Origin of the sequence: Pseudoalteromonas sp. APC 3250, assembly GCF_030407915.1 — a bacterium.
Classification (GTDB): domain Bacteria; phylum Pseudomonadota; class Gammaproteobacteria; order Enterobacterales; family Alteromonadaceae; genus Pseudoalteromonas; species Pseudoalteromonas tetraodonis.
Genome location: NZ_JASDCM010000011.1, coordinates 1 through 57,671, shown reverse-complemented (window position 1 = coordinate 57,671; position 57,671 = coordinate 1). Strand labels below are relative to the sequence as shown.

Below are 57,671 nucleotides of genomic sequence, written 5' to 3'. Positions count from 1 at the left end.
CAGAAGTATTCCAGTCGCTATTGGGGGTTGTATGGTTAATGATAGGGGTGAAAAAGGTTACTAAGTCTTCACTTTGCTGAACATAGGTGGCTTTAAAGCCATTTAATTGCGTTTGCTCAATTAAAGTGTCGAATGAGCGATGATAATTACTGGTTATAATAAGTTGGTTGTTATCATTAAAGATGGCAATCGATTTAATCGAAGGGGAGTGTTTGTTGTGTGTATAGCGAATGATGCGATTAAGCAGTTTTTTATTTTTTTCCAGTAAAGGCTGTTCAAGTGCAATAGCCAGAGGTTCAGCAATCGTTGTGCCTTGTTGATATAAAATTTCATCAAGCTCAATGTAACGATTTATTGTAAAATAACCACCTAGTAATAGCCCGATGATCACTGTGGGGATCAGGGTGAGTGTTAAAACAGAATCGCGCAAGCCTAGTTTGGTCATAATCTGAGCATTATTATCATTTTTATTGAATGTGAGTATATACATACTCATAGTTATTCTCAAAGTATCTAGGTAGAGACGTGATTCATCAACCTTTTAAGGTAATGCCTAATGGCACAAATATTTAAAGCAAAGAAAAAACCACTTCAACAGCAATCACTTGAACTTGATATAACGGCAATGGATCACCACGGACGTGGTATTGCTAAGCATAATAATAAAGTGTGTTTTGTCAGTGGGGCATTACCTGGTGAGCGAGTAAAAGCCAAGTTAGTTGATGATAAAGCACGTTACAGCCAAGCTGACACGCTTAAAATACTCAAAGCCAGTGAATATCGCACTACACCCATTTGTGAACACTACAGCCAATGCGGTGGTTGTCAGTTACAGCATTTAGATGCCACACAACAAGTCGTTGAAAAGCAAGCAGCAGTAAATCAATTATTTGCCAAATTTGCAAAATTAACCGATTTAAACTGGCAAACTCCGCTGCTAAGCCAAGCAACGCATTACCGACGTAGTGCCCGCATTGCCGTAATGTTCGACAAAGCAGCAAAAAAAATGCGGGTAGGCTATAGAGCACGTGGCTCTAAAAGTATTGTTAGCATTAATCATTGCCCAGTATTAAGTGACGTATTTGCAGAGGTATTTAACGTATTTGATAACATAATTAATCATAATAAGGCGCTGCACAGTATAAGTCATTTGCAGTTATGCGCTGCAGATGAGCAACACTTTATTGTTATTCGTCATACAAAAGCCATTTCGCCCACAGATAAAGCGTTTGTTGAGCAAAGTGTCTCGGCATATCATTGGCAATTAGTGTGGCAAAGTGATAGCGATACCATTGATCATGCCCATTTAGCGATGCCATTTTATAAGCTTGATCAGTTAGATATAAAATTTGAATTTGGACTAAATAACTTTATTCAGGTCAATGCGAGTGTAAATCAGGCAATGTTAATTCAAGCGGTGAGCTGGTTAGCATTACAAGGTGATGAAAATGTACTGGATTTATTTTGTGGTATTGGTAACTTCTCTTTAGTGTTAGCAAAGCAGGCTAAAACAGTAACAGGAATTGAAGGCGTTACTTCGGCGGTTGCATTAGCGACGCAAAATGCGCACACTAACTCTATTACAAATACTCAATTTCATTGTTTTGATTTAACCACGAGTATTAAAAAAGCGCCGTGGTTTAATAAAGAGTTAGATATTTTAGTACTCGACCCCTCTCGCACTGGTGCTATGGCAGTTTTAGAGCAGCTTCCATTAACGCAGTTTAAAGCGATTTTATATGTCTCTTGCGACCCTGTTACTTTAGCCCGTGACAGCGCTATTATTTCGCAAGCCGGCTTTGAACTTAATAAAATAGGGCTAATGAATATGTTCCCTCATACGGGGCATATCGAAACTATGGCGTTATTTCAACGGAGGTAAAGCGCATTATGGTAGCGACACGTCAATCTCATCAACATGACAAAGCGGGTGATTTTTTTTCACGCGTAGAATCTCTTGATTTGTCTCAGGAAAAAATTAGCTTACTCAATAAAGCGCAGCAACTTTGCCAAACTTGTGATAACAGCGAACGCCAAAATACCGCCATAGAGATGGTGGAGATTTTGGTTGAGCTAAATTTAGATGCTGACTCGTTAGCCACCGCCTATTTAACCCCTTATTATTTAAATGATGTAGTGAGCATTGACGCTGTCGAAGAGCATTTAGGAAATCATGTTGCGGTGTTATTAACGGGTGTGTCGCAAATGGCCACCATAAGTACGTTAGCTCATCAAGGCAATGGTACCGTGCAGGTCGATAATATTCGCCGTATGTTGCTTGCTATGGTGGAAGATGTGCGTGCCGTGGTGATTAAATTAGCCGAACAGGTGTGCCATTTACGCAACGTAAAAGACGCCGCTGAAGAAGAACGAGTGATTGCAGCCAAAGAGACTGCGGATATATTTGCACCGCTTGCTAATCGCCTTGGTATTGGCCAATTAAAGTGGGAGCTAGAGGATTTAGCTTTTCGCTATTTACACCCAGATATTTATAAAAATATAGCTAAACAACTTGATGATAAGCGCCTTGCCCGTGAAGCGTATATGGCTGATATGGTTGAGCAAGTAAAACAGCGCCTACATGAAGCGGGTATTAAAGCCGAGGTATACGGCAGGCCAAAACATATCTACAGCATTTATAAAAAAATGGCGAAAAAGAACTACGAGTTTGATCAGCTGTTTGACATACGCGCGATGCGAATTGTGGTTGAGCGCCTGCAAGATTGCTACGGTGCCCTAGGCATAGTGCACACTAATTGGCGCCATTTAAATAAAGAATTTGACGATTACGTTGCGACCCCAAAACAAAATGGCTATCAATCTATTCATACCGTAGTATTTGGCCCCGAAGGTAAAACTGTTGAGATTCAGATCCGAACGCACGACATGCATCAAGATGCAGAGCTGGGCGTTGCCGCACATTGGATGTACAAAGAAGGTGCGTTACCAGGGCGTGGTTCAGGCTATGAGCAAAAAATTAGCTGGTTGCGTAAGTTACTGCAATGGCAAGAAGAAGTGGTTGATGGCAGCGATTTAGCGCAAGAGCTTAAAAACCAAGTGGTTGAAGACCGCGTCTATGTGTTTACTCCACGTGGAGATATTTTTGACTTACCGCTAGGGGCAACGCCTCTTGATTTTGCTTACTACATTCACTCCAATGTAGGGCATCGGTGTATTGGTGCAAAAATATTTGGCAAAATAGTGCCGTTTACTCATCAATTAAGTACCGGCGATCAGGTTGAAATACTGACCCAAAAGCAGCCAAATCCAAGTCGTGATTGGCTAAATCCGTCGTTAGGTTACATTAAGTCTTCTCGCGCTAGAGCCAAAATCCACCATTGGTTTAAACAGCTCGACCGCGATAAAAATTTAAGCGCGGGTAAAGAAATCCTTGATAACGAATTACAAAAGTTAGAGTTAACTTACAAAGATTTAGACCCAGCGATAAAGCGTTTTAACTTTAGAGAGCTTGATGACTTAATGGTCGCCATTGGTGCAGGCGATATTCGCCTTAACCAAATGCTCAACTTTATTACCGATAGAACGGAGCACGAGCCGGTTATTCGCTTTAAATCGCCCAGTAAAGTGACTGGCGATAAAAACGGTATTGTGGTTGATGGAGTAGGCAGTTTAATGAGCCATGTTGCTCGCTGTTGCCGCCCTGTACCTGGGGATGAAATTATTGGGTATATTACCCAAGGCCGTGGCATTGCCGTGCATCGTGAGGATTGTGACTCGTTTAGTAATTTAAAAAACAAGCACCCAGAGCGCGTTATTTCAGTAAGTTGGTCAGATGATATTAGCAGCTCCTACGCGTTAACTATTCGTATTGAAGCCAGCGATCGGTCTGGTTTAATTCGTGATATTAGTTCTGCTTTGGCGAATGAAAAAGTCAATGTGCTCAATATGAATGTCAACACGGTTGATAGCACTCAAACGGCTATTTTTGTGATGCAAATAGAAGTGCATGACTTACAAGGCACAAATAAAGTGCTTTCTAAGTTACACCAGATAGAAGGGGTGCACAGTGCAAAACGAGGGCAGTAATCAGGCTAATAATGAGGCTATAAGCCAACTGCTGGAAATAATGCAAACACTGAGAAACCCTGAGGGCGGATGCCCTTGGGATCTCAAGCAAACGTTTGCGTCAATCGTGCCGCATACTCTTGAAGAAGCCTATGAAGTGGCTGATTGTATTGAAACGAATAATTTAAGCGATTTAAAAAATGAGTTAGGCGACTTACTTTTTCAAATCGTGTTTTATGCGCAACTAGCACAAGAGCAGCAATTATTTAATTTTAACGATGTAGTGGCACAGTTAAATGAAAAGTTGGTGCGTCGTCATCCGCATGTATTTTCAGCGCAAGACACACCTAAAACCGATGCCGAATTAGCTGCGCAGTGGCAAGCAATAAAAGCACAAGAGCGTGCGGCTAAACCCCAAGGCCAAAGCTCAGTACTTTGGCAAGATATACCAAACAGTTTACCTAGCTTAACAAAAGCTAAAAAAATTCAGCAACGGGTCGCTGCGTTAGGGTTTGATTGGCCGACTTATCACGGTGCTATTGATAAAGTGAGTGAAGAGGTTGAAGAAGTGAAAGAAGCCTTAGCTCATGACCCATACTCAGATCATACAGCAGAAGAGCTAGGTGATTTGCTGTTTGCTACTGTTAATGTAGCGCGCCATGTTAAACGCGACCCCGAACAACTGCTTCGCAGTGCCAACGATAAGTTTTCTGCACGGTTTGAAAAGGTACAAAACTACTTAATTGCACAGGGTAAATGTATTGATTCTGCGTCTTTAGAGGAAATGGATGCAGCATGGGATGCGATAAAAAACTAAATAAATAGGGACATAAAAAATGTTTGTTTTTTGTGCACAGATTTACCAATTTTAGCTGGATTGCTTAGCTATGTTTTGGTACAATTTCGCCCCGTCTTGTTTATATTCCAAAATCACTTGTTTGGGTATTATATTCCTTTTAATTCCTGATATTCTAGGGTTCGCATGAGTACAAAATTTATCTTCGTTACTGGCGGAGTTGTTTCTTCGTTGGGTAAAGGTATTGCAGCAGCATCGTTGGCCGCTATTTTAGAGGCCCGTGGCTTAGATGTTACCATTTTAAAGCTGGATCCTTACATCAACGTTGACCCAGGCACAATGAGCCCAATTCAACACGGTGAAGTATACGTTACCGAAGACGGCGCAGAAACGGACCTTGATTTAGGTCACTACGAACGTTTTATTCGCACCAAAATGACCAGCCGTAATAACTTTACGCAAGGGCGCGTATATGAAGATGTACTACGTCGTGAAAGACGTGGCGAATATCTTGGCGCAACAATTCAGGTTATTCCTCATATCACTAATGATATTAAGCAACGTGTTTATGATGGCGCAGAAGGCCATGATATAGCAATCGTTGAAATTGGTGGTACGGTAGGTGATATTGAGTCACAACCATTTATCGAAGCTATTCGTCAAATGGGCACAGAGATTGGTCGTGAACGTGCGCTATTTATTCACTTAACGCTAGTGCCATTCTTAGGCCCTGCCGGTGAAGTGAAAACAAAACCAACTCAGCACTCAGTTAAAGAGTTACGCTCAGTCGGTATTCAACCAGATATTCTTATTTGTCGCTCAGATCGTAAGCTGCCAAATAACGAGCGTGCAAAAATTGCATTGTTCACAAACGTTGAAGAAAAAGCCGTTATTTCACTGCCTGATGTAGACAGTATTTATAAAATCCCTGCGTTATTAAAGTCGCAAGAGTTAGACAACTTTGTATGTCGTCGTTTCCATTTAGACGCGCCTGAGGCTGATTTAGCTGAGTGGGAACAAGTATTGTATCAAGAGTCTAACCCAACGGGTGAAGTGACAATTGGTATGGTTGGTAAATACATTGAATTACCGGATGCATACAAATCAGTAAACGAAGCATTAAAACATGCGGGACTAAAAAATCGTTTAACTATTAATATTCAATACGTTGATTCACAAGACTTAGAAACTAAAGGAACGGATATTCTTTCTCGCTTAGATGCTATTTTAGTGCCAGGTGGTTTTGGTGGTCGTGGTGTTGAAGGTAAGATTTTAGCGGCTAAATATGCTCGTGAAAACAAAGTGCCTTACTTAGGTATTTGTTTAGGTATGCAGGTTGCGCTAATTGAATACGCACGAAATGTTGCCGGTTTAGTTGATGCAAACTCAACGGAATTTAATGCAAACTCAGAGGCTCCAGTGGTTGGTTTAATCACTGAGTGGCTAGACGCTGAGGGTAACGTAGAAGTACGTGATGAAAAGTCTGATTTAGGTGGCACAATGCGTTTAGGCGCACAAAAATGCCATTTAACGCCTGGCTCTAAAGTACACGAAGTGTATGGCAGCGACGAAATTGTTGAACGTCACCGTCACCGTTACGAAGTTAATAACAACTTCGTTGCACAGCTTGAACAAGCAGGTTTAAGCTTTACTGGTTTATCTGAAGATAAAAAGCTAGTAGAGATTATTGAAAATAAAGATCACCCTTGGTTTATTGCAGCGCAATTCCACCCGGAATTCACTTCAACGCCACGCGATGGTCATCCGCTATTTGAAGGGTTTGTAGCTGCGGCTCATACCTACCAAAAAGCGTCTTCGTAATTTAAAAAAGGCTGTGCATATTGCGCGGCCTTTTTTGTTTCTAAGGCTGGCCTAGGTTAGCCGTACTCACCATTTTGGGAATATAGAGGAATCAAGATGTCAGAAATCGTAAAAGTAATCGGTCGTGAAATTATGGACTCGCGTGGTAACCCAACTGTAGAAGCTGAGGTATATTTAGCTGATGGTTCATGGGGCCGTGCTGCTGCACCATCAGGTGCATCTACAGGAACTCGCGAAGCATTAGAATTACGTGATGGTGATAAAACTCGTTATTTAGGTAAAGGCGTATTAAAAGCGGTAGGTTTCATTAATAATGAAATTGCAGCGGCTTTAAAAGGTCAAAATGCACTTGCTCAAAGTGATGTAGACCAAGTAATGCTTGATTTAGATGGTACTGAAAATAAAGAAAAACTAGGTGCTAATGCTATTTTAGCGGTTTCACTTGCTAACGCAAAAGCGGCTGCACAATCTAAAAAAGTAGAGCTATACGAGCACATTGCTGACTTAAATGGCACGCCAGGTGTTTACTCTATGCCACTACCAATGATGAACATCATCAACGGCGGTGAGCACGCTGATAACTCAGTAGATATTCAAGAATTTATGGTTCAGCCAGTTGGTGCTGCTAATTTCCGTGAAGCATTGCGTATGGGTGCTGAAGTATTTCACAGCCTTGCAAAAGTGCTTAAAGCAGATGGTCATTCAACAGCTGTTGGTGACGAAGGCGGTTTTGCACCAAACCTTGCATCAAACGAAGCAGCACTTGCAGCAATTAAAGTGGCTGTTGCAAATGCCGGTTATGAGCTTGGTAAAGATATTACCCTTGCACTTGATTGTGCTGCCTCTGAGTTTTATGACAAAGAAGCAAATATCTACGACCTTAAAGGTGAAGGTAAAAAGTTTACCTCTGAAGAGTTTAACTACTTCTTAAAAGACTTAACTGAGCAATACCCAATTGTATCAATTGAAGATGGCTTAGATGAGTCTGATTGGGATGGCTTTGCTCATCAAACTAAACTAATGGGCGATAAAGTCCAATTAGTGGGTGATGACTTATTCGTAACCAATACTAAGATTTTAAAACGTGGTATCGACAATGGTATTGCTAACTCAATCTTAATTAAATTTAACCAAATTGGTTCACTAACAGAAACGTTAGCGGCAATTAAAATGGCGAAAGATGCTGGTTTTACAGTCGTTATTTCTCATCGCTCTGGTGAAACTGAAGATGCAACCATTGCTGATTTAGCGGTTGGTACAGCTGCAGGCCAGATCAAAACAGGTTCATTAAGCCGTTCAGACCGTGTTGCTAAGTACAACCAATTGCTTCGTATTGAAGAGCAATTAGGCGCTAAAGCACCGTACAATGGTTTAAAAGAAGTTAAAGGCCAGTAATTCTTTAATTTGTTTAAAATTATAAAAATCCTCGCTTATGCGGGGATTTTTAATCATAAATGCAAATATAACAGGTGGGTGGTTTATTGTTTGTAAATTTATTGTTACTTTAGGAGCGTATTAAAAATAACAATAAAATGATTATGAAAAATAACTATGTTACTCACCTCATAAATGCCAAATATCATGGCACGCTTCCTCCAAAACAAGAAATAGTGTCTTTTGCGCTAACAGCTCCTGAATTTGTTCACTATTGGTTATGTCATGCGGTTTCATCATCAACTTCTTCTCAGGAGCTAGCCATTGTTTTATGCTTAGCTAAGTATCATAAAATTGAAGCTCTTAAGGTTTTATCTCACTTTTGGCCAATCCGAACTGCTGATCCGCAAGTAACAATTAACTTTGAAAAACATATATCGGGCCTTCCTAAGACTATACAGCAGGGTATTGAAACCGATTTAATAGGGTTGTGGAGTAGCTTAATTATGCCATTGAATATTCAATCCTCTGAACAATCATTACCTGTGACAACATTAGAAACGCAACTAACGAATGAATTAGCGCAGGAGATTATAAAGCTTGCTAATAATAATTTAAATTTAGCTGGGGTGTATGCTGAAAACTCTACAAGACAAAAAGTTATAGACATCAGAGACAATGAGCAGCTTATAACACAATTACCAGTCGATAATATTTTAATAGCTATATTACAGCGCATCATATGTTCAGACGACTATGCTGACTTAGCATATGCTGAGCCTATGATTATTTATCGTTATACTCAAGGTCAGCAATACAAATGGCACTATGATTTTATTACACCTTCAAATGAAAATGCTAAAAAAGAACTTAATTTTTTTGGTCAAAGACGGCGAACACGTATTATAAATTTAAATGACGGATTTGAAGGTGGAGAAACCGCCTTTAAAGACTGGAATGTAAGTGTTAAAGCCAAGCAAGGACAAGTAATTAAATTTAATAATATGATTGGTAATCAGGTAGATAAAAACTCAGTACATAGTGGAAAACCCGTATTATTAGGTGAAAAGTGGATTTGTACCCTTTGGATGCGAGAAAAACCTTTTTGGTTACGCGAATCTATTTGGTGCAAAAATTAATACCGACAAATAATTACAACTGAAACTGCTGTTTTAATATCTCTTTTGTAAAACTGGTTTTCAAATAAAAGCCACGGGGCAGGGTTTGTATAATTTGCCCGTTGGGGCCTATGGCATCGGTAACTACTTTGCTATTAGCTGCTTTTGGCCGTATTTGCATGGCGTCGCCTAAATGCCCTGATATTTCATCTACCCGACCAAGCGCTATAAGCTCCATTTGCTCTTCCCAGTCACGCTGTAATTGCGCATCTTGCGCGGGGGAGGGTTGCCACAAAAAGCCACTGCCTATGGTTCTATCAAACGGAGCAATATCGCGCTCACTTAAAATAGGTAGCCATAAAACATGATTCAACTTTTTACGTACGCTACTTGTGTGCCAGGTCATGCCAGTTACATTCATTAGTGGGGTAACCGACACAAAGGTAGTTTCTAGCGGTTTGCCTTTATATGAAATGGGCAAGGTTTTGAGCTCTATGCCTAAATCCTCAAAGTCGGGTAGCGGTTTTGACCCAGCACTTGCGCCTAATACATACTCAATCAGTTGACCTGTCCAGCCTTTTTCACGCAATAAATCATCTGGCGTTTTAAAGTGGTACTGCTGTGCAAGTTGTCCTAGTGTGAGTCCTGCAATAGCATCGACACGTTGCATTAATTGATTGATTGAATGAGGTTTTAAAGGTTGCATACTGTTTATTTTAGTTGAATAAATACCAACGCCATGATAGCAAATTAGTGTGTTAGTGGATATCTTTAGCGGTTGGTTGAATTTTGTTCGTGCCGTGTGTGGTGCAATTTTATGCACTGTTTTAAAACGCCAAGCTTAACTAAGTAACTGAACTGCATTGTTTTTTTTGTTTTTAGTGTTCAGTTTTAATTAAGGTCTATAAATGTTGTAAGGATAAATACAGATGTATAAACATGTTTATCCACAGATTCTGTGGAGAACATCACCTTTTAGATCTTGTATTGTGGATTTGTTTGCTAAATGAGCGTGTTTTACAAAAGTTATGCACAAGCTGTGAGTAACCAGCACAAACAGTGTGGTTTTTATGTATTTATCATGGCAGTGTTGTTTGTTATTAACATGCAATGGATTTCGCTATTAATTTGCCTTAACCGAGGACGTTAACGGGGCTTGTACGTAATAGTATTTGCCGTATTGCAGCTAATGTGGAACAATCATAAAAAATCGACTTACAAATGAGGCACTAAGGTGATTGATGCCGAAGGTTTTCGTGCCAATGTCGGAATTGTAATTTGCAATAATCAGGGGCAAGTGTTTTGGGCCAGACGCTATGGTCAACATTCTTGGCAATTTCCCCAAGGCGGTGTTGATGATGGTGAAACACCAGAACAAACTATGTACCGTGAATTACACGAAGAAGTAGGTTTGCGACCAGAAGATGTAGAAATAGTTGCAAGCTCAAAACATTGGTTACGCTATAAATTACCCAAACGATTAATCCGCCGCGACTCAAGTCCGGTGTGTATTGGGCAAAAACAAAAATGGTTTTTACTGAAGTTACGCTGTAAAGATGAAGATGTAAACTTACTAAAAACGCACCATCCTGAATTTGATGATTGGCGGTGGGTGAGTTATTGGTATCCGGTAAGGCAAGTAGTATCGTTTAAACGGGATGTTTATCGACGTGTTATGAAAGAGTTTGCTCCTTTTGCTATGCCCTTCAATAAGCGAGAGCAACAAAAAGACAATTGGCGAAGCAAAAGGTAGTTTTACATAAAAAGGAGCAGTGTATGCTGGCAACACTCAGATCGATAGCTGAGTCTGTTTCGCAACAAGCGAATTTAGACGATGCGTTAGTGTGCTTTGTGAAAATGGTAAAAGATGCCATGAATACCCAGTGCTGCTCCATTTATTTTGCCGATTACAGTCAAGATAACTTTGTACTAATGGCCAGCGAAGGGTTAAACCCCGATGCGGTGGGTAAATTTAGAATTGGCTTTACTGAAGGACTTGTTGGGCTAGTTGCTCAGCGCGAAGAGGCGATTAACATTGCGTTTGCTAAATCGCATCCTCGCTTTAAACTCTCCCCAGAAGTGAACGAAGAAGGCTACAACGCTTTTTTGTCTGTGCCTGTTGTTCATCAAAAAAAGGTATTAGGCGTTATTGTTGTGCAACAGAAAATGGCTCGAGTATTTTCTCAAGATGAAGAGTCGTTTTTAATTACGCTCTCAGCGCAGTTAGCTTCACAGCTTGCACATGCCGAAATAAAAGAAGTATTGCGCCAAGATGAGTCGTCTCATCAAACATCGGTTTTAAAAGGGGTGTCTAGTGCGCCAGGCATTAGTATTGGTAAAGCCTTTGTTGTTATTCCTAAACTTAATTTTAAGTCCATAGAGCTTACTAAAAATAGTGATGTGAATGAACAACGCCGTTTATTCACGCAAGCGGTTGCTGCAACGCGCAAAGAATTTAGCACTTTATCGATGACATTAAGCGATACCATACCGCAAGAGGCGTTGGCGGTGTTTGATGTGTATCAGCAATTATTGGATGCTAAAAGCTTAGGTCATAATGTAGAGGCACAATTACAAGAAGGTTGGTGTGCAAAAAGTGCATTAAAAATTGTGATTGAACGTTTAGTTGCACAGTTTAATGAAATGCAAGACCCTTATATTAAAGAGCGTGCGGTTGATGTTAAAGACATTGGCTTACGGGTGCTTCATCACTTAGTGAACACTGAGCATGCAATAAAAGACTACCCTGAAAACACAATCCTCATCGCTCACACATTAACTCCTGCGATGTTAGCCGAAGTGCCAAATGAGCGTTTAGCAGGTGTGGTAAGCATTAATGGTTCAGCTAATAGCCATGCCTCTATTTTAACGCGAGCAATGGGGGTGCCTGCAATTTGGGGTATTGAAGATTTACCGTTACTGCAGTTTGATAACAAAGAAATGATTTTAGATGCTTTTGCTGGGCGTTTATATATTTCGCCTTCGCAAATGCTTATTGATGAGTATACCGAGTTACAACATCAAGATAACTTACTCAACAATCGTTTTTTAGAAGAGCAATCACTGCCTGCAATTACCTTGGACGGGGAGCATATTAGTTTATTGCTCAACGCAGGGCTTGAACTTAATACGCAACAAAATAGTGCCCATATTTGTGATGGTGTTGGTCTTTACAGAACCGAAGCGTGGTTTATGCAAAAAGGGCAGTTTCCATCGCAACAAGAACAAGAAAAATGGTATCGCGAAGTACTCAGTAGCTATTATCCTAACCCCGTAGTTATGCGAACGTTAGATATTGGTGGCGACAAAGTTTTAGATTATTTTAATATTACCGAAGAAAACCCGTTTTTAGGATGGCGTGGTATTAGAATTAGCCTAGATCATCCTGAGCTTTTTTTAGATCAGCTCAAAGCCATGCTCAAAGCGAATATTGGCTTAGGTAATTTAAAAATAATGCTGCCTATGATCAGTGGCACTGATGAAGTTGAAGAGTCGCTGGCATTGTATAACCAAGCCTATTATGAGTTAAGCGAAACATTTCCTGAGCAATTAATAGAAAAGCCAGATATTGGCATTATGCTTGAGGTACCTTCAAGTGTATTTATGCTGCCAGAGTGGTCTAGAAAAGTCGATTTTTGCTCAGTGGGTAGTAACGATTTAACTCAGTATTTATTAGCGGTAGATAGAGCAAATGCCCGTGTGGCCGATTTATTCAATCCTTATCATCCAGCTGTGTTACGTGTATTAAATAATATTGCCAGCGAATGTGAGCACTATGAATTGCCCTTTAGTTTATGTGGTGAGCTTGGCGGCGATCCCGAGGGAGCAATATTACTCATTGCCATGGGCTATAGACGTTTAAGTATGAACTTATCGTCGTTAAATAAAGTGAAATGGGTGCTTAGGCGCTTAAATGTTAGTGACATGGAACAATTACTGAGCGAGTGTTTAGCACAGCCCAATGCTAAACAAGTGTTGCGTTTAACCCGTAATTTTATGATAGAGCATCAGCTAGGTAATTTATTTTATACACCTAAATGATAGAGCTGTTATTGTTTATATAATCAATTAAAATATACATATTCTTAAATGTATTAGAGATAACTATGTATGAACTAGGACTTCTAGTTGCAAGTTGTGCGTTATTAGGTTGCATTGTTGGTTTTTTAGCAGGACTTCTAGGCATAGGCGGTGGTTTAATCATTGTGCCGGTGCTAACGAGCTTGTTACTGGGTTTTAATGTGGCCGCTGCCGATCATGTATTGGTTATCGCTATTGCGACATCTTTAGCCTCTATTTTATTTACCTCGACTTCTTCAGCGTTAGCTCATCATAAAAATGATAATGTGCCTTGGAAAATTGCCCCTTGGGTAATGTCGGGTGTGGCCATTGGCGCCTTGATTAGCGGCTTTGCTGCCAGCTTTATACCTGAGAAAATGTTACGAACCGTGTTTGCGGTGAGTGTGGTTTTTATTGCTATGAGAATGGTGCTTTCTGCCCGTAATAAAGTGAGCGTAGGTCACCCGATGCCTGCAGGCCCCGTGCTAGGAAGTATTAGTGCGATAATGGGGGCACTATCTGGGTTGATTGGGATTGGCGGTGGCGCACTACTTGTGCCTATGTTGCACTATTTTTCGGTTGATATTAAAAAGGCAATTGGTTGCGCTGCTGCATGTGGTATTGTAATTGCCTTTTTTGGCTCTATTGGTTATGTCAGCGCCGGTTGGCAAGTAACTGACTTAGCGCATGGTTTTATGGGATTTGTTTATTTACCTGCATTGTTAGGGATTGTTGTTACCTCATGGTTTATAGCGCCAATAGGCGCCAAAGCAACGCATTACTTACCTGTGAATACAATTAAGAAAGTTTTCGCGATGTTACTTGTTATCATCGCTATTAAAATGGTTTTTAGCTAAAGGTTTATTTTTATGGCACTGGAGTTTCCTCAAATTGATCCAATAATTTTTTCTATTGGGCCACTTAGCGTTCGTTGGTATGGATTAATGTACTTAATTGGTTTTGCGTTTGCGATGTGGTTTGCTAATCGTCAAGCTAATAAGTCCGGTTCAGGTTGGACTAAAGACGAAGTCAGCGATTTACTCTTTTACGGCATGCTGGGCGTTATATTAGGTGGGCGTATTGGTTATGTTCTGTTTTATCAATTTAGCTATTTTATCGAAAACCCCTTATATTTGTTTAGAATAGACCAAGGTGGCATGTCGTTTCATGGTGGAACACTGGGGGTGATCACTGCAATTGCTATTTTTGCTTACAAGCGTAAAAAATCGTTATTACAAGTCGGTGATTTTGTAGCACCTTTAGTGCCTGTTGGTTTACTGGCTGGGCGTATAGGTAACTTTATTAACGGCGAATTATGGGGGCGTACCACTGATGTTCCGTGGGCAATGGTGTTTCCAACCGGAGGCCCGCTTGCACGCCACCCTTCACAACTTTACGAAGCTTTTTTTGAAGGGCTTGTATTGTTTGTCATATTATTGTGGTTTATTAAGCGTCCACGTCCTGCGGGAAGTGTGTCGGGTTTGTTTTTACTGGGTTACGGCGTATTTAGATTTTGTATTGAATATTTTCGCCAACCAGATGCGCAATTGGGGCTATTTGCTGATTTCATTTCTATGGGGCAAATTCTATCGTTACCAATGATAATTGGCGGGTTAGGCTTACTTATTTGGGCCTATAAACAACCACTATCAAAAACAGCGGCAAAAGCTTAAAAGAAGAAGTTAGATGAAACAATATTTAGAATTATGTCAGCGCATTGTTGACCAAGGACAATGGATTGAAAACAAGCGTACCGGTACACGTTGTTTAACGGTTATAAACGCTGATTTAGAATACGATGTGGCTAATAATCAGTTCCCAATGATCACTACGCGAAAAAGCTATTACAAAGCGGCTATTGCTGAATTATTAGGTTATTTAAGAGGCTATGACAGTGCTGAGCAGTTTCGCAATATAGGTTGTAAAACCTGGGATGCTAACGCCAATGAAAATAGTGCCTGGCTCAATAATCCTAATCGTAAAGGTGAGGATGATATGGGGCGCGTTTATGGCGTGCAAGGACGAGGCTGGCAACGCCCTGATGGTTCAACACTGGATCAACTTGCAAAGGTCATCAATAATTTAAAAAATGGCATTGATGATCGCGGCGAAATTATTACCTTTTACAACCCAGGTGAGTTTGAGCTTGGCTGCTTGCGCCCATGCATGCATACGCATACCTTTTCATTACTAGGCGATACCCTGTATTTAACTTCGTACCAACGAAGTTGTGATGTACCGTTAGGGCTAAACTTTAATCAAATTCAATGTTTTGTTTTATTGGCACTGGTTGCACAAATTACTGGCCACAAAGCAGGTAAGGCATATCATAAAATCACCAATGCCCACATTTACGAAAATCAGCTAGATTTAATGCGAGACGTGCAATTAAAGCGCGAGCCATTTGCTTCTCCTCAATTAAAAATTAACCCAGAGATTAAGTCGCTCGAAGATATAGAAACATGGGTAACACGTGATGATTTTGAGGTGGTTGGTTATCAATGCCACGAGGCTATTCAATACCCATTTTCAGTTTAAAAAATAAGGAGAGCATAATGAAAGCAGTGATCCCCGTAGCCGGCCTTGGAACACGTATGTTACCGGCAACTAAAGCAATTCCAAAAGAAATGCTGCCCGTTGTAGACCGTCCACTCATTCAATACGTTGTTAGCGAAGCGGTTGCCGCTGGTATTAAAGAGATAGTGCTAGTAACGCATTCGAGTAAAAACTCGATTGAAAACCATTTTGATACCAGCTTTGAACTAGAGGCAACATTAGAGAAACGTGTAAAGCGGCAATTACTTGCCGAAATACAGTCTATTTGCCCTAAAGATGTGACCATTATTCATGTACGTCAAGGTGAAGCAAAAGGCCTAGGCCATGCTATTAACTGTGCCGCCCCTATTATTGGCAATGAACCTTTTGTGGTTATTTTACCCGACGTTATTATTGATGATGTAGAAAGTGACCTAACAAAAGACAACTTAGCTGAAATGATTACTCGCTTTGAGCAAACTAAACACAGTCAAATTATGGTTGAGCCAGTCCCTAAAGATGACGTAGATAAATTTGGTGTTGTGGATTTAGGTGATGTTGAGTTAAACCAAGGTGAAAGCTCACCCATTCAAAGCATGGTAGAAAAACCACCCGTTGACGAGGCACCTTCAAACCTTGCTGTGGTTGGTCGTTACGTGTTGAGTAAAAATATTTGGCCATTACTGGCTAAAACCCCTCAAGGTGCTGGTGATGAAATTCAGCTAACAGATGCAATAGCCATGCTTATGCAAGATGAAAAAGTAGATGCCTACGCAATGAAAGGCCGAAGCCATGATTGTGGCAGTAAAATTGGTTATTTAAAAGCAACCATTGAATTTGCTCTTCGTCGTGATGAATTCGCCGGTGAGCTTAAAACGTTTATTAAAACGTTAATTTAAATAAACTTATCATTATTAGAAGCGCCTATATGGCGCTTTTTTTGATTGTAAAATAGCTTTTTTAGTATTTTAAATTATCACTATTTTTGCAGTTATACAGACATATTTAACATTGTGTTGTAATCTTTATGTTAACCCAAGTTGTTTTGTTGTTAACGTGCTTTGTTGATTCAATTGAAAATTGACTTGATTGAGCGGTCTAAACTATTGAAAGAGAAACAATCAATGTGTGAATACAGCAAAAAGTATCACCGATATCTGTTAGTCGTATTACTGTTGTTATTAAGTACTGGTTGTACGATATCGCCTGATAAAACATCATTAAATGAAGAAGTTAAAGACTCACCTGAATATGTAACCATCACAGCGCTCGAGCTTGCTCAACTAAAAGATGCCGCCTTGCAATGGCAGCAAGCGCGCTCTGGCATAGAGCGGCTATTAAAGTTAGAACGTGAGCTCACATATTTAGTTGATCACCTAGATATTATTAACAGTAAAGCAATAGCGCAATCTAATCAGGCTGTTAGCAATCGTTATGCTCGCTCAGTAATAAACACAAAGGCGCCGCCAAATCTTAGATATGGTAATAATTACGCAAGCACCTCAGATAAAGTTGAACGACCAAGGCAAAGGTATAGTAATCGCTACGCAAAATCCTCTAAAGGGGACGCTCCATACAATCAGCGACACAGTAGTCGCTATGCTAGCGTGCCTACAAAAATGATTACAGCCCCTTCAAAAAGCTACAGTAAGCGCGCTGTTAGTTTGCCTGCGAAAGCAACGAACTCAATCGTGAAGAAAAAAGTATTCCCTCAAACATCGAAGCTAACAAAAGTGGCAATGGTTGATACCAACAAAAAAGTATTTGCATTGCAGGTTGCGTCACTCGATTCACAAGAGAGTGTTGCCAAAGAATGGAAGCAAATTAACAAAAAAGCAGCGCCTTTGTTTAAGGACAAAATCACGACAAATATTGAAAAAGCAAAGGTTAATAACAAAACCTATTATCGACTAAAATTAGGTGAGTATTTTAACTTTAAAAGTGCAGAGGATGATTGCGAGGTATTTAAATTTTATAAAGTTGACTGTTTTGTGAGTAACTACACTGACGGACCAATCAGGTTATAAAACAATATTACTTGGCGCTTTTATTGCATAATAGCTGTAGATAGCTAGTCTTTTGTAATGGGTGCCTAAAGTGAAACTTTATTTAATAACATTATTAATACCATTTGCATTAGCTGGTTGCAGCAACCAGCTAATGCCTTCAGATTCACAAAGCGATAAGCTTGTACGTGAAAAAGATATAAAACCTTACCTAGAGCAATGGGATAACAACAAAGAGCAAATAGCGCGCTTAAGCACCATGGAAGAAGACTTATCGTTATTGATTCAAGCGCTTTCTGCACAAACAGATATTGATACCGTACCAGAGCCGATGAAAGAGAAAGTTAAACGTGTTGAGTATGGCTCTAAGCAATCGTTACAACACTCATCAGAAACCGCTTTAGCTGATAACACTACCAGTACAAACAAAGCAATGTACGGTGTGCAAATTGGACGTTATTTAATTTCTAACGGAGCCAAAAGGCAAGTGGAGCGACTAAAAGAGCAATACCCTCAATTAAACAGTATTTTGCAATACCGTATTAATGAGCAAAAAAAAGAATCAACTATCTTTTATAGTGTTGTAGCAGGCCCGCTAAAAAATCAACAACAGGCGGCGCAGTTGTGTTTGTTTTTTTATAAGATGGGTAATAAATGTACCTTAGCGGCATTTTCAGAGGATGTTTAAGGTTTTTTTCGCTTATTTTTGCATCCTGTTATTATAAATCAAAATAAAGTAAATATTTTTTAACTTTTTAGTGATTTTGGCCGATACTTAAATTAACCTGAACAAAAGGTTAATAACATATATCTAAGGGAAAACTATGAACAAAATATTTACTAAAGCAGCATTGGCTGCGTCAATGGCTGCTCTTTCTTTTGGTGTAATAGCGGAAACTGCGACATTTAACGCAGGTGTAACTGTTCAAAACGCATTTACTTTTCAAAGTACTGCAGATTTAGATTTTGGTACTATTCGTGCTACAGCAGATACAGCTGCAACAGATACGGCGACTCTTGTTCTTGCAGCTAATCCTGCAACATCATCGATAACAGCAGCTTCAGGTGCGGGCGCAGAAATTGCAGTACTTGCAGCAGGTACGCCAGCTTCTTTTTCAGTGTCTGGGGTTTCTCCTTTTGCAACGCTTACAATTGATGCGACAGGTGTATCGGGTGCTATTTCTCCAGTAACTGCTCCTGCAGGCACTGCAGGCTTTACACTTGGTACTCCTACTTACTACGTATTAACTGGCGCAAACCCAAATAGTGCAGCAACAACAACTATCCAAGTTGACTCTACAGGCGCTGCTACATTTAATATGGGTGCGACATTAACTACAGATGCAACAACGCCTTCAAGTGATTACATTGATGGCGATTACAGTGGTACATTCACATTAATATTAGATTATTAATAGTATTTGCCTGCCTTAATGGCAGGCGCTTTGTGCTAAAACTTATTTTACTACTAAGTGTTTTTTTTAGCGCTAAAGTACTTGCTCAGGTGACCGTTCTTGAACCTCTAAACTTTGGTACGATTGTTGTCGTAAAAAATACACCTAGTAGCTCAATCACTCTTTTACCAAGTGGAACCAGTTCGACAACCAACATACATTTAATGCACAGTGGAAATCCTGCAGAATTGCTTTTTGAGGGATACGGGGCACGAGTACAATTAAACATAAGTGATACAGGTGTATATCCATCCCTTAGCAGAGTGAATGGTGGAAACGCTTTTATACTTAACAATGTCATTTATGCTTCTTCAGTAACAACAAACGCATATGGTATGGGGGTTTTAAAGGTTGGCGGGCAGTTAAGCACCAGTGGCAACGGGCAACCATATATAGACGATAACTACAGCACCACAATTGAATTAACAATTTCGTATTAAGAGCAATCTCAAAATGAATTTATATAAACTTTTTTTAATACTTGCATGTGCCAGTCAACTATTTATAGGCTTTAATAGCCAAGCCAATTTACTTATCTCTCCAACTCGTATTTCTTTTGATGAGCGCCAACGCGTTGCAAAAGTGATTGTAATAAACAATGGCGATGAATATCAGACATACCGTTTAGAATGGCAGGAAAAAACAGCAAAGCCAGAAGGTGGATATATTACCTTAACTGATAGGCAGATACTTCCTTCATCATTAAGCAATATGGTACGTATGAGCCCATCACAGGTACGCCTAGCTCCAGGTGAGCGTCAAATAGTAAAGCTTGCACTTAGAAAACCAAAAGGTTTGGACGATAAAGAGTATCGTTCGCATTTATTATTTAAGGCCCTACCCAATGAAACTAAAAGCAATAAACAAGGAATGGGTATCACAATTAATATGATTTTGAGTTATTCCATACCAATTATATTACGCCAAGGGGCTAAAATACCTGAAGTAGATATTGAATCTGTTGAAGTAATAAAAAATCAAAAAAATAACGCATTACTTGTCTCGCTTGCGAGAGCAGGAAACTATAGTACTTTTGGTAAAGTTGAAGCTTTTTACCAAGCAAGTAATAGTAGTGAAGAAATGAAAGTGTCTATGATTAACGACTATAGTATTTACGCTGAAGTGCCATTGGCTAGATTGACGTTAAATCTATTTGAAAAAAATGCGATTAAAGGTTCTGGTAAGTTGCGTATTGTATATTCAGGTTTAAAAGAATATCAAGGTATCAAATTTGCCGAGAAAGTGGTTAATATTAATGCAAGCTCAGTAGGGTTATTAAACTGATTTTAAAAATGTATTTTACATGGTGTGTGAGCTTAATACTGTTTGTGTTAAGTTTTTCTGTACACGCGTCTGTAAATAAAACAGACGCTATATATAACACTTTATTTAATATTGAGAAAAAATGGCAGGCTTTGACTGACGAGCAAGCTCTGAATACAGGGCAATTAAAGCTCGAAAAAAATGAAGGGCAAGAGGTCACGCTTTTTAACAACGCTGACGATAAAAGCGCAGGTATCCCTGTGGGTGAACTATTGTTTTTTTCAGCATACCTACGCCAATATTATTTAGGGGAGTTGGTTGCAATAAAAAGTGAAAGTGGCGCTTGGATTGAACTTAACAGTTTATTTGAGCAACTTAACTTTGCAATTACCATTAATAGTGAAAACTTAACCGCACAAGGGTGGTACATTTCACCTGAAAATCGTTTTGAACTGAACTTAAATAATAAAGCGGTAGTGATAAAGAACGAGGTTTATTCATTTTCAGAGCAAGACTACTATCTTGATTCCGGTGATGTGTTTGTTGATTCAGCACTTTTAAATCAATGGTTTGAATTAAACATGCGGCTTAACTTTAATTCTTTAGAACTTGGCTTTTCACCTAAGCAAGTTTTACCAATAGAACAAAAACTACAACGAGAAGAGCGGAAAATATCATCGAATGCGAATAATTTAGAGCCCACATTACCTTGGAAAGCCAGCCCTTACCAAGCAGTATCTACACCAGTAGCTGATTTACAACTTAGTTATTCTGCAAATGAATCTAACCGTTCTTTAGATTACTCAATTTTAGGTTCGCAAGATCTCGCTTATTTAAAAAGTGAATACTACCTTGCAGGACAAAACGGCGATGTTATTAGGGATTCACGTTTGTCTTTTAGCCGTGAAGACGCAAGCGCAAGCTTATTAGGGCCGTTAAATGCAACTAGTATAGCGTTTGGTGATGTACTTTCTACGCAAATAGGAAGTAACTTTACTAGTAACTACGCACGTGGAGTTAAAATAAATAACAAACCGTTGTATAAAAAGGTAAATAGTAATCAAATAAACTTAACTGGTGCAATACAGGCTGGTTGGGATGTAGAGCTATATCGCAATAAAATTTTAATTGGTCAGCAGCTTAGTTTACCTGATGGGCGCTATCTTTTTGAAAATATAGACCTACAGTTTGGGACTAATACGTTTGAGCTTATATTTTACGGGCCACAGGGACAAGTAGAGCGCAGAGTTGAAGAGTATTTAATTGATGGTAATAGTTTAAATGAGGGAGAAGGCTTTTATGAGTTTTCATTAACCCAAGAGGGCGAGCAGGTCCTCACAACACCAAATTACTTCAACGATCAACAAGGCTGGTTATTATCAGGTCGCTATGAACAGGGGGTAACTGACTACTTTTCTGTTTATGCGGGGACATCGGCTCTAAAAAATGATAACGCAGAGAATCAAAATAATTATGCGTTTGGCTCTAATTTGAGTATTTTTAATCGTGTATTAATTAATTTAGATTATGAAAAAAGTAATGACAGTGAAAAAGAGCTTGAACTTGCAGCCAGAACTGAACTTGCCGGTCAATCTTTGCGCTTTAGTATGCGAAAAGCATCACTATTATTAAATGCTAGCTCGCACAGTAATTTATATAACGATATAGACGTTTATGAGTTATTTGTATCGGGTAATGTTATGCAAAATAATTATGGTCAGTTAAGTTATCAAAACACGGCGTCACATATAAGTAGTGATACTCAACAAAGCACCCTTAGGTTTGGAAATAGCTTAAATTACTATAATAGCGGCTATTCGTTTAATAATAATTTACAGTGGTCAGATAATGACACCTTTTTTGGTAGTAGCCGGTTGCAAAAACGTTTTGGACGTTTGAGTACGCGTTTCGGTATTAACTACGAAATTAAACCTGAAAGTGAAATTACGAGTTACGAAACGGAGTTTAGCCGAAACCTAAGCTCTAATTTACAAGCAGAATTAAAATTAACACACCAGCTAGAAGATAACATTAAGTTTGCTGAGTTAGGATTAAATTGGCAAGCTGAGCTGTTTAGCTTAAATAGTAATTTTAATTACGATAGTGAGAATAATTGGCGCATCGGTTTATTTGGTCGCTTTAGCCTAGGTTATGACGCTAAAAATAACAACTACTTTGCTAATAGCCGTAGTTTAGTGCAGTCGGGTTCGTTAATGGTGCATGTATACCTTGATACAAATAATAACGGAGTATTTGATAAAGGCGAGCAAAACTTAGAAGGGATAAAAGTTAAAGGGCTACAAAATTATCGAAGAGCCGTTACCGATGAAAACGGTATAGCCTTATTATCAGGGATGCCAGCTAATTTAACCACAGATATAGTTATTGAGCCTGACAGCATTAGCGATCCATTCTTAATTACCGCAAACGATGGTTTTTCTATTACGCCCCGTGCCGGTTTTGTTGAATATATGGAAATACCGCTTAATCACAGTAGTGAATTGGAGGGAACTGTTTACAAACGAGATGAGCAAGGCAGCAGTGAAGTGCAGCCTTTTGCTACCGTTAAATTACTCGATAAACAAGGTAACCAAGTGGCGCAAACTCAAGCTGCCTATGATGGCTATTATTTGTTTACCGATTTACGCCCTGGCGAATATAAAGCGGTTATAGATGATAAGTTTAAGCAACGTAAGTCCTTAAAAGATACGCAACAAGTAATGGTGAATTTACCAGCGCAAGGTGAAGTAGTAATGGGCGTTGACTTTGAACTGAAAGAAAAAACACAAACGCCAGCGTATATTGCCAATGCGGGTGGGTTTTCATCATTGCCGATTATGAAAGCGTATTATCAATTAATTAAGCGCCATCTAAATGAGCAATCAAAGCGTGATGCTTTTTATATTAAAGACGATAAACAAAAGCGGTATATTTTAGCCGTCGCTTATGCCGAGTCTGCCCAAGGAGAGCTTGAACAAGTATGCGCAGAATTAAAAGTGAAAGGCTTGAACTGCCAAGTCCAAGCGCAACTTATTAGCCACTAATAACAATAAGGTTTAACCATGCAACATGCTAATTTATATAAACGCTATTCAATACTCATCGCCTATATTGGTGCTCTTTTTATATCTGGATGCAGCAGTCCCAAAACAGCAGTGGAATCGCCTCAGCCTAAACAAGCCAGTGCAAGCCTTTCTGACGAGGAGTTAGCGCAGCTAAAAGCATCATCTCAGCAGTGGCAAGCAGCCAAAGCAGGTGTTGAGCGTCTACTAGTGATTGAACAAGACTTAAAGCTATTAATAAGCCAATTAAATGCGGTGGCAAATCAAGACACCGCATCAACAAATACGCCTGTAGTACCAACAGCTAAAGCTTCAGCTGAAACGGTATCACCAAAAGTAGCACAAAAAGCTCAAGTGGCAACGAATGCAGCAGCTGATGAAAAACAAGCCGTTAAAGCGCTGTTTGCCCTCCAAGTTGCAGCCGTTACCGACAAAGACCGACTTAGCCAAAGTTTAAATCAAATAAAAGCCAGCGCATCTTCGTTATTTGAGGGGGAGTTTGTGGCGAATGTAGAAACTATCAACGTGAGTGGCATGACCTACTACCGTTTAAAGCTTGGGGCTTATCAGGAACAAGCAAATGCGGCTGCTGATTGCGATAAACTTAAACAGCGCCAAATCAACTGCATTGTGAGTCATTACACCCAGCAGCCTTTAAAATAAATATGTGGCAAGGGTATTCGGCATAATAATTGCTTTGTTGTTATTATGTTTTTAGAGGATGGCAACTATGCGCCTTTTGTTACCCTTACTATTATTAAATTTAGCGGGCTGTAGTTTAACACCTCAGCCAAAGCCGAGTATAAGCACTGATGCGCCTAAAGCGGTTATGGCACCTTATACGGTGAACCAGTACGTAAGTAGCTTAAGTGCCCAGCTTAGCCATATTAAAGAGCCTTTTAAAAGCACTGCTTCAATTGCGGTCAGTAGCTTTTATTTAGCAGATGCCCTAGATTCTCACGTTGCTCAAGGACAGGGGGCAGGGCTTAGCCAGCAGATTCAGGAAAGCTTAATAACCCAATTCACCCAATTAGGTTATAACACGGTTGAATATCGGCTTGAAAACCAACTTAACTTATCAGCGAGTGCAGACTCAGTACTTAGCCGCAATACTGGCAACTTAAAGCAGCGTCAGATTATTGACTTTGTCATCACCGGTACTTTAACTCGCCAAGAGCATGCTTATATTGTTAATGCACGAATGGTAAATATGCAAACCAACCAAGTTGTATCTGCCGGCAGTACTGAAATTCCCATCAATGTGATGTGGAGCAATGAAAAAATACAGCAGCGCGGTGACTATATTTACCGCAGTGAATATTAATTAGGAGCACACATGAAACGCCTACTATTAACTTTATGTTTGCCACTAGGCTTTGGTTGTTCACAAATGACAAACCATAGTGACACACAAATTACCGACGATACGCCTATGTTTTTTGAGCAACGCCCTGTAGCCGCACCTACACAAAGCGACTCGCTGTATCAAAATAAAACAGCAGTGATGAATAAAAACAAACAAGTTAACACGCCAACACGTAAAAATATTAATCATTATGTGCGTGGCATCATGCAAGACATGGCTGAAAATTTACAGTACGTAAATACTAAAACGCCATTAGCGGTATCAAGCTTTGTTTTTTTAGACCGTGACTACAACAATGCTGACTTAGTGGGTAATCAAATAGCAGAGAGCTTTATGCATGAGCTGCATAATTTTGGTGTACCGGTAATCGATTTTAAAACCACCGATTATATGCGTGTAACACCTGGCGGCGATTTTGTTTTTAGTCGCGACTACTTAGAGCTTAACCAAGAACAAAATTTTAGTTACGTATTAGCCGGCACGCTAGTAAACCACCAAGGTGGCATACTAGTAAACGCACGTATTGTTGGTTTAGCGAGTAAAGCGGTTGTAGGCTCTGCACAGGGCTTTATTCCGCAATCAGTGATCGACGCGTTAAATAGCAGTAACAGTGCTGATGGCATCATGCTAAAACAAGCGAGTAAGTGAGGTTTATCATGGCTAACTTAGCTAAGCGCTCAGCTTTAATTAGCATAAGTGCATTATCATTATTACTTTCAGGCTGTAATTTAATGGGCGAGTCGACCGCGACCGAGCCCGCCAAATCTGAGCCAGAGCAAACAGTGGTAAGTGATCTTGATTTTAACCAGATCATGGCGCAAATGCAGCGCAATGACGAGCAAGAGCAATATGCTGATACAACGCAATTTAATCCAAACAAGCACCACAAAAGCTTAGTTAATTACGTTGAGCAAATGGCACTTGATTTAACCGACACCATGCAAGTAGCCCCTCAAGATGCAGCGATTGCGGTTACGTCGTTCGTTGATTTAGACGCAAGTTTAACTACAACAAGCCAGTTAGGTAATCAGTTATCAGAAACCTTTATACATCAGCTACAAAAGTTTGGTTATAGCGCCGTTGATTTTAAAACAGCCAATTTAATTACCGTAAATAAGCAAGGCGATTTTGCCTTTACACGTAACACTCGCAAACTTGCAGGTACCAGTATAGCCAGCCATGTATTGTCAGGCACCCTTATTTATAGAGAGGACGGGGTAGAAATAAACGCACGCGTTATTGATATTCAAAGCAAACGCTTAGCAGCCAGCAGCCGAACATTTATACCGCTTTACGTATTAAATAAAGAAGATATATATTTATCAAGCAATTAACTTAATTTGATGCTTGATATAAAAAACCAGATGCCGTTATAATTTCCAAACACTTAGTACTTAGCACCCAGCGTGGCCTCTTAGTTAAATGGATATAACGGCCCCCTCCTAAGGGGCAGTTGCAGGTTCGATTCCTGCAGGGGCTACCAATAAAATCAATGAGTTATTATTTCTCTCTATTCCTATCCTAACTCTATGTAGCAATGTCAGCTATGTGGCATTTGCGGATAAAAAGTGAATTTGAAAGCCTGTTGGGTGGCGCCTTCGGCTTAACCAACCTACATTTTGACATAGGTCGGATAAGTGGCGGAGCCACGCCATCCGACAAAAATAATGAATTTACCAGAAACAACCCAACTTACCACGTTAGCGATATAAATAACTGCTTTATACAGTAAGTTAAACCACTCTATACCGACTATAGGCTGAGTACCATGAACGGAAGGCGGGGCCAATTTACTATTGCCCATTTATGCGCAAGACCCTTTACTCATTTACATCCTGTTCAAGCACATTTGCCCTAGTAAAATTTATCAATTATTCTAATACTGTTCGTTGTGATTTCCGTGATGTAGTACTGAGTATTTTTAACGATCACATGAGGCCTGAGTAGTAACTGGAATTAAAGTCGTTAAGTGTATAATGTAATTGCGCTGGTAATAATGAGATATTAGGGATAGTACTTGTATGAATCAACGAATAATTAAAGCTATAAATACGTCAGTTGTAGAAAGAAACATACAGCAACTTACTTTATGGATAGCCCAAGATGATTGGCGTAATTATGCAAAGAAATACGGTGCATCACGTAATTCAATAAAATTAGCTAATCTTATTGAAGAAGAGCACCCTAGGTTATCTTCCTCAACATTTCGCGTTGGAGGGTATGGGGAAAAGATTAATGCAATGTATTTGGCGAAATGGTTAGTTTTACAGGCTTCTGAGGTTGGGGCGGAACTTGCTTATTCATCTTTACTAGAGCTTGAATCTTCATCAGATGTAGTGATTTATAATATCTCATTAATTAGTGGGGTGGATTTTAAAGGAAAAGCAGAATTAATAGATGGTATTTATTTTTGTGATTTTGGAAATTTACCCAATACAGTCAGGGAAAATATAAATAACAAATTAATTAAATTATCTTCAAGTATTTCATCTAGTGGAAAAATCCACCCGCCCTATACATTTTTATGTCAACCCATGAAAAGCATATTACTTTCAAATGATCTTAGTGATGCTAATATCAAAACTATGAAAGGTTATGTAAATAAAGAATTTTTAATAACTAATTTTCTATCTTTATTCGCTTCTAACTTCGCCCCTTGCGTTGAATTACGCTGGTGTATTTTAGAAGACACTACACCTCTTTCTGGAATAATAGACATACATTCAACTCAATATTTAGAGGTTATTAAGCCTACACATTATGATTCATGGAATGATATTGACGCTGAACAAATTACTAATTTATTTGGAAAATATTTATCTATGAATGAGAAAATTAGATTGCCTTTAGATATTTCTTTGGCTCGTCTCTGTCAGGCTATGAACACTTGGAATGATACAAATAAAGCCATTGATCTAGGTATTGCCATTGAGTCGATATTAACAAAGCCTGATACTAATGGAGAGCTAGCTCTACAAATAAAAATTATTGGTTCAAAATTGGCTTCTGATGACCTTGAAAAGCGTAAAGAAATATCTTCTTTATTGAATGCAGCATACAGTATACGCTCCTCCGCTGTTCATGATGGGATTCTTAAAGACTCATACAAAGTTAACGGTCGAGGTAAATTAAGACCTAGTATTATTATGGATGAAACTTTTCCAATTTTAAGGGATTGTTTAGTGAAAATTATTGAAAAAAATGGACTAACTAAAGATGACTATGAGGAATTGTTTTTTTCGTAATTCTAGCGCTACATAGATTGTATAAAAATAGTAGAACCAAATGACTTAGCTAATATTTTGAGTTGCTTACAAGTATCGCTTCTATTTTAATAAATACGATACTTATTTTTATGATGGTTAAGTAATAAAGTGACTTTGCAAGACTTGAAGTTATAATGAATCGCTTGAATTGGTATGAATGCTAACCTGGAATTCAACAAAAACGAGCTAAAGTGATCGTCCTTTACTCGATCAAAGAAGCACTCCATTTAATTTTTCATAATAAAAAAGCGAGCTATCAATTAGCCCGCTTTATAAAATACTTTGCCGAACCCCGAACCCCGAACCCCGAATCCCGAATCCCGCAATTAAGCTATCAGTTTCTCCGCAATATTTAATTCCATAGTGGCTTTTAGCAATCGGTATAAATTAATAGACGCGTCTATTTCTTCTTTACGATTGGTTAAGCTTTCAATATTTAAACCCAGTGGTACACCTAAGTGAGCACAGCTTTTTAAAATTGAGTCGAGGTTTTCGCGACAAATACGCACTGATTCGCTTAGTGTATTTTCCGAATCAAGCATGCGCCATTTAGTTGCCTCTGGCACTGAGATACCTAGCCACTGCATAAACTCTAAGGTTTTTTCACCACCACAAGGCGTAAAGGTCAATATAATCCGATTAGGTGTCAGGCCTTGTGCTTTGCATGTGCGCGCATAACTGGTTATTAAATCTATGGTTGCTTGTGCGTTGTACACGGCTTGAGAGATAAAAAACTGGCACCCTTGTGCTGTTTTTTCTATTAAGCGTTGGTGCTCGTTGCGCTTATTGGCATGGCGCTCAGCAATGGTTACACCACCTAAAAAGAAGTCTTCTGACTGCTCTGCCAGTGTTTTGTAGGCATTCGGTAAGCTCAGCTTTATATCACCCGCTGATGACGGGCTACCCACTAATACCACGTTTTTTAAATCGTAGTCATTTTTAGTTTCATCTAACCACGCTTTAAACTCACTCACACCGCGCTGAGCTACACTTTTATAAGTAATTACATCAAGATCAGATAAGCCTCGTAAGAGTTGGCTGTACTCTCGCGGATCAACTGTTTGCTTAAATGCAAATGGACGCGCTTGCTCTGTACGACTGCTTTCATCTTGAATGTCATAAATAATCACACCGTCATATTCAATTTCGTGTAAACGGCCTAATAACTTTTCGGCAATGATTTTTAATTGCGCTTCATCAGTCCCAATTTTTGGCGGTGTTGTGCCAATTAGGTAAACACCTTGGTTGGTGTCCTGTATTTTTTCTTGAAGTGATAAAGCCATAATCCCCATTCCAGCTTAATTTGTGATGATGGATTTAATATAGCAGCCATTTAGACGTCTAGATAGATTTATTTGTTGAAAGTTTCTCAACTAACGTGAATTATTTTCATAGTTAAACCCTAATAACTGACACAGTTGTTTACATAATTAATAGGCTTAGGGCTCTTATATTTAATTACTTTACGGCATACTTAGTTTGGTAAATGTTTTAAAAATTGCTCAATTTAAAAAGGGATAACAATGAAATTTAAATTATTGGCAACTAGCCTAGCGGTATCGCTGGCCTTAACCGGTTGTGCTATGCCGCAAAGTCAAAACACGCAAACAGCAGCTCAACAAGAACAAGTTAATAAAGCAGATGAGCGTGTTTTTTCACAAGATTACCTAATAGAAGAGTTAGATAACGGCCTACGTGTGATGGTAGTTAAAACCGATTACCCAGATGTAGTATCGCTACAAATACCGGTGTCTGTTGGCTCGCGTAATGAAGTGGAAGCAGGTAAAACTGGTTTTGCTCACTTTTTTGAACACATGATGTTTAAAGGCTCTGAAAAGTTTCCGCAAGATGTGTATTCAGATATTTTAAAAAATTCAGGGGTTGATAACCGCGCCTACACAACTAACGATTACACTAACTACCACTTAAATTTTTCAAAGCAACATCTTGATAAAGTACTTGAGATTGAAGCGGATATTTTTCAAAACCTAAGCTACACCGAAGAGCAATTTAGAACGGAAGCGCTAACGGTTAAAGGCGAGTACTTAAAAAATAACGCCAGTCCAATTCGTAAATTATTAAGTGCGGTACGCCAAGAAGCGTTCGAAAAACATACCTATAAACACACTACAATGGGCTTTTTTGAAGACATTGAAGCCATGCCAGATCAAATGGCCTACGGTAAAGAATTTTTTGATAAGTTTTATAAGCCTGAATATGTATCGCTTGTGATTGTTGGTGATGTTGAGCCAAAAGAGACCATGGCGATGGTTAAAAAACACTGGGGTAACTGGCAAAAAGGCGACTATGTTGCTGATATTCCTAAAGAGCCAACTCAACAAGCGCCAAAATATGTGCATGAGCAAAACGAAGGATTACCTGGTCACTGGTTACTTGTGTCGTATAAAGGGGCTGCATGGGAGCCTCAGAAAAAAGACAGAGCCGCATTAGATTTACTGTCGCAGCTTTATTTTTCGAGCAATTCAGATATTTACCAAGAGCTGGTAGTAGAAAAGCAAATAGCGAGTCAAATGTTTACCTATAACCCAGAGACTAAAGATCCAGGGTTACTACATGTATTTGTAAAAGTTGAAAATGCCGATGATTTAGCCACAGTGCGTGATGCTATAAACCGTACGTATGCCAAAGCGCGTACCGAGTTGGTTGATAGCCAAAAACTCAGTGATTTAAAGTCTAATCTTAAATACAGCTTTATAAATGGTTTAGATTCATCGCAAGCAATTGCCTCTACACTTGCCAGCTATATGCATTTTGAGCGCGATCCTGAGGTAATTAATCAGCTGTATAAATCGGCAGACAATATCACTAGCGAAGATATTAGAGCCGTTGCAAATAAGTATTTTGTTGATAATGCGCGCACCACAATTACTATGTCGGCACTTGATAAAGCCCCAGGTTTTGAACAAGAAAGCGACTTAGATGCCTTGGTAGCTAAGTATCAGCAAGCACCGAGTAAGCCTATCTTTAAAGTGCTGGATAAAACTAATAGCTCGCCGTTAATCGATATTAACTTATTATTTAATACCGGTGCGGCTGCCGATCCGCAGGGTAAAAAAGGCGTGGCAGCACTCACTGCCGCAATGCTGGCGCAAGGTGGCTCAACGTCAATGAGTTATAAAGAAATTAAAAAGGCAATGTACCCGCTGGCGGGTAGTTTTGGTTATCAAATAGATAAAGAAATGCTGTCGTTTCAAGGGCGTATTCATAAAGATAATGCTGCTCAGTGGTATGCTTTAGTGAGTGAGCAGCTTCTAAACCCAGGCTTTAGAGAAGATGACTTTAAACGTCTGAAAAAAGAAATGATCGATGGCATTAAATCAGGTTTAAAAGCCTCTAATGATGAAGAGTTGGGTAAAGAAGTGCTCTACAGCGTGCTTTATAAGGGGCACCCTTATGAAAGCTATAACTACGGTGACTTATCAGATTTAGAAGCGCTTACTCTTGATGATGTTAAAGCGTTTTATAATGCTGAGCTTACACAAGCTAAACTTACTGTGGGTTTAATTGGTGCTGTGCCTGAAAAACTCAAAGCACAAATGTTAGCTGACTTAGCGACACTCCCTAAAGGTGAGCAAAGCCGCTTAACAATCCCTGATGCGCCAGAGCTTAAAGGTCATCATGCAACGATTGTTGAAAAGTCAGCGCAATCAACGGCTGTGTCGTTCGGGTTCCCTATTGATACCATTCGTAGCAGCGAAGACTGGACCGCATTGTGGCTAGTGCGTTCGTACTTTGGTGAGCATCGCAGTTCTAACAGTTACTTGTACGAACGTATTCGTCAAACGCGTGGCATGAATTACGGTGATTACGCCTACATTGAATACTTCCCTCGTGGTATGTTTCAAACTAAGCCAGATGCAAACTTAGGGCGCTCTGAGCAAATTTTCCAAGTGTGGCTGCGTCCACTGCGCTCAAACAACGATGCGCATTTTGCTACCCGTACCGCATTATTTGAGCTAGATAAATTAATTAAAAATGGCATGACCGAGGCAGATTTTGAAGCCACGCGTAACTTTTTAATTAACTTTGTGCCGCAAATGGTTGCTAGTCAAAATCGCCAGTTAGGTTATGCGCTAGATAGCGAGTTTTATAACACCGATAGTTTTGTAAACTACGTCACAAACAAGCTTAAAACATTGACTGTTGACGATGTAAATCGCGTGATTAAAGACAACCTACAAACTGAGAATATTCACTATGTGTTTGTTACCGGTGATGGTGAAGATATGCAAAAACGTTTAGCAACTATGCAAACCTCGCCTATGGTGTATAACACCGATAAGCCTGCCGAGTTAGTGGCTGAAGATAAGGTAATTGCTGATTATAAACTGGCAATTCCTGCAAAAAATATTGAAGTAGTAAAGGTGGATAAAGTATTTCAATAATTTAAGTTTTTAAGTATTAAAAAATGCCCCTGTGCAGTAAGCATTGGGGCATTTTTATATTTTAGGTTGTAAATACTAGTTACTTACTAAAAGTACTGAGGCTGCACCAAGAGCAAAACTAATAACAGAGCTAATAATCAAACCTGCAATAAAACTTTTAGATGGACTGTTATTGGCATCATTTTGGTTGTTTTCATCAAGCTTAATAAGTTCACCTTGGCGTACTTCAAATACCGCACATAAGGCCATGGTGGTTTCTTTTGAGGCTGCACCTTCTTTTTCTACTCGTTGAATGGTTCGTAAGCTTACATCGCAGGCATCGGCAAGCTGTTGTTGTGTCCAATCGAATGTGTGCCTAAGCGACTTTACCGTTGTAGGGTTTAATTGCATGTTAAAGTTTTCCTACAATTAGCTCTACGACTGTTGCAGTGGTATAGCCAAATACTGCACCACCTAACGCGCAGCCTAGAATAAAAAAAGCCGCTTTTTTAGGATCGCTAGGAAGACTACTTTGAACTTGCTTGGCAAGCACTTCTTGATCTTTGTATAGAGTGCACTCAAGACGTCCTGTGAGTATATTGAGCATGTCAAATTTCACTTGGTACTGCGAATTTTCAAAATCAAATGTGTGTGAGCTTTTTATATTAACACTGCGTCTACTGCTAACTAAGTCATCGTTAATATAGACTTCTTCTTTACCAGTAAAGTAGCTTCCAAAACAGGCTATTTGGTTATCGCCATCTTGAAAGTAAAATTTATAGCCTAATTTTTTTGTATTTAATATGTCGTTTTTCATCATCGTTATCCTTGTTGAGTTGATGATGCTAATTTAGCGTTTGTTATTATTTTTTACGCCGTCAGCAGTACGCCAGTGGCTATTTTGGCACATGACACACGTGCTGTCATATATTGTTATTTATTGATTTTTATTAACTTATTTTATTTTTGCACAAATGGTCAAACCTGCCTAGCTGTCATATAGTATGGCTTTGAAAAAGTAATATAAGCCTGAAATTTAACTAGTTATATATAATAACCAGAACAAATAACGAAGGGATTAACACCTAGGCGGCTAAATCCGTTAGAATTAGCGGTAGGCTCTTTGTAATAACTTAAGGCAGTATTATGCGTCATGAAATTTGGCAACAGCTTCGTAGTGAAGCAAATGAAGTAGTAACTCGTGAACCCCTTTTAGCGAGCCATGTGTATTCGTGTATTTTAAATCATGAGTGCTTAGGGTCGGCATTGAGTTTTATTGTTGCTAACAAGCTAGCTGATGCTGTGGTTTCTGCTTTTACAATCCGTGAGCTGTTTGACCAAGCTTTTGTAAAGTGTGACCGTATGCTGACACATGTTGCTCATGATATTAAAGCGGTAAAAGATCGTGACCCTGCGGCCGAAACCTACCTTACCGTGATTTTAAATTTAAAAGGGTTTCACGCCATACAAGCACACCGTTTAGCAAACTGCTTATGGCAACAAAATCGTAAAGAGCTTGCGCGCTTTATTCAAAGCCGTACCTCAGAGGTGTTTGGGGTTGATATTCACCCTGCCTGTAAAGTAGGCCAAGGCATTATGTTTGACCATGCCACCGGTATTGTTATAGGTGAAACCGCCGTAATTGAAGATAATGTATCTATATTACAATCGGTTACATTAGGTGGTACGGGTAACGAGCAAGGCGATCGCCACCCTAAAATCAGAGCGGGCGTACTTATTGGCGCGGGCGCTAAAGTACTGGGTAACATTGAAGTGGGCGAGGGCGCACGTATTGGCGCAGGTTCAGTGGTATTAAGCCCTGTGCCGCCTCACACAACTGCTGTTGGCGTACCTGCAAAAATTATTGGTCGCCCTGATTGTGAGTGCCCGGCAGAAAGTATGAACCAAAACTTTTTAGAATATCCCGAGCCAGAAAACGAATCGCACACCAGTGCAATGCTTTAATTTTTGAGTACCTAGAAATGATATATAAAAGTAACCTTGTGGCTATGCTGCTCTGTTTTTCTTCAGGCGTGGCGTTAGCAAGTGGTTACTTTTTGTTTTTTAAAGATTCCACTCGTGTTTCCTCAGCGCCCAAACAAGCTGTAATCTCTTCGGCTAACACTCAAGTCAATAATCAGCCAACTACTTTGCAAGGCTTAGTGCAGGTTAATAAAGCCCAAGCGGCTGATCAACAAACTCAGCTAGCACAACATGTGGTTGAGCTTAATCAGCGGCTTGAAAAAAAATCAATCCAGCTTAAGCAATCTCAACAACAGCTAAAGTTAAATCAATTAGAAAGTGTAGAGCTTGATGATGAGCTCGCAATACAGTTTGAGCAAGAGGCTGATAATCTCGAATGGAGTTACGAGCTTGAAGTCGCGTTAACTGACTTTTTAATTATTAATGAGTTTGCAGATAGCGCTGAGCTTACAGCGCTAAAGTGTAAGCAAACAATTTGTAAGTTTGAGCTTACCATAAATCAACATGCCGTTAATTATGGAGCTAAATTATGGCGCGAGCTTAACGATAAGCTTCACCTTGAACCTTGGTGGCAGCAATTTAAACTCAGTGCATCTCAATCTAACGATGCCCGTATTGAGTTTACCGTAAGTACGCAAGGCTAGCGCGCTTAGCAATATGGCTAAGCTTCTACCTTTGAAATAACCTGGCCATCTACTAACTCAGTGATCAACACATCACCCACTTTTACATCTTCCACTGATTTAACCACTTTATTTTGCGCTGCTTTAGTAATGCTATAACCACGTGCTAGGACATTAAGGGGGCTGACCGAATCAAGCCGACTTGCTTGTAAGGCAAGCGTATTATTTGCGTGTTGTAGTTGCTGCTGCATCGCTTGATTTAGCCTTGCATGGAGCTGTGCTAACTGATGGTTTGCATTTGCTAGCTTTTTATCTGGTGATTGGCGCATTAGTCTGGGTGTTAAATTAGCTAACACGCGTTCTTGTTGATATAAACGCTGACGCATTGCCTGTTGCAGTGCAATACTCAACTCATCTAAGCGTTGTGATTTTTGGTTTAGCTGATTGCGCGGGTGGCATAAATTAAGGCGATGCTGCAATTGTATGGCTAGTGCGCGTTTATCGGCAATGTCGTGTTTAAATGCATTCGCTAAACGATTAATTAACTGATTAACCCTATTATGTAGCTCTTGTGTATTGGGGCTTACGAGCTCTGCGGCTGCAGAAGGGGTTGCGGCGCGAACATCAGCGACATAATCGCTAATTGTGGTATCTATTTCATGGCCAACAGCGCTCACAATGGGCAGCGAGCTTTGATAAATAGCACGAGCAAGTTGTTCATGGTTAAAGCACCATAAATCTTCTAATGAACCACCACCGCGTCCGAGAATGATAACGTCGACTTCATTACGTAAATTTGCCAGCTCTATTTGCTTGATTAAATGGCCATGCGCTTCTTTGCCTTGCACCATCGCAGGGTAAATAACCACTTCTAATTGCGGCGCACGACGCTTTAAAACAGTTAAAATATCTTTGATTGCGGCGCCTGTAGGTGAGGTGATCACCCCTATGCGATTTATGTTTTGGGGCAGGGGCTTTTTATAAGCGGAGCTAAATAAGCCCTCTGCAGCCAAACGCATTTTTAGCGCGTCAAACTCTTGCTTAAGTTGGCCTTCGCCGGCAGGTTCCATATGTTCAACAATAAGCTGGTAGTCACCACGGGGTTCGTACAAAGATACACGTGCTTTAACGGTTACTTGTGCGCCGTTAATTGGTCGGTAACTTTGGTTGCGATTATTGCCTCGCCACATGGCGGCTTTAATTTGCGCTTTATCGTCTTTTAACGAAAAATACCAATGCCCAGAAGCAGGCGCAATAAAGTTAGAAATTTCACCAGTGAGTACTAAAGACGCAAAACCTTGTTCAAGTAAGGCACGTATTTCACGATTAAGGCGAGATACGGTATAAACCGTTTGCGAGGGCTTAGAAAACATAAAAACTACCAAAAAACATTTATAAATCTAGCTTATCATAAATAAATACAAAATATTATTTACTAGTGCCTACAACGCTGTTAAAATTTGGCCGCAATTCCTTATCTTAGATCCACATGTGAGAAGTTGCCAAAATGCTTAGAATCGCTAAAGAAGCTCTTACCTTTGATGACGTACTTTTAGTACCTGGTCATTCTACTGTTTTGCCACATACGGCAAATATTTCAACTCGCTTAACGCGTGGTATCAAACTTAACTTGCCGCTCATTTCAGCATCTATGGATACTGTTACAGAAGCTCGTTTAGCTATTGCCCTCGCGCAGGAAGGTGGTCTTGGTTTTATTCATAAAAACATGACCATTGCAGAACAAGCGAAAAATGTTCGTAAAGTTAAAACCTATGAAGCAGGTATTGTTTCATACCCTGTTACAGTTACTGCCGATCTGACTATTGCAGATGCTGTTGAATTGTCTCAGGAAAAGGGATTCTCAGGTTTTCCGGTCACCGATAGCGAAAATAACCTTGTAGGTATTGTAACTAGTCGTGATATGCGCTTTGAAACTAAGCTTGAACAGCCGGTTTCAACAGTGATGACGAAAAAAGAAAACCTAGTAACGGTTAAAGAGGGAACGGCTCGCGAAGATATCTTAAGCTTAATGCACGAACACCGCATTGAGAAGATTCTTGTGGTTGATGATGCGTTTAAACTTAAAGGCATGATCACCGTAAAAGATTACCAAAAAGCACAAGACAAACCAGATGCATGTAAAGACGAGCAAGGCCGTTTACGTGTAGGTGCTGCGGTAGGCGTTGGCGCAGGCACTGATGAGCGAATTGCTGCATTAGTTGAAGCCGGTGTTGATGTACTACTAATCGATACTTCTCATGGTCACTCACAAGGTGTTATTGACCGTGTTGCAGCGACTCGTCAAGCTTACCCAGACTTACAAATTGTTGCGGGTAACGTAGCGACAGCCGAAGGTGCTATTGCCCTTGCAGATGCTGGTGTTGATGCTGTTAAAGTAGGTATCGGCCCAGGTTCTATTTGTACTACACGTATTGTTACTGGTTGTGGTGTACCACAAATAACAGCCATTTCAGATGCGGTTGAAGGCCTTAAAGGTCGCGATATTCCAGTGATTGCCGATGGCGGTATTCGTTTTTCTGGTGATATTGTAAAAGCATTGGTTGCGGGTGCATCGTGTGTAATGGTTGGCTCTATGCTCGCGGGTACTGAAGAAGCACCAGGTGAAGTTGAACTTTATCAAGGTCGTTACTACAAGTCTTACCGTGGTATGGGTAGCCTAGGTGCGATGGATCAAAAAGAAGGGTCATCGGATCGCTACTTCCAAAAATCAAACCAAGCTGACAAGTTAGTACCAGAAGGTATTGAAGGTCGTGTTGCTTATAAAGGGCCAATTGCAACCATTATTCACCAACAAGTGGGTGGTCTTCGCAGTGCAATGGGCTTAACCGGTTGTGCCACAATCGAAGAGCTAAACACTAAACCACAGTTTGTACGTGTAACTTCTGCTGGTATGGGTGAGTCGCATGTTCATGATGTGCAAATCACTAAAGAAGCACCGAACTACCGTTTAGGCTAATCAGCCTTTAACAACTTGAAAAAAGTGGGCTAACCTTTGTTAGCCCTAATATAGTCACACAGCTTAAGCTGGTGGCGTTTAGCACCTGACTTTACGAGATACTTCATGAGCAAAGACATTCACGATTCACGAATCCTCATTTTAGATTTTGGTTCACAATACACGCAGTTAATCGCCCGTCGCGTGCGCGAAATTGGTGTTTATTGTGAGCTTTGGGCTTGGGATGTAACCGAAGAGCAAATTCGCGAGTTTAACCCACAAGGTATTATCCTTTCTGGTGGCCCAGAATCAACCACGCTTGAAAATAGCCCGCGTGCTCCTGAGTATGTATTTAATGCAGGCGTTCCAGTACTTGGTATTTGTTACGGCATGCAAACTATGGCAACGCAGCTTGGCGGCCGTGTACATAGCTCAGATAAAAAAGAATTTGGTTACGCACAAGTTGAAAAAGTGGGTAACTGTGCATTATTTGATGCCATTGAAGATCATATTACTGATGGCGGCAATGGCGTACTAGATGTGTGGATGAGTCACGGTGATAAAGTAATGGAAATTCCAGATACGTTTAAAACCACTGCTAAAACATCTACTTGCCCGCATGCTGCAATGTCTAACGAAGAAAAGCGCTTTTACGGTGTACAATTTCACCCAGAAGTAACGCACACACATCAAGGTCAACGTTTACTAGAGCGTTTTGCTATTGATATTTGTGGTTGTGAAAAATTATGGACGCCAGCAAAAATAATTGATGACGCCATTGAGCGTATCAAAGAAACTGTAGGTGACGACGAAGTTATTTTAGGCTTATCAGGCGGTGTAGATTCATCGGTTGTGGCTATGCTTATTCACCGTGCTATTGGTGAGCGCCTAACCTGTGTATTTGTTGATAACGGTTTACTTCGTTTAAACGAAGGCCAGCAAGTTATGGATATGTTTGGCAATAAGTTTGGCTTAAACATAGTTAAAGTAGATGCCGAAGATCAATTTTTAAATGACTTGGCAGGTAAATCAGACCCAGAAGATAAGCGTAAAGCTATTGGCCACACGTTTATTAATGTATTTGATGAGCAAGCTAAAAAGCTTAAAAACGCGAAATGGTTAGGTCAAGGTACAATTTACCCTGACGTAATCGAATCAGCGGCATCAGCGACTGGTAAAGCACACGTGATTAAATCGCACCATAATGTGGGCGGCTTACCAGATGACATGCAAATGGGCTTAGTAGAGCCATTACGTGAGTTATTTAAAGATGAAGTACGTAAAATTGGTTTAGAGCTAGGTTTACCGTACGATATGCTTTACCGTCACCCATTCCCAGGGCCAGGTTTAGGTGTGCGTGTACTTGGCGAAATCAAAAAAGAGTACTGTGATTTACTTCGCCGCGCAGATGCTATCTTCATTGAAGAGCTTCACAAAGCAGAGCTTTACCATAAAGTAAGCCAAGCGTTTACTGTATTCTTACCGGTTAAGTCGGTAGGGGTTATGGGTGATGCACGTAAGTATGATTGGGTTGTTTCACTTCGTTGTGTTGAAACCATCGACTTTATGACTGCACGTTGGTCACATTTACCGTATGAGTTTTTAGGTGTGGTTTCTAACCGTATCATTAACGAAATCGACGGTATCTCACGCGTTGTTTACGATATTTCAGGAAAACCACCTGCCACTATCGAGTGGGAATAGACTTGGTTGTAAAAACCTAATCTAGTTTCTGTTAGATAAAAAAAGGCCAGTCAGTATTTCTGACTGGCCTTTTTAATGAATTTTTACTTTCCTAAAAAACCTTGCGGAGATATTAGTTTTCGTTGTAGTGCTGGCTTCTATTTTTAGGGCTGTGGCTGCGTAACACTGGGCACTGCCTGAAGATGAAAATCATTGCTGACAAAATGGAGGTATTCCAAAATAGGTTGAAGATGGTAGGGCGAGTTTATGATGGTTCGGTCGATCAAATCGACAAAATAAGACGCTGGCCCTTTGGTCGCCGTACGTAGTCAGTGATGATGTACCGATCTAACTAGCCGCTCTACAGTTCATCAACCAAGAAAATGCCCTGCAAATTTTACTCGTCGTGAAGAAGGTAATCACCTATATTTTCTCGACCTTCTGCTAACTCACCGAGCGATTTTTAAGAAGCGTTGTATAACAACTTAGAATGGGGTAAGTGATATGGTTAACATGGAAATGATGAAAATTGTTATTTTGAGCGTAAAATATGATTCAAAGCGCGATGGATATTCATAAAATAGGTAAGCTTAAAGCTGTTAGATATGGAAGTACCTTTGAATGGTGTATTGACTAATAATAATTTGAGTGTCACATAAATACAGATTAAATCAGAAGCTGAACTGGAGTTGATATCTCTTGGGAAATTTGACCGTTAGATAGAGTGCAAAAGTGGTAGCTAACAGAAAAGTTTTAAAGTGATATAGTAATATAATACTGTCTTTTGTGCTGTAGCATTCTTGATTATTTATAATGTGCTCTACTGATTAAAAATACCTTAATATCAATGAGCTATAAAAAAATCGGATCAAAAGCAAAATGATAACTAAGCAGAGTAAGTTCAGTTTCACGACCGTTAATTGCTGAAGAAAAAGTGGGCTCAGACGTTGAGCCAAAGCTGAACTAAAACGTCGACGAGTAGTAAGAACTTAGTTGTATAGGCAGCAATTAAAAACGAGGAATTATCAGATAAGGTTTGAACGACTATATATCAGATAGATTAAAATACGCTTATGCGTCTTTGGCTTTTTAGGCTAATGTCTATTAATAGCTCTTAGTCTTTGCGAGCTTCGAGCCCTTTCACCTATTAAACTGTTCTGCTAAGGGTAAAAACTCTAATACATAAAGCGAGTAAGGTAGCGGGTATTTTATGGTGCTGAGTTAAAACAAGATTAAAAATAAATTGAAATGGTTTTAAGCATCACTTTTCTTCGAGGTTACACATATTTAGAACTATTTTCGAAAATAATTACTTTAAATTTAATTATATCTAGTCAGTTTTATTTAACACTTTATAAAGGCTAAAATAATTTTTAATTAGCCTGTAAAGTTCTCTTAGTACTTTACTTATACTCGTTTGGCTAACTAATCATTACTAAATGTAAAACACAGAGTTTTTAGAATAGTCGGTAACTCGACTCGCTCGTCCTGATCGTCAACGCAACTGACTTAACCAAATCGAGCCTAGGCTATGATTATAACATTACCGATCAGCTCCGAGAGACTTCGAATATAAAAATACGCACAAAACCATAGATAAAGATGATCACAGTCGTTTACATACGATTCTTTTTTGACATCTGGATGTACCGTCACTGATATATCAGGTGTGGTAGCGGTGGAACGTTCTTCAATTAATCGGTGTGCCTGTTGGTACACTGAATGTGTGGCTTATAAGTTTGTTGGGCTCAGTCGCTGGCGATTAAATATCCCCTGTGTGGGTAGCTTATGTTACAGGATTTGCTCAAAGGAAAATGCTGGATTCAGAGCTAAAAGCAAGCCTATCGCCTAGACACTGAAGAGGGCGGGTGTGAAGAAACGCAAGGCGCTAAGACAATAGTGTTAAATCAACGTTGGTCTATGGAATTTGTGTCATACCAGCTTAGTAATGGTAGGCACTTTTGGAGGGAATGTGGTGGATAATTACTCGCTGGAATGGTCGGTCAGTTGGTTTCTGTAACCACCAGTGGCAGGCACATCACAAGACTCCAAGGCTAGTTTATCTAAGAGTGTGGCAACCCTAATAAGCTGAACTGCGAGAACAGGACTTAATTTAACAGTAAGATCGTGTTCTTTTGATTCATGAAAAAGGGACAAATTGCAGAGTTTTAATTTTGAGTCTAGTATCAATTTAGGTTATCGAAGTTTTAAGTTTGATTATGCTTTTTAGGCTTAAATAATCTTAAAACTTTGTATCTTTTTTATGATAAGGATACTGTTACTTATGAAATTGCCTAGTCAAGGTTTTGGTTTACTTTTAATGCTATTCTTTCTAGTGGCCTGTGACCGAACCTCAGTGTCTTCAGATACAAGTAAAGAATTTACAATTGAGTTGGTCCGAGCGCCTTTATCCGTAGAAGTGGGTCAATCTGCAGTGATTGAGGTTCAGTTACAACAAAATGGACAAAATATTGATGGCGCGAGTTACCTTTGGATGGAAGAGAGTGTATTACCACTTGGCTTAGTTAGTAATAGTAACCAAGGGTTCTTTGTAGCACCGTCAAATATTGAGCAAGCTAGCATTCGTGTAACAGCTAGTTTCTCAGGTATGTCGCTAAGCAAGGATATCACCATAGACATTACCTCACCGGTTGACGTTATTGGAGATGTTGAGTCATTAGAGGTTACAGGCCCAACGGAAGTTTCTTCTGAACACAAGGTCATTTTAAATGCGGCTTATACGGTTAATGGGTTGGTTGATAGTGACAAGGAGATAAGTTGGGAACTATTAAGTGAACAAACAGTATCTTGGCAACAAATAGATAATCGAGTCGAGGTTACAGCACCTAATGTTTTTCAGGACACAGAGTTATTTTTCTCAGCACAAACTGAAGACGCCAGCGGCTTGTTGTTTGATACGATTGTGGTTCTCACGGTTAAGCCAACGGGCATCAGCTTTGTTAACCAGATTAATACTGGAACGGGCAAAGTTGATGCAAACTCTCAATCGTCACATACAGTTAAGCAAAGCACTTCAGGGCAGACAGTCCACTTAACAGCAAAAGCCGAAAAGTCTGGTGGCGGTGGAAGCTTCACCTATGAATGGCAGCAAGTGAGCGGTACCACAGTAGACTTAATAGACAGTGCCAGCCAAACCACATCTTTCATTGCGCCTAAGCAGCCGGGAAAACTCGAATTTAAAGTAACAGCTACGGAAGTCAGTAGCGGGAAAAGCACATCACAGACACAGCTAGTAGAAATAAAGCCTGGACCTTTACAGCCTCAGCAAGGTGCTAAGCATCAAGTATACAATGGTCATGGTTCTGTTAGTTTGACTGCCGAGGTTAATGGTGGCACGGGGCCTTTTACCTATAAATGGACGCAAACAAAAGGTCCAGACGCTATGATAAGTAGTGTTAATGGAAAAACTACCGAGGTTACGCCGCCAGAGGTTACAACCGATACCGATTTTCAATGGGTAGTACAAGTAACTGATGCCGATGGCCATCAAGTGAGTATTACACACGATATTCAAGTGAAGGCAACTGCGCCTTTGTCGGTACAGATTATTAAACCAAAGGGCTGCACCACCAACTGTTTAGTTGAAGAAGGGGATTTTGTGTATCCTGCAGCAACTATCACCAGTACGCTTGATCGTGTATCAGTGTTGTGGGAGAGTAGCGATGTTGCCTTTACAGATGCGACAACAGAGCACCCTGTGTTTGTTGTGCCAAATGTCAATTCAGAAACAGGTATTAGAGTCAATGTTACTGTGACAGATGGCACCAATACTGTTTCCGATTCGCTACTTTATACCGCTAAACCTGTATTTAAGCTGGCACCTCATCAAAACCAAATAGGTAGTCACTTGGCAACAGGCCCTGGAGTCAGTACAGCAGCTCCTGTTCAGGTAGAATCCGGCAAAACTTTTAAACCAAGCATCGATGTCCATGTCCCCCCTTTAGATAACGGGGCATCTCTTTCTTACCTATGGACGGTGATTGAGCCAAATCCAAAACCTAATGACTTGATAATTGCTGGTGACAATACAGCTCAGCCCATCATTAATGCGCCATCAGTAAGCAGTAATACCAACATTAAGCTTCAGGCAACCATTACCTATACCTCACCTGAAGGTAAGGTGATTACTAAAACTACTGATACTCAGTTTCAGGCAGTACCTGTTAATGCGCCAAGCAAACCCACACTTGCGCTCAGTATGGCTGGGCATGAAAGCGTATACAGTGGTCATGTGGTGCACCCAAAAACGACAGTGATGAACGCCAGTGGTCCCTTAAACTATCAGTGGGCGCAATTAAGTGGCCCAACCATTACGATTGCAGATGATAAAACGGATTCGCCAAGTTTCACCGCTCCTAGTGTGAGCGGCCATCAAGATATTGTAATAGAAGTCGAAGTGAGCGATGGGTCAGCCTTAGCAAAAGCACAAATGACTGTGACAGTTGATCCAGTAGTCGCACCACCGAAGTTGCCGTTAATGGTAACCGCCTCTAATGATGCGACCGTAACTGCAAATGAGACAGTGAAGCCGAGAGTCAGTCTTGGCAACACCTTTGGTTCACTCAGTTATTTATGGGTAGAAACCACTAGTATAGGCATTAGCCTTACAGATCCAAACACCGCTACTCCAAGCTTTATCGCACCGAATGGCCCTGCTACTGTGACCCTTGAAGTGATAGTAAATGATACGGCTAACGGCTCTGCTACCGATAGTGTCACTTACCATGTGAACAATGTTTTGCAAGTAACAGCTGGTGCAGCAACACGCACATTGGCTGAAGGTAATACCCTCAATTTATTGGCATCGGCTAAAGATGCCGATGGTGCGGTAAGCTATGCATGGACTCTTGCTGATGCCGGCACAACATCACTGACGAAAACAAGCATTATCAACGGATCCTCATCGAATGCAAGCTTAGAGCTTCCCAATGTGGATGCTGATACTACGATCAAACTGCAAGTTACGGCAACGGATTCGGTCAATACGGCTACCGCCACGGTTGCAGTGACCATTCAAGATCGCCACATGAGTGTCGACTTGGGCGCCGACTTTGATTTATCACCCTCGCAAACGGGGTACTTAAATGCGAATGTTGCAGGAGGGAAACCGCCCTACACCTATAGTTGGACAGATGATACGAATGCCGCACTAAGCAGTATCAGTGATGCGAACCCATCATTTATCGCGCCGTCTCTGACCCATGAAGTAGAGCTTAACTACAACCTGACGGTAATCGACAGTTTGGGTAATACGGCTAAAGATAGCGTTGTTGTGACCGTACCCGCTTTACCTTTACTGGTCAGCGCTGGTAATGATTTTTCTATTGCTGAAAGTTTAAGTGATGTGCAGTTGCACGGCAGTGTGCAACATGCCAATGAACCAGTTTATACTTGGACGCAGATTTCAGGCTCAGATGTCACCCCTTTAAAAAATGCAAATACTTTGAATGCATCATTTACCTCTCCAGCTAAAGCTGCGGGCACCAGCGAAGACCTGGTATTTGAACTCTCGGTTACTAGTAATGGTCGAGTCAAAAAAGACCAAGTAACAGTTACAGTGCAAGGCCAGCCCGATATATCGGCACATGTTACTCCTGTTCTTTATGTCAATGAAGGACAAATCGTTAGTTTAGTCGGTACGGTGATCGATGCAGACTCAAGCAGCCCTGCAACGGTGCAAAGTTTAACGTGGAGCCAACTTCCTACGGCGGCCAGTACCATTACGCTCAGCAATAGCAGCGTCAAGGGCGATGTTCGCAGTTTAACCAGTACCTTTATCGCTCCAGCCTATGGAAACGAGAACCAATATATCTTCACTTTTGCCGCACAAGGAACAGGTAATAAAGTATCACAAACGGCGATGGTGGAAGTATTGGCTGCGCCTAGTATTAGTGCTGGTGCTGATCTGCGCGTGCGCGCAGGGCAAACAGTTATTCTAAATGCAACGGGCAGCAGTCTCGCCAGTTATCAATGGACGCAAACGGCAGGAATACCAATAGTTGCGCTAAGTGGTGCCAATCAATATAACGCCTCATTTACGGCACCTGATGTGACGAGCGATACAACGCTCACTTTTACTGTGGTCGGGATGCCAATAGTAGGTGGTGCTTCGCAGCAAGACATGATAAATGTCGTGGTTTATGAACCGACTATTGTTGTAATGCCAAAAAGTGCAACAGACATAACCTTAACTGAAGGTGATCCAAAGTTAGATGTTACTGTAGATTTTATAAGCAGCGTAGGTTCTGCACCGATAACGCCAACGACTATTTCGTGGACCGTTACGCCGAGTACCGCGCCAGCCGATACCTTCGCTCCTCTGAATGCAGCTACCATTAGCATCAACCCGCAAACAGGCACTGCTGGTACCTATAAACTCGACATAGTAGCTGGTGATACGCCAGATCATTATCAGGCTGGCAACCAAAGTTATACAGTGCTGATCAAACCAGCAGCTCCGGCAACTTTACCGTTAGTCGACAGTGGCAAACTGACAGCCGCACTTAAAACCATAAACGCGGATCTGACTTCGCTAAATGGTATCGATAAGTTAGTAAGTTTGCATGCACCGGTAATTACTGGTGGCACACCACCCTACACCTATAGCTGGACACCACCAGCCAAAGGCGTGGTGCTAAGTGGTGAAACAACCGACAACCCAACGGCAACCATTAGCAAACCTGCGAGTGAATGCACCTATATCGGAGGGGATATTACGCTGACGGTCACTGATACTAAAGGTCAAACGGTCAGCGCCACCTTGCCTATAAAAAACAGCCGTGGAGGAGATGCGGTTAACCCAACACCGACATCACCAGTATCATGCGATGTGTGCCGTGGACCGAAATTTATCTGCGAGCGCTCGCACAAGACTGCTGTTTGTGGCTCTGATGCTGCTGGTAATCCTGAATCATTGGCTTCCGCTGAGTTTTACAAATATCAATATTGCATCAATGATGTCGAAAACCTCATTGATGGATCACGTTATGTGACACGTCGATGTGCCACCGCTGAAACAGTGAATAAAGAGTTGGAGAGTCGGGCAAAAAACTCTGCATGGTTAGGTAAACTCATTTCCGTTGGCACTGACCCCGCTGTTGGCTGTCAGCAGTATAACGTGCACGATTTACAAGATGCGCACTTTAGTTGCTCCTTCATTTGTAAAGGTAAAGTCGGTGGTGGCTTCGAATCAGGTGGCGCTCGCGGGTGTAATATTGAAACCGTACCGGCAGTCAACCACAATTCCATACAATTACTAGAGAGCGATTACCCAGTGCCAACAGTGCCGGCCACTATTCCTGGCACAGGCTCACCAGGTGCTTGTCCTAACGGCATTCAACCTGCTATGTAAATAGCCTATTACATAAAGTTCCCCACACATCAGAGAGTGTGGGGTTTTATCTCGAGCTTTGTAGCGGTCAACTAATTCCCGACAGTAAGTTAAGCCGATTCACGGCCTAAACAGAATTATCGTCTCCATTATATCGATGGGACGGTATCGATTGTAATAGTGGATATATGAACCCTTTGAGGCTTCTTGCTGGTAACCAATGTTTTGATGCGCTATCTAAAATGTACAGCGACAAGTTGGCGACACAAGGTGGATAGAAGCACTTCTGATCCGCGGAGGCTTAGTATTAAAGAGAAACAAGAACTTCGTCGTGATATTACAGAATTTTCTACTTGGACCAAAGCCCGCTTTTTTGAAGCGGGTTTTTGTTATTTAGACGGTTATCATTTGGTATGAGTTAAGTTTAGTCCTTGCATATAGAGTTGACTGAGCTCTTCTGCGGATATACTTGGTGCATCTGTGGCCGAGTTAGATGATTGTTTAAAGATATGCTGGGCTACTAGTCTACCCATGTTTTGGGCGCTGGAGGTTTTATGAATACGAGTTTCATAAAACCTCTTCAAAATAACATTGAGGCTACATTTTGTCTTAAATAATTGAGCTAGGTGCCAAGCATCTTCAAGCGCTTGGCTAGCACCTTGCCCCGATGTGGGTAAGGAAGCATGTGCAGCATCTCCGATAATAATGAGATTCTCATTGTGCCAACAGGGAAGTGGGTCGATATCATGTACAAATATGCGTTTTAAACTGCGTGGATTATAGCTATTAAGTACCTGTTGAACTTTTTTAGGCCAATCCTGAAAACGCTCATGCATTTCTTCAAACCACTGCTCCATTGATTTCGTTTTATCAAGTTCACTAGGCCATGCAGCAGCCCAGTAACAATGTTGGTTTGCTACAGGTACTATACCAAAGCGTTCATTATTATCTCTAAAGTCATGAATTGTCTGCTCAAAAGGAGTTAGGTCAATTTCACTGATGCCTATTACATTAATGAAGCCTTGGTATTTAGTTGGCATAGGCACTTTATACAGATACTCTCGAGCTTTCGACTGCATTCGTCCATCGCAGCCTACTACAAGGTCAAACTTATCTTTTAATTGCGCAATGTCCTGAGTATTGACGGCTTGGTTGTAGTGAATAGTGGCACCCAGTTTCTCTAGTCGCTCGGCGAGTATCTTTATTAAGTCACGACGTAATATGCTAATAGTTGGAAAGCCGCACAGAGAGTTTAGTGTTTGAATATTAAACTCACCCAATTGAGTGGCTTGTTTGTCGTACTGTTGCATAGCAACTGGCTGACCCCCACACTGGGTGAAATCATCTATTAGACCTAGCTGCTCAAGCACAAAGGTCGCATTAGGCCATAACGTAACGCCAGCACCGATTGTAGAAAAGCTGGTGTTTTTTTCGAATAAGGTAACCTTGATACCTTGTTTTCTTGCAAATATCGCTAACGCAAGGCCAGCAATACCTGCACCTATAATGGCTATATGTTTAATTGAACTCATTTAAATCCTCCCAGTTTTTAAGAAAAAAGTGATTATCACTGGTCCAATAAACAGGATAAATATGGTAATTTTGGTTTGTAAATCCCATTTTATGAGATAGTTTTGCTAAATAATATTGAATTACAGTGGCTTCTTAGCTTCCAGAAAGTATTTGAACAATTAAGTTTTAAGCGGGCCGCTGAGCTGTGCCAAATTCCCAAATCAAATGTGAGCCGTCATGTTGCACTTTTAGAACAAGCGTTGAATGTAAGGCTATTGGAACGTACAACACGAAAAATGGTCGCGACAGAAGCGGGAGAACTTCTTTACCAAAACTTAACTCCGCTGCTTGTTGCGATGGGGGATGTTTTACAAGAAACCTATCAAAATAGTGATTTAGTTTCAGGGCATTTAAAAGTCATTACACCTGATTTACCGTTTTTGGCAGAGGCTATGGCTGAGTTTTGTTATAAACACCCTAACATTCAGTTAAGTTGTGATACTCAGCTTAATCCCGAAGAAGGGCTATTAGAAGGGTTTGATGTAGTGATACGTTTTGGACGAGGCCCTGTGGAGGATTCTGGATGGGTTGCAAAAGAGCTGGTTCGTTGGCCAAGTTGTGTCGTAGCTTCTCCTTTTTTACTAGATAAACATCCTAAACCAAATTCAACGACTGAACTTGGTAAGCTTCCCTGTATTACAAGCTTATCAGTCTTACAAGGAATGCCATGGAAATTCAAACGAGCAGGCACAGTTAATGTTGCATCCCGTTACAAAGTTAATAGTGGGCATATGGCAAAATCCGCTGCACTAAAAGGGCTAGGTTTTGCGATACTTCCTTTTGAAGCGTGCAGACAAGAGCTAGAAGAAGGGCAGTTAACAAAAATAGATTCCTTAGCTGATGAGCCTGAAGATTTGGTTTTGTATGCTTTTTATTCTGGACGTAGATATCCGTTCAAAAAAGTAAAAGCATTCCTTGAGTACCTTCAACTTGTTATTCAGCAACATTATCTTTCGAGCGAATGAAGCGCTTTAAATTATTATAACTGTGTTTGGCCCTTTTACTTTTTGCAGATAGCTTGGGTATGTTTAAAAAAGAGCTTTGTTAGCTTGCTAATTCGCCGTTTTGTTTATTTTGAAAGCAATTGAACTGCAAACTGTGTTTTTTTACTTTACCTTTATAAAAAGCTCTATATAATTCATCGTCATTGCAGGGGCGTAGTTCCAATTGGTAGAACAGCGGTCTCCAAAACCGACGGTTGGGAGTTCGAATCTCTCCGCCCCTGCCATTTCTTCTTTACATCGTTTTGATTACTTCCTATATTATTCATCTTACTAATCCATCGAGTTGTTATGCATTCACGTTACGCATCTGTTTTTGGTATAGAAAAGCTTGAACCTAATCAACACTTTCGCCCAGCTCAAGCTGAGTTGTCAGCGACTTCACCGTTAATTCTCTGTGATACATTAAAAGATGATATTGAGCGTGCCTTTGCGCCTGTAACAATAAACTCAATTGTTAAATCATCAACCATTGAGTTTAGTGAGCAACAATTAGGCCTGCCTGATTCTAACCTAACCTGTGCGCAAAAACGTGCGTTATGGGCTTTAATGAGTGAACACCTTGATACACTTTAAGTCGGTTACCGATGAGAATATCAATGAGCTGATGGCCATTGAAAATGCCTGTCATACACACCCTTGGACGTTAAAAACAATGCAGTCTTGTTTGCAGGGGCGCTATTTTAATTTAGCTGCGTTCGATGATGAGCAAATGATAGGCTTTTACATTGGTGAAAAAGCAGGGCCCGACTTTACCCTAATGGATATTTGTGTCGCCCCGAGCTTTCAGGGACAAGGATTTGCTAAGCAGTTATTAACGCAGTTTATAGCGTACGGCGAGCAACACAGTGCCGAAAACTTATTTTTAGAAGTGAGAGAGTCTAATACGCGGGCGATTGCTTTGTATGAGCGTGCGGGCTTTATTGAAATGTCAGTACGTAAAAATTATTACCCCAGCGATGCGCCAAATAAAAATGGCTTTGAAGATGCGATTTTAATGGGCATGGCACTGGGTTTAAATTTTTAATGATTACTTATTAGCGATGGCTTGTTCTATTGCTGTAATGAGTTCTACAACGCGTTTTTCTCTTTGAGTCATATCGTTGCCTTTTAAACTTTGCTCAAGCGCTGATGCGCTATGGTAAATATCATCAAAGTTAAAACAACCGGCACTGCCCTTAATACTGTGGGCAAGTGCGCGCAGTGTTTCGCAATCTTGGTTGTTATAAAGGGTTTTTATCTGCTTTAAGTAATCAGGTAAACTTGCCAAATAATTAGCATTTATTTGCTGAAATTTCTCACTTTTTAATAAGCTATCCCACTTATTTTGATTATCGCGTTCAAGGTGTAAATAGCTGACTAATACATTTTCTAGTGCGTCTTTATCAATGGGTTTACCAAGTGCTTTGTTACAGCCTGCTTCAAGGTAAGTATCTATATCATGGTTCATGACATTTGCGGTTAGGGCGATAATTGGACCATCGTAGGCGGCATCTCTGAGCATTTTAGTTGCTTCTAAGCCGCCCATAACCGGCATTTGCATATCCATGATTATAAGCTGGTAGTCGTTCACTAGTGCCATTTCTACTGCTTGTGCGCCATTATTGGCTATATCAGGCTCTAACCCCCATGTTTGAAGGAGTAATTTTATCAGCAACTGATTATCGGGGTTATCTTCTGCCACTAAAATATGCGCATCAAAGTTATTGGTTGCAAAAGAAAGTTGCGGGTCTTTTTCGGGTGATAGCTGAGAGTGTTCAGTCAAAAACAGGTTACTACTAAGCCCATTACCTAAATGGCAATCTATATCGATAGTAAAACAACTACCCACACCCACTTCACTGGTTACGCTTACATCGCCACCGAGCAGCTGAGCCAAATTTTTTGAAATACATAGCCCTAATCCTGTACCACCAAATCGGCGTGTGGTTGTGGCATCAGCTTGTTCAAATGGCGTAAATAATCGACTTATTTGGTTTGCCGACATGCCTATACCGGTGTCTTCAACTATAAATGTAAGAATTTTTGGTGCTTGGTATTTAGCGGTTATTGTAACCTGACCTTGCTCAGTAAATTTAACTGCATTACTGGCAATATTAATCAGTATTTGTTTTAAACGAGTAACGTCACTATTTATGGTATGTGGTAATGGTAGCGAATAATTAATTGTAAATGAAAGCTGTTTCTCTTGTGCTAAAGGTTTAATGATTGATTCAACATCATGAATAAGCTGCACAACATTTAATGGTGTTTGCTCAACAGCGAGTTTTTCGGCTTCAATTTTTGATAAATCGAGGATGTTATTAATAAGCTCTAATAAATGTTTTGAATTACGAAGAATAGTGCCTAAATGATGTTTATCGTTTGTTTTCTTATCGCTATGCAGTAGTTGCTCGGTAAAACCCATAATGGCAGTGAGTGGAGTGCGAATTTCATGGCTCATATTGGCTAAAAAACGACTCTTAAGCTGGTTTGCTTGCTCTGCTTGAGCGATGGCTGTTTCAAGCTTACTATTCATTGATTCAAGTGCCTTAGTACGGCTCTCTACTTTGTCTTCTAAGTGATGCTTATATTCTTCTAGCTGCTCTTGATAGTGCTTAATTTGATTAATCATGTGATTAAAGTCGTTAAACAGTATGCCTACCTCATCGGTAGTATAAGCAGGCAGTGTGACTGAGAGGTCGCCATCACCAACGCGATGACTTGCTTCACCTAGTAATTCAATTGGGTTAAGCAGTAAATTGCGCACCACAATAAAAATTAAGATCGGTAGGGTGATCACAGAAATAATTACAATTAGCCCAGTGATGACACTAATTGCTTTACCTGATTGATACAGTACCGCTTTAGGAATGGTCGACACATAATAGTAGCCGCCACTCATTTGGGCTGCGAAAATCAATCGTTCTATTTTATCAACGCTCGAAAGCTCAATGGTTGATAAGCTGCCAATATCAGCTAGGTCATTAATTTTATTAAGTTCATACTCACTAACATAGTGGCCACGCATTTTGTAATCAGAGCTAAATAAAATTTTACCATCATTGGCGAGCAGTAAATTTAAGGTGTTGTTATAAGGGGCTTCTAAAATACTGGTGTTTAAAATCGAAGGTTCGACCTTAAGGACAATAAAACCAAGTTGTTGTGGGCGTTTTAAATAGTAGTCAACGCTGTATATGCGTTGCACAAAATATAAGTTGGTGGTGCCGTCTTCTTTTTGCACCATAAACTGCTGCTGGCTTAAATTGCTTTGTATGACTTGGTCAAAAAACGGATAAGACTTTGGCGCGACAGTTAAATTACTGGAGTAATAGGCATCACTTTCACCGGTTTTTGAGACTAAATTAATACTAATAATATCAGGGTAGGCTTCACTGTAACTGGCAAATACATCCATTAACGCCCCAAGGCGATAGGTATAGCTGGCGTCTTCAAATAAATCTTTAGCTAAAAAGTCACTTAGTACCGGTGAGGCAGAGAGTAACTTAGCCGTTGCATGAAAAGAGTCTATATAGTTGAATACTTTTTGCTGTTGTTGCTCTACAAAGCGACTCATGATCAAGTCAGCTTGTTTTTGCGTAGAGTTAGTTACATTAGTGAGCGTAAACCCCCCTAAAAATAACAACGGCAGTATAACCAGTGGAGTTATATACCATAATAATCGAATACTTAGCTTACTGGTTTTCATTACCCAACATCAAATCCTCCATGTAATCGAACAATAATATGATTTACAGAACCATTACTCAAGCTTGGTGTTAAGTTAGTGGGCAATTTATAGCGTTATTGTTAATAATCGCTGAAAACACCAAACTTAAAAAAGATCCGTTAATAACCAACCATTGATTGTTTATAAAGCCAAGATCAGCGAAAATAGTCTTCAATTACGATTAACTTAACGGATAGCGACACAAGAGCTAATTTGGGTTCTTGTTGGGGTATGTTGCGCTTTCTAGGTTAGCTTGTTTTTAGCCTTGAAAGCTCAGCATACTAAAATACAAATACATCCGTATATCAACTAAAAGAACCTTTTTAATGGCAGACCAAAATCTCCTTAGCGAAATTAATAAACGCCGTACCTTTGCGATCATCTCGCATCCGGATGCGGGTAAAACCACTATCACAGAAAAAGTATTGTTATTCGGACAAGCAATTCAAAAAGCCGGAACAGTAAAAGGCCGTGGCTCTAATCAGCATGCTAAGTCTGATTGGATGGAAATGGAAAAAGAGCGTGGTATTTCTGTGACTACCTCTGTAATGCAATTTCCATATAACAATGCGTTAGTTAATTTACTTGATACCCCAGGACACGAAGACTTCTCTGAAGATACTTACCGTACATTAACCGCGGTAGATTCGTGTTTAATGGTGATAGATGCCGCCAAAGGTGTAGAAGAACGTACCCGTAAGTTAATGGAAGTAACACGCCTGCGCACCACGCCGATTGTTACCTTTATGAATAAATGTGACCGTGATATTCGCGACCCAATGGAGCTACTCGACGAAGTAGAAACAGAGCTAAATATTGCTTGTGCACCTATTACGTGGCCAATTGGCTGTGGTAAAGAATTTAAAGGTGTTTACCATATCCATAACGAAGAAACTATTTTATACAAAACAGGCCAAGGCCATACTATTCAAGAAGTGCGTAGCATTAAAGGACTTGATAACCCAGAGCTTGACCAAGCGATTGGTGATGAACTTGCAGCCCAGTTACGTGACGAGTTAGAGCTGGTTATTGGTGCATCACACGAGTTTGATTTAGATCTGTTCTTAGCGGGTGAGTTATCGCCTGTATACTTTGGTACTGCACTTGGTAACTTTGGTGTAGATCATGTTCTAGATGGACTGACTGAATGGGCGCCAACGCCTTTACCTCGTGAAACAGAAGACCGCCAAGTTGTAGCCACAGAAGATAACTTCACTGGGTTTGTATTTAAAATTCAGGCCAACATGGATCCAAAACACCGTGACCGTATTGCCTTTATGCGTATTGTGTCGGGTAAATACAGCCAAGGCATGAAAATGAATCATGTGCGTATAGGTAAACAAGTCAGTATTTCTGATGCGGTAACCTTTATGGCGGGCGATCGTGAGCGTGCGGCTGATGCTTACGCCGGTGATATTATTGGATTACACAACCACGGTACGATTCAAATTGGTGATACCTTTACCCAAGGCGAAAAAATTAAGTTTAGCGGTATTCCAAACTTCGCCCCTGAATTGTTCCGTCGTATTCGTTTGCGCGATCCGTTAAAACAAAAACAGTTATTAAAAGGATTGGTACAGCTTTCAGAAGAGGGCGCAGTACAAGTATTCAGACCATTAATTAATAATGACTTAATTGTAGGTGCGGTAGGTGTGTTGCAGTTTGACGTGGTTGTAGCGCGTTTAAAAGCTGAGTACAACGTTGATGCAATTTATGAAAGCGTTAATGTAAATACAGCGCGTTGGGTTAGCTGTGATGATGTTAAAAAGTTTGAAGAATTTAAACGTAAGTGCGAAAGCAACTTAGCACTCGATGGCGGTGATAATTTAACTTACATCGCGCCGAGTCGTGTAAATCTTAACTTGTCGACAGAGCGTTACCCTGAAGTGACATTTAATCACACGCGTGAAAACTAGCACTTAGCCTCTAGAATTAACACAAAGCCTGCTTTGGCGGGCTTATAAAGGTAAATAATATTATGAATATTCGTACTATTTTAGTAGAAAAAGCCATTGCCGCTATGACCGCCGCAGGCCTACCAGAAGATACTAACCCAGCGGTTACCCAAAGCACTCGCCCACAGTTTGGTGATTACCAAATTAATGGCGCGATGGGCGCAGCTAAAAAAATGAAAAGTAACCCGCGTGAATTGGCGCAAAAAATTATTGATCAGTTAGATGTAAGCGACATTGCCGAAAAAACGGAAATTGCTGGCCCTGGTTTTATTAATATTCACTTAAAGCCGGAGTTTTTAGCTCAAAGCGTACAAGCTGCTAATAACCACGCAAAACTTGCCGTAAATGAGCACGCCAAACCACAAAAAGTAGTGGTTGATTACTCATCGCCTAACCTTGCAAAAGAAATGCACGTAGGTCACTTACGCTCAACTATTATTGGTGATGCCGTAGTACGTGCGCTTGAATTTAGAGGCGATACCGTTGTTCGTCAAAATCACATGGGTGATTGGGGCACACAGTTTGGTATGCTAATTGCGCATTTAGAAGATCAAATTAACCAAGGTGTTGATTTAGATACTGTTGCGCTTGCTGATTTAGAAACCTTTTACCGCGATGCGAAAAAGCGTTTTGATGACGAAGAAGGCTTTGCCGATAAAGCGCGTAACTACGTAGTTAAACTGCAAGGTGGCGACGCACATTGTGAAAAACTGTGGAAACTATTTATTGCCACTTCAGTTAAGCATTCTGAAGAAGTATACAAGCGTTTAAATGTAACACTAACACCTGCCGACATTATGGCTGAAAGTGCTTATAACAGTGAACTTAACGATATTATTAGCTTATTAAAAGATAAAAATATCGCAGTAGAGTCGCAAGGCGCACAAGTGGTATTTTTAGATGAGCTGGCAAATAAAGACGGTGAACCTTCAGCATTTATCGTACAAAAATCAGGTGGCGGCTTCTTATATGCAACCACTGATTTAGCAGCGTGTGATTATCGCTCAAACAAGCTAGGCGCTGAGCGTATTTTAATCTTTGTTGATGCGCGCCAGAGTCTTCACTTTAATCAAGTAGAGCTAACTGCACGTAAAGCCGGTTTGTTACGCGATGAAACTAGTTACGAGTTTTGCCCATTTGGCACCATGATGGGCGCTGATGGCAAACCATTTAAAACCCGTACAGGCGGCACGGTAAAATTAGCTGATTTGCTTGAAGAGTCAATTACTCGCGCAGCAGCTAAACTCGCTGAGCGTGAATCAGATTTATCTGACGAAGACCGCAGTGAAATTGCACGTAAAGTGGGTATTGGCGCAGTTAAATATGCTGACCTTTCTAAGCATCGTACCAGCGATTACATCTTCAACTGGGACAGCATGCTAAGCTTTGAAGGCGCAACAGCCCCTTACTTACAATATGCTTATACGCGTGTTCGCAGCATTTTCCGTAAATCTGGCGTTGATGCTGCAAGCTTAAAAGCCGATGTAAGTATTATTGAGCCGCAAGAGAAAACCCTCGCGCTTAAATTATTACAGTTAGAAGAAGTCCTTGATCTGATGATCAATGAAGCCACACCGCACGTATTATGTGGTTATTTATACGAACTAGCTAGTTTATACATGACATTCTATGAAGCTTGCCCAGTACTTAAAGAGGGCGTAGAGCCAAGTGTTCGTGATAGCCGTTTAGTGTTGTGTAATTTAGTGGCAGATACGCTGAAAACGGGTTTAGATCTGTTAGGCATCGAAGTCATGGAGCAAATGTAATCTGCTGCGTGTAGTTCGCTTTGACTGCGTTGTCGTGCTTTTTTAGCCTAAGTCACATACAAAAACGTATGCTCCTTGGCATAAAAAAGCACTTCGCCTGGTCAGCACTTCTACACTTGCAGATGCGAAGCTTGGCACTAAATAGTTGGCCCTAATCACATACAATTACGTATGCTCATAGGGATAAGTCGGAGTGTCCGCCTTATCTTAGACTAAACTACTTAGGTGAACGTCTGCTGCGTGTAGTTCGCTTTAGCTGCGTTGGTAAAACTATTTAGCCTAAGTCACATACAAACCGTATGCTCCTATGCATAAATAGTTTTACCGCCTTGCTAGCACTCCTAGACTTACAGATAATTTTAGGTTTAGGTGTTAGATTTATATTGACACTGTTTGGTATGTTCACCAATTTTGTAGCTGATAGCTGATAGCTGATAGCTGATAGCTGATAGCTGATAGCTGATAGCTGATAGCTGATAGCTGATAGCTGATAGCTGATAGCTGATAGCTGATAGCTGATAGCTGATAGCTGATAGCTCTT

The 57,671-nt window shown here is 40.4% G+C and carries 43 protein-coding genes and 2 tRNA genes (1 of these 45 running past the window's edge); 37 read left to right on the top strand and 8 right to left on the bottom strand.

What is annotated here, in order from left to right:
• Window positions 1-445: the start of a two-component sensor histidine kinase BarA gene (gene barA, locus QL986_RS12385; protein ID WP_013465629.1), read on the bottom strand. It extends 2,330 nt beyond the left edge of the window; 445 of the gene's 2,775 nt are visible here — the first part of the coding sequence; it begins with the start codon at window positions 443-445; the stop codon falls past the left edge of the window.
• Between the two features lie 111 nt (window positions 446-556).
• Here barA and rlmD point away from each other — a divergent pair, with 111 nt between their 5' ends.
• The 6 genes from rlmD (at window position 557) to QL986_RS12355 (ending at window position 9,156) form a co-directional block, all read left to right on the top strand.
• Window positions 557-1,882, top strand: a complete 1,326-nt coding sequence (rlmD, locus tag QL986_RS12380) for a 23S rRNA (uracil(1939)-C(5))-methyltransferase RlmD (protein WP_036953603.1) — start codon at window positions 557-559, stop codon at window positions 1,880-1,882.
• Between the two features lie 8 nt (window positions 1,883-1,890).
• Window positions 1,891-4,047 (top strand): GTP diphosphokinase, encoded by a 2,157-nt coding sequence (relA, locus tag QL986_RS12375; RefSeq protein WP_013465627.1) that lies wholly within the window; start codon window positions 1,891-1,893, stop codon window positions 4,045-4,047.
• The gene (mazG, locus tag QL986_RS12370) at window positions 4,028-4,843 is read left to right on the top strand and encodes a nucleoside triphosphate pyrophosphohydrolase (RefSeq protein WP_290191591.1); all 816 of its coding nucleotides are present in this window, start codon (window positions 4,028-4,030) and stop codon (window positions 4,841-4,843) included. The genes relA and mazG overlap by 20 nt, the downstream gene beginning before the upstream one ends.
• A 165-nt stretch (window positions 4,844-5,008) precedes the next feature.
• Entirely contained in the window at window positions 5,009-6,643 is a 1,635-nt protein-coding gene (locus tag QL986_RS12365) for a CTP synthase (protein ID WP_013465625.1), read from the top strand.
• 96 nt (window positions 6,644-6,739) lie between these two features.
• Window positions 6,740-8,038 (top strand): phosphopyruvate hydratase, encoded by a 1,299-nt coding sequence (gene eno / locus QL986_RS12360; protein WP_013465624.1) that lies wholly within the window; start codon window positions 6,740-6,742, stop codon window positions 8,036-8,038.
• A 143-nt stretch (window positions 8,039-8,181) separates the two neighbouring features.
• The gene (locus QL986_RS12355; RefSeq protein ID WP_013465623.1) at window positions 8,182-9,156 is read left to right on the top strand and encodes a 2OG-Fe(II) oxygenase; all 975 of its coding nucleotides are present in this window, start codon (window positions 8,182-8,184) and stop codon (window positions 9,154-9,156) included.
• A gap of 13 nt (window positions 9,157-9,169) precedes the next feature.
• On the opposite strand, the gene mutH is transcribed toward QL986_RS12355, so the two are convergent.
• Window positions 9,170-9,841: a DNA mismatch repair endonuclease MutH gene (gene mutH / locus QL986_RS12350; RefSeq protein WP_013465622.1), complete on the bottom strand. Its 672-nt coding sequence runs from the start codon at window positions 9,839-9,841 to the stop codon at window positions 9,170-9,172.
• A gap of 528 nt (window positions 9,842-10,369) precedes the next feature.
• Here mutH and rppH point away from each other — a divergent pair.
• From rppH to QL986_RS12260, 18 genes are all read left to right on the top strand, one after another.
• Window positions 10,370-10,888 (top strand): RNA pyrophosphohydrolase, encoded by a 519-nt coding sequence (gene rppH / locus QL986_RS12345; protein WP_013465620.1) that lies wholly within the window; start codon window positions 10,370-10,372, stop codon window positions 10,886-10,888.
• Between the two features lie 23 nt (window positions 10,889-10,911).
• Window positions 10,912-13,176, top strand: a complete 2,265-nt coding sequence (gene ptsP, locus QL986_RS12340) for a phosphoenolpyruvate--protein phosphotransferase (protein WP_013465619.1) — start codon at window positions 10,912-10,914, stop codon at window positions 13,174-13,176.
• 65 nt (window positions 13,177-13,241) lie between these two features.
• On the top strand, window positions 13,242-14,051 hold the full coding sequence (locus QL986_RS12335) for a sulfite exporter TauE/SafE family protein (RefSeq protein ID WP_013465618.1): 810 nt from the start codon (window positions 13,242-13,244) through the stop codon (window positions 14,049-14,051).
• A gap of 12 nt (window positions 14,052-14,063) precedes the next feature.
• Entirely contained in the window at window positions 14,064-14,867 is an 804-nt protein-coding gene (gene lgt / locus QL986_RS12330) for a prolipoprotein diacylglyceryl transferase (RefSeq protein WP_013465617.1), read from the top strand.
• Window positions 14,868-14,880: 13 nt separating this feature from the next.
• Complete coding sequence (locus tag QL986_RS12325) at window positions 14,881-15,732, top strand: thymidylate synthase (protein ID WP_013465616.1); 852 nt, start codon at window positions 14,881-14,883, stop codon at window positions 15,730-15,732.
• A 17-nt stretch (window positions 15,733-15,749) separates the two neighbouring features.
• Window positions 15,750-16,628: a UTP--glucose-1-phosphate uridylyltransferase GalU gene (gene galU, locus QL986_RS12320; RefSeq protein WP_013465615.1), complete on the top strand. Its 879-nt coding sequence runs from the start codon at window positions 15,750-15,752 to the stop codon at window positions 16,626-16,628.
• Between the two features lie 225 nt (window positions 16,629-16,853).
• Entirely contained in the window at window positions 16,854-17,756 is a 903-nt protein-coding gene (locus QL986_RS12315; protein WP_024602669.1) for an SPOR domain-containing protein, read from the top strand.
• A gap of 70 nt (window positions 17,757-17,826) precedes the next feature.
• A complete protein-coding gene (locus QL986_RS12310) occupies window positions 17,827-18,423 on the top strand; it encodes an SPOR domain-containing protein (RefSeq protein WP_024602668.1) in 597 nt (198 codons plus the stop codon).
• A 136-nt stretch (window positions 18,424-18,559) separates the two neighbouring features.
• Window positions 18,560-19,150, top strand: coding sequence for a DUF4402 domain-containing protein (locus tag QL986_RS12305; RefSeq protein WP_024602667.1), 591 nt, complete (start codon window positions 18,560-18,562; stop codon window positions 19,148-19,150).
• A gap of 32 nt (window positions 19,151-19,182) precedes the next feature.
• A complete protein-coding gene (locus tag QL986_RS12300; RefSeq protein WP_024602666.1) occupies window positions 19,183-19,629 on the top strand; it encodes a DUF4402 domain-containing protein in 447 nt (148 codons plus the stop codon).
• A 13-nt stretch (window positions 19,630-19,642) separates the two neighbouring features.
• Window positions 19,643-20,473, top strand: coding sequence for a fimbria/pilus periplasmic chaperone (locus QL986_RS12295; protein WP_024602665.1), 831 nt, complete (start codon window positions 19,643-19,645; stop codon window positions 20,471-20,473).
• A 26-nt stretch (window positions 20,474-20,499) separates the two neighbouring features.
• A complete protein-coding gene (locus QL986_RS12290) occupies window positions 20,500-23,496 on the top strand; it encodes a hypothetical protein (RefSeq protein WP_290191590.1) in 2,997 nt (998 codons plus the stop codon).
• Between the two features lie 18 nt (window positions 23,497-23,514).
• Window positions 23,515-24,177, top strand: a complete 663-nt coding sequence (locus tag QL986_RS12285) for an SPOR domain-containing protein (RefSeq protein WP_024602663.1) — start codon at window positions 23,515-23,517, stop codon at window positions 24,175-24,177.
• Between the two features lie 67 nt (window positions 24,178-24,244).
• On the top strand, window positions 24,245-24,838 hold the full coding sequence (locus QL986_RS12280; protein WP_013465607.1) for a FlgO family outer membrane protein: 594 nt from the start codon (window positions 24,245-24,247) through the stop codon (window positions 24,836-24,838).
• Window positions 24,839-24,850: 12 nt separating this feature from the next.
• On the top strand, window positions 24,851-25,528 hold the full coding sequence (locus QL986_RS12275) for a FlgO family outer membrane protein (protein ID WP_024602662.1): 678 nt from the start codon (window positions 24,851-24,853) through the stop codon (window positions 25,526-25,528).
• A gap of 8 nt (window positions 25,529-25,536) precedes the next feature.
• Entirely contained in the window at window positions 25,537-26,214 is a 678-nt protein-coding gene (locus QL986_RS12270) for a FlgO family outer membrane protein (RefSeq protein WP_024602661.1), read from the top strand.
• A 74-nt stretch (window positions 26,215-26,288) separates the two neighbouring features.
• Window positions 26,289-26,363, top strand: a tRNA-Arg gene (locus tag QL986_RS12265).
• A 538-nt stretch (window positions 26,364-26,901) separates the two neighbouring features.
• A complete protein-coding gene (locus QL986_RS12260) occupies window positions 26,902-28,125 on the top strand; it encodes a HEPN domain-containing protein (RefSeq protein ID WP_024602659.1) in 1,224 nt (407 codons plus the stop codon).
• A gap of 347 nt (window positions 28,126-28,472) precedes the next feature.
• Here QL986_RS12260 and QL986_RS12255 read toward each other — a convergent pair whose 3' ends face one another.
• On the bottom strand, window positions 28,473-29,429 hold the full coding sequence (locus tag QL986_RS12255) for a hypothetical protein (protein ID WP_290191589.1): 957 nt from the start codon (window positions 29,427-29,429) through the stop codon (window positions 28,473-28,475).
• A gap of 240 nt (window positions 29,430-29,669) precedes the next feature.
• On the opposite strand from QL986_RS12255, the gene QL986_RS12250 reads away from it, so the two are divergent.
• Window positions 29,670-32,552, top strand: coding sequence for a pitrilysin family protein (locus QL986_RS12250; RefSeq protein ID WP_290191588.1), 2,883 nt, complete (start codon window positions 29,670-29,672; stop codon window positions 32,550-32,552).
• 75 nt (window positions 32,553-32,627) lie between these two features.
• Here the strand turns inward: QL986_RS12250 and QL986_RS12245 are convergent, their stop codons facing one another.
• Window positions 32,628-32,942, bottom strand: a complete 315-nt coding sequence (locus QL986_RS12245; protein ID WP_013465706.1) for a helix-turn-helix transcriptional regulator — start codon at window positions 32,940-32,942, stop codon at window positions 32,628-32,630.
• Window position 32,943: 1 nt separating this feature from the next.
• A complete protein-coding gene (locus tag QL986_RS12240; RefSeq protein WP_013465705.1) occupies window positions 32,944-33,351 on the bottom strand; it encodes a hypothetical protein in 408 nt (135 codons plus the stop codon).
• A 326-nt stretch (window positions 33,352-33,677) separates the two neighbouring features.
• Between QL986_RS12240 and cysE the strand changes: the two genes are divergently transcribed.
• Window positions 33,678-34,496, top strand: a complete 819-nt coding sequence (gene cysE, locus QL986_RS12235) for a serine O-acetyltransferase (RefSeq protein ID WP_010387694.1) — start codon at window positions 33,678-33,680, stop codon at window positions 34,494-34,496.
• Between the two features lie 17 nt (window positions 34,497-34,513).
• Complete coding sequence (locus tag QL986_RS12230) at window positions 34,514-35,158, top strand: hypothetical protein (protein ID WP_036953494.1); 645 nt, start codon at window positions 34,514-34,516, stop codon at window positions 35,156-35,158.
• Between the two features lie 17 nt (window positions 35,159-35,175).
• On the opposite strand, the gene xseA is transcribed toward QL986_RS12230, so the two are convergent.
• Window positions 35,176-36,510, bottom strand: coding sequence for an exodeoxyribonuclease VII large subunit (gene xseA / locus QL986_RS12225; RefSeq protein ID WP_013465703.1), 1,335 nt, complete (start codon window positions 36,508-36,510; stop codon window positions 35,176-35,178).
• 134 nt (window positions 36,511-36,644) lie between these two features.
• Between xseA and guaB the strand changes: the two genes are divergently transcribed.
• The 4 genes from guaB (at window position 36,645) to QL986_RS12205 (ending at window position 47,544) form a co-directional block, all read left to right on the top strand.
• Entirely contained in the window at window positions 36,645-38,114 is a 1,470-nt protein-coding gene (gene guaB, locus QL986_RS12220) for an IMP dehydrogenase (RefSeq protein WP_008110278.1), read from the top strand.
• Window positions 38,115-38,219: 105 nt separating this feature from the next.
• Window positions 38,220-39,797 carry a glutamine-hydrolyzing GMP synthase gene (guaA, locus tag QL986_RS12215; RefSeq protein ID WP_010387703.1) on the top strand — a complete coding sequence of 526 codons (1,578 nt, stop codon included), beginning with the start codon at window positions 38,220-38,222 and terminating at the stop codon, window positions 39,795-39,797.
• Between the two features lie 2,263 nt (window positions 39,798-42,060).
• Complete coding sequence (locus tag QL986_RS12210; RefSeq protein WP_138765040.1) at window positions 42,061-47,148, top strand: hypothetical protein; 5,088 nt, start codon at window positions 42,061-42,063, stop codon at window positions 47,146-47,148.
• A 249-nt stretch (window positions 47,149-47,397) separates the two neighbouring features.
• On the top strand, window positions 47,398-47,544 hold the full coding sequence (locus QL986_RS12205) for a hypothetical protein (protein WP_171048694.1): 147 nt from the start codon (window positions 47,398-47,400) through the stop codon (window positions 47,542-47,544).
• On the opposite strand, the gene QL986_RS12200 is transcribed toward QL986_RS12205, so the two are convergent.
• Window positions 47,532-48,659 (bottom strand): FAD-dependent oxidoreductase, encoded by a 1,128-nt coding sequence (locus QL986_RS12200; RefSeq protein WP_138765041.1) that lies wholly within the window; start codon window positions 48,657-48,659, stop codon window positions 47,532-47,534. The two genes, QL986_RS12205 and QL986_RS12200, sit on opposite strands and share 13 nt — an antisense overlap.
• 102 nt (window positions 48,660-48,761) lie before the next feature.
• Here QL986_RS12200 and QL986_RS12195 point away from each other — a divergent pair, with 102 nt between their 5' ends.
• The 4 genes from QL986_RS12195 to rimI all read left to right on the top strand — a co-directional run bounded on the left by QL986_RS12195 (window position 48,762) and on the right by rimI (window position 50,727).
• A complete protein-coding gene (locus tag QL986_RS12195) occupies window positions 48,762-49,664 on the top strand; it encodes a LysR family transcriptional regulator (RefSeq protein WP_138765042.1) in 903 nt (300 codons plus the stop codon).
• Window positions 49,665-49,850: 186 nt separating this feature from the next.
• Window positions 49,851-49,927, top strand: a tRNA-Trp gene (locus QL986_RS12190).
• Window positions 49,928-49,991: 64 nt separating this feature from the next.
• Window positions 49,992-50,276, top strand: coding sequence for a hypothetical protein (locus tag QL986_RS12185; RefSeq protein WP_138765043.1), 285 nt, complete (start codon window positions 49,992-49,994; stop codon window positions 50,274-50,276).
• Window positions 50,263-50,727: a ribosomal protein S18-alanine N-acetyltransferase gene (gene rimI / locus QL986_RS12180; RefSeq protein ID WP_033102889.1), complete on the top strand. Its 465-nt coding sequence runs from the start codon at window positions 50,263-50,265 to the stop codon at window positions 50,725-50,727. Before QL986_RS12185 ends, rimI begins: the two co-directional genes overlap by 14 nt.
• Window positions 50,728-50,730: 3 nt before the next feature.
• Here the strand turns inward: rimI and QL986_RS12175 are convergent, their stop codons facing one another.
• Window positions 50,731-53,388 carry an ATP-binding protein gene (locus QL986_RS12175; protein WP_138765044.1) on the bottom strand — a complete coding sequence of 886 codons (2,658 nt, stop codon included), beginning with the start codon at window positions 53,386-53,388 and terminating at the stop codon, window positions 50,731-50,733.
• Window positions 53,389-53,735: 347 nt separating this feature from the next.
• Here QL986_RS12175 and prfC point away from each other — a divergent pair, with 347 nt between their 5' ends.
• Window positions 53,736-55,325, top strand: a complete 1,590-nt coding sequence (prfC, locus tag QL986_RS12170) for a peptide chain release factor 3 (protein ID WP_290191587.1) — start codon at window positions 53,736-53,738, stop codon at window positions 55,323-55,325.
• Window positions 55,326-55,387: 62 nt separating this feature from the next.
• Window positions 55,388-57,130, top strand: a complete 1,743-nt coding sequence (gene argS, locus QL986_RS12165; protein ID WP_028833914.1) for an arginine--tRNA ligase — start codon at window positions 55,388-55,390, stop codon at window positions 57,128-57,130.
• Window positions 57,131-57,671 lie beyond the last annotated feature (541 nt).

Coding starts and splice junctions, on each gene's coding strand:
- QL986_RS12285 (WP_024602663.1), top strand. CDS start 23,515: ATGCAACATGCTAATTTATATAAACGCTATTCAATACTCATCGCCTAT.
- QL986_RS12280 (WP_013465607.1), top strand. CDS start 24,245: ATGCGCCTTTTGTTACCCTTACTATTATTAAATTTAGCGGGCTGTAGT.
- QL986_RS12245 (WP_013465706.1), bottom strand. CDS start 32,942: ATGCAATTAAACCCTACAACGGTAAAGTCGCTTAGGCACACATTCGAT.
- guaA (WP_010387703.1), top strand. CDS start 38,220: ATGAGCAAAGACATTCACGATTCACGAATCCTCATTTTAGATTTTGGT.
- argS (WP_028833914.1), top strand. CDS start 55,388: ATGAATATTCGTACTATTTTAGTAGAAAAAGCCATTGCCGCTATGACC.
- rlmD (WP_036953603.1), top strand. CDS start 557: ATGGCACAAATATTTAAAGCAAAGAAAAAACCACTTCAACAGCAATCA.
- cysE (WP_010387694.1), top strand. CDS start 33,678: ATGCGTCATGAAATTTGGCAACAGCTTCGTAGTGAAGCAAATGAAGTA.
- QL986_RS12250 (WP_290191588.1), top strand. CDS start 29,670: ATGAAATTTAAATTATTGGCAACTAGCCTAGCGGTATCGCTGGCCTTA.
- QL986_RS12305 (WP_024602667.1), top strand. CDS start 18,560: ATGAACAAAATATTTACTAAAGCAGCATTGGCTGCGTCAATGGCTGCT.
- prfC (WP_290191587.1), top strand. CDS start 53,736: ATGGCAGACCAAAATCTCCTTAGCGAAATTAATAAACGCCGTACCTTT.
- relA (WP_013465627.1), top strand. CDS start 1,891: ATGGTAGCGACACGTCAATCTCATCAACATGACAAAGCGGGTGATTTT.
- QL986_RS12230 (WP_036953494.1), top strand. CDS start 34,514: ATGATATATAAAAGTAACCTTGTGGCTATGCTGCTCTGTTTTTCTTCA.
- xseA (WP_013465703.1), bottom strand. CDS start 36,510: ATGTTTTCTAAGCCCTCGCAAACGGTTTATACCGTATCTCGCCTTAAT.
- QL986_RS12185 (WP_138765043.1), top strand. CDS start 49,992: ATGCATTCACGTTACGCATCTGTTTTTGGTATAGAAAAGCTTGAACCT.
- QL986_RS12355 (WP_013465623.1), top strand. CDS start 8,182: ATGAAAAATAACTATGTTACTCACCTCATAAATGCCAAATATCATGGC.
- QL986_RS12255 (WP_290191589.1), bottom strand. CDS start 29,429: ATGGCTTTATCACTTCAAGAAAAAATACAGGACACCAACCAAGGTGTT.
- guaB (WP_008110278.1), top strand. CDS start 36,645: ATGCTTAGAATCGCTAAAGAAGCTCTTACCTTTGATGACGTACTTTTA.
- QL986_RS12200 (WP_138765041.1), bottom strand. CDS start 48,659: ATGAGTTCAATTAAACATATAGCCATTATAGGTGCAGGTATTGCTGGC.
- QL986_RS12175 (WP_138765044.1), bottom strand. CDS start 53,388: ATGAAAACCAGTAAGCTAAGTATTCGATTATTATGGTATATAACTCCA.
- QL986_RS12295 (WP_024602665.1), top strand. CDS start 19,643: ATGAATTTATATAAACTTTTTTTAATACTTGCATGTGCCAGTCAACTA.
- QL986_RS12325 (WP_013465616.1), top strand. CDS start 14,881: ATGAAACAATATTTAGAATTATGTCAGCGCATTGTTGACCAAGGACAA.
- lgt (WP_013465617.1), top strand. CDS start 14,064: ATGGCACTGGAGTTTCCTCAAATTGATCCAATAATTTTTTCTATTGGG.
- galU (WP_013465615.1), top strand. CDS start 15,750: ATGAAAGCAGTGATCCCCGTAGCCGGCCTTGGAACACGTATGTTACCG.
- QL986_RS12335 (WP_013465618.1), top strand. CDS start 13,242: ATGTATGAACTAGGACTTCTAGTTGCAAGTTGTGCGTTATTAGGTTGC.
- QL986_RS12275 (WP_024602662.1), top strand. CDS start 24,851: ATGAAACGCCTACTATTAACTTTATGTTTGCCACTAGGCTTTGGTTGT.
- ptsP (WP_013465619.1), top strand. CDS start 10,912: ATGCTGGCAACACTCAGATCGATAGCTGAGTCTGTTTCGCAACAAGCG.
- QL986_RS12210 (WP_138765040.1), top strand. CDS start 42,061: ATGAAATTGCCTAGTCAAGGTTTTGGTTTACTTTTAATGCTATTCTTT.
- QL986_RS12315 (WP_024602669.1), top strand. CDS start 16,854: ATGTGTGAATACAGCAAAAAGTATCACCGATATCTGTTAGTCGTATTA.
- eno (WP_013465624.1), top strand. CDS start 6,740: ATGTCAGAAATCGTAAAAGTAATCGGTCGTGAAATTATGGACTCGCGT.
- QL986_RS12365 (WP_013465625.1), top strand. CDS start 5,009: ATGAGTACAAAATTTATCTTCGTTACTGGCGGAGTTGTTTCTTCGTTG.
- mutH (WP_013465622.1), bottom strand. CDS start 9,841: ATGCAACCTTTAAAACCTCATTCAATCAATCAATTAATGCAACGTGTC.
- QL986_RS12270 (WP_024602661.1), top strand. CDS start 25,537: ATGGCTAACTTAGCTAAGCGCTCAGCTTTAATTAGCATAAGTGCATTA.
- QL986_RS12240 (WP_013465705.1), bottom strand. CDS start 33,351: ATGATGAAAAACGACATATTAAATACAAAAAAATTAGGCTATAAATTT.
- QL986_RS12260 (WP_024602659.1), top strand. CDS start 26,902: ATGAATCAACGAATAATTAAAGCTATAAATACGTCAGTTGTAGAAAGA.